Genomic DNA, 56,569 nt, shown 5'->3' on the forward strand with positions numbered 1-56,569 from the left:
TCGGCTTGCATCACCGCGTCAAAGCGGGCCTGTTCGGGTGCGGCGGCGCCAGGGGCCGCTTCGCTTGTGTGCGTGGGACTCGGGAGGTCGAGGGATTGGGTGTACATGCGGAGTTCCACCGTCTTTTCTAAGATACGATGGAGCCGAGTATAACTATTAACCGACCGTCCGGTTGATTAATTTTGCTTGCGGCTATTTCGACTTAAATAGCATCGCGTTAACCCGATGCGATCACACGTCTGAGCGCCCAGCGTCGGCGCGCAAAAAAGCCCAGCCGTACAGACGGACTGGGCAAAACCACCGGTTATCCGGCAGCGGAGGTCGCTTCACGCCTTGCGTAAGTCACGCCGAGAAGCGCATTTCGAGTTTTGGATGCAATCGACCAGCACGCGGCACATTACGAGCACGGATCGGCGGACATCTTGAACTGGTTCACTGCCCGAAGAAGACACCCTGCGGATCGACCCGCTTGCTGCCACGGCCCGATTGCGACGCCGCACCCGTCGATGACCCATATCCTTCAGCCTGCACTTGGGCGAGGCGCACATCGGCGACGCGCGTTTCGGCTGCCTGCAATTTCGCCGGGTAAGACGCGTCTTCCGCGATGGGCGAATAACCGGCCTTCTCCAGTTGGACGAGTTCCCCGCGGACTTCGGCGCGACTCACGGGTGCGCTCGATTGCGCGAACGACGCAAGCGGTGTGGACAAGATGGCGGCTGCGATAACTGCATTGACCCACGATTTCATTTGACTCTCCCTGATATTCCGATGAAGCCCGGCGCGCTTCGAATTCATGACATGCCGAGCGAACGACCGAAGTGTAGGGGCATAGCCGCGGATGATCATTCACAGCGTCAAGGAAGCATCTTTGCAAAATCAGTAAAGAAAGGGTCTCACGGGGGAGATCCATAATGCAGCGTAACGTCGGCAGAACGGCAGCGAGGCTCTATCGGAGCCGAATCGAAAACGATTTCGACGCCACGCAAAACGCGTCCGTCCGATTATTCCTATATCGACAAAGATCATTCAACGGAAACGAGAATGATCTTCGGAACGCGCGTCTTTACACTCCGTTCACAAGCTGCTTAAGACCAAACCGGCAGTATGATCAGATATCCGAATCGGAGGTAGTCAACATGAAGACGTTCATTTCCACCGTCGCAGTCGCCGCAGCGCTCGCCATTCCCGCCCTTTCCTTTGCGCAGCAGTCGGATGCGCCCGTCACCCGCGCTCAGGTGCGTGCCGAGCTCGTCCAACTCGAAAAAGCCGGCTACAACCCGAACATCAGCGACCCGTCGTATCCGTCGAACATCCAGGCAGCGCAAGCTCGCGTGAGCGCAACGCAACTCGCGCAAGCACCGACGCAATCGAGCGACTACGGCTCGGTCGCTAACGGCGCGTCGCAGTCGGGTCGCACGACCGGCGCCCAATCGCGTGCACTCGGCGCCTACTTCGGCCAGTAAGCGCGCAGCTTCGACAGCCAATTCGCATCGGCTTTGGCGCAACGGGGCGACATCCGCGAGATGTCGCCCCGTTGCGTTTTGATGCGAAATGCTTTATCCATGATGGCATGTTGCATTCGACACATTCGATACGAGCGGCGTTAGCAGGCCATCCCCCGCCAGGCTCAGTTCGCCGGAATCGTAACGACCGGCGACTTCGCCGTGTCCGTGACCTCCGCGAGCGCCATCAGGTTCTGCACGACCGTGAACGCGTATTTCGAATCGAAGTCGCCGCGATCGATCCAGTAGTGGGACTTGTCATAGAGCGCGCTCACATATGCGTCCCGCGGCACCTTCTCGCCCACCTTCACGATGATGGTCGGCCGCGTCTCCCCGCCGATCAGCCCGATGCCCGGCTTGGTCGCGCCGCTGCCGACCTGCTCGTCGGGCACTGCGATCTGCGCGCCCAGATCGGTGAGGATGCCGAGCACCGAGCGCGTGACCATCGGAACGCGGTTCCGATCCGACGACTGTCCATAGACGATTTCGTAAGTCTTCATCTTCGGCGAAAGGTGCAGGAGCCTTCTCACGAGCGTGAGATCCTCGACGACTTCCTTGTTCGACCCGCTGCGCGTCGCGCCTAGCGTGATGAAGACGCCGCCCTTGTCGGGGCTGTTGCCCTTCGCGCTCTTGTCGCTCTTGCCGTTCTTGTCATCCGTGTTACGCGTTTCGATGTTGAGTTCGCCCGCCAGCTGTAGCCTGCGCAACGCCTGCAGGAGCAGGAAGAACTCGGGCGAGCCCGATGCGTTCGGCCCGCCCAGTGCGTTGCCATTCTGCAAGCCGCTGATCGACTGCGCGGTGATGCGCAACAGCAGATCGATCGGAATGCCGCTTTCGGCGAGCGGCAATACGAGCGTAGGGGAAAGCGGACGAATATAGGCGCTTGCATAGGCATCGCCGGTCGTCGGTGTGAACGTGAACGTCGGATGATTCGAGTAGGAGACGCTGCCTGTCGCCTGCGCGTAGTTCGGCTGCGCGCCCGAGCCGGCATTGAGCACGACGCCGCCCGTGGTATCGAACGTATACGCGGCGATGATGCTGCTCACGGTGAGAAACGACGGCGCGTCCGCGAAGCGCAATCCGACAATCGCGGCAAGTATTTCACGCTTTTTCGCATCGCCGAGCGCGCGGGCGTAATCGACCTGATCGGCCTTGAGGCGGCCCGGGCCGATGCCCGCGCAGCCTGCTGCGAGAAAGGAGACGGAGAGAATGGCAACCGATAAGGCTTTCCTTGTCATGGCTCTATATGAAGGAGATAAGGAGGATCGACGGCCCACGGCCGCGGAACACCCGGGCCGAAGCCGCAAAATTCATACCGTTGGGAGCCTGGCGCGCACGATCGCTTCCGGCGCGTTGCACGCCGGTTCATCGAAGGCTTTTGCGACCCGAGGTGCCTTGTCAGGCCGCAAGCGAAGTCGTCTTACGAAGCGCCGTGCCGCTGCGCTTTCGACTGAGCCTGCTTGTCCTGCGATGTCTCTTGAGCGATGTGACGGCTCGCTTCCCTGTGCTGCGCGACGAGCGCATCGAGCCGGTCCTGCGCGAAGCGCGGCCCGTCGTCGCGTGCGAAAGCGGGTGCGGCGAGCGTCGCTGCCGCAAGGACGATGACCGTGGCGAAAGGCGTTCTTTTCATGATTCACCCCGCGATTGAACGCGGCAGGCCCCGAGTGCCGCCGCGAGACTAGGATCGCACATCGGCCGCAACGCTGCGCGGCGCGTGCGTGCTTCATTGCTCCTGGCATCCCTCGTCTTTCCGCCAAAATCCAGCATGCCTTCGCATGAGCGCCGTTTGCACCGTTCGCGTGCTTGCGCACCGCGCGCGAATTACCTATTCCTTACTTGACGGCGTCTTTTGTCATACCGGCGCCGCGACGAACGGCACACACGGAGACCCGCGCGCTCATGAATCTCGCCATCTTCTTCGACGGCACGTGGAACGAGCCCAACGACCGCACCAATGCGTATCTGCTCTATAAGCTCGCGCCCGAGACCGACCAGCAGGAAACCTTCTATGTCCCCGGTGTCGGCACGCAAGGCAACGGGCTTTTCTCGCTCGCGAACAAGTTTCTCGGCGGCGCGTTCGGCGACGGTCTGAGCGACAACATCAAAAGCGGCTACGCGTGGCTATGTCAGCGCTACAAGTCCGATGCGAAGATCTACATCTTCGGCTTCAGCCGTGGCGCCTATTCCGCGCGCAGCCTCGCCGGGCTGATCCGCAAATGCGGACTCGCGAACGACTGGAGCCCGCAGTCGATCGATCAGGCGTATGGCGTTTATCGCGACAAGGACGTCGGGCCTGCCGATCAATCGGTGGTCGAGTTCCGCAAGCAGTTCACGCGGGAAGTCGATGTCGAATTCATCGGCGTATGGGATACCGTCGGTGAACTCGGCATTCCGCTCGACGGCGTGCCGGTGCCGGGCTTTTCGAGCTACTACAAGTTCCACGACACGACGCTCTCGAACAGAACCAGGGCGGCTTATCACGCGATCGCCGCGAACGAGTTTCGCTCGCTCTACAAGCCGACCTTGTGGACGCCCGGCGCCGACACGCGCGGCAGCAATCTGCCCCTCGAGCAACGCTGGTTCGCGGGCGCGCATGCGAACGTGGGCGGCGGCTACGTCACGCCGCCGCGCACGCCCGAGGATCTGCTGCCGCTCATTCCCGCCGAGTGGCTTCGCAGAAAGGCAGCGGACCACGGCCTTTCGATCGGCGGTCCGATCGCGATACCGCCGCAGGCGTTCCAGTCGCAGCCGATCGATTCGTACACCGAGTTCACCGCGCATCACCCGTTTTTGCAGGCCGTGTGCAAAAAGGAGCCACGCGTAGCGGGAACGGCGTTGAATGAAACAATCGACCCGAGCCTGCTTCAACGCTTGAGCGCGCCCGGTTTTCTCGACATGTATCCGGCGCTCGTCGCGCAGCTGAAAACGCTGCCCGTCGGAGATTAATTCAGGAATCCGCATCGCCTGACGACTTGTGTGCGCATGCCCGCACACGTCGTTAAAAAACGATGCCTAGAATTCGTCTATCAAACGTTTGCGATGCGAACGAATCGCAGATTTCGACGCAGTGCTTTCGACGGCCGCGCGTAAGTAGTTGCATGTGAAACCATCTGCCCGAGGCGCGTGGCTCGGGCCGACGTCCGCCCGCAGCCTATGCTCCGCCCGGACACGAGGAGACCGGCATGAGCACGACTACGACGACGGACTTCACCGGGCATGGCGCGCCGGCCGACATCGACGCCCAGACGAACGACGACGACTTCAGCGACGGCGAGCCCGGCCCGCGCGCGGCGGCGGACATCGCCAAGTGCGAGGCGCTGATCTCGCATGCGGCCGAAACCGGGACCATCCTCGAGAAGACCGACGTCGATGCGGTGCGCGGCGCCCGGGCCGCCTTCGATCAAGGCATCTGGAGCCGTGCGATCGGCAGCGCGTTCTACGGCGCGATGAGCCGCATCGCGGCATCGGTGCAGTATCCGGGGCGACGCATCGTCGTCGATCTCGATCACTGCCGCGACCTCGTTTCGTATGGCGCGAAGAATGGCAAACCGCTCGACGAGCACGATATCGAAGCGATGTCGAAGGCGCGCACCGCGCAGCAGGACCACACGTGGAATCCCGAAATCGAGAGCGCGTTCTACGCCGCGATGAGCCGCATCGCGCACGCGGTGACGCCCGTCGTCGCCGAAACGGCGGGCGACGAAGCGCGGCGAGGCGCACGCCGTGCGATCCGCATCTACACGCATTCGGCGATCGCGCTGACGCTGCTCGTCGTGTCGCTGTCGTGTCTGCTCTTCGTGGCAAATCAGGTGTCGACGGATATCGCGACCGTCGTCAAGGCGAACGATGCAGCCGCGCTGACGCTGCATAACCAGTTGCAGGCGCACGCGGTCGCCATTGCCGATGCCGACAAGAAAGACTCGGCCGCCGTGGTAGCGCTGCAGAACTCGCAGCCCGCCTTGCAGATCAAGGAGGAACTGCAGCGCTTCGCGACCAACAATCGCCAGCTCTTCGCGGACGTGTCACGCATCAGCGCGTTCACGACGAGTCTCGGGCTCGGCGCGATACGCAGTCCCTATAAAGCGCCCTGCGACGCCGAGGAAAACGTGCTCAATTTCCAGGGCGCGTATCGCACGTCGCATTCGCCGAAGTATTACGGCGGCAAGGCCACGAGCGGCGACTGGCAATGCAATCCCGACGTCGCGCGCAAAGTGCTGGAAATCACACTGCCGCTGCTGGCGAAGCCTAGCGCCGAGCCCGGCGACACTCACCTGCCGACCGATGTCGAAGCCGTCGCGCAAGGCTTTCAGAAAATCGCGGTGTATCAGGACATTCGCGCGATGGCGCTGTATGCGAACGACATCATTCTGTCGATCGTCGGCGCGGTGACGGGCTTCCTGTTGCCGGTGCTCTACGCGTGGCTCGGCGCGTGCGCCGCGATCCTGCGGCAGCTCTCCGCCGATTCGGCGGCCAACACGTTCCACCCGGAACATTCGAAGGTCGCCAACCGCGCACACGTGACGAGTGCGATCATCGTCGGCATCTCGATCGGGCTTTTCAGCAAACTGCTGGAAGGCGGCAAGGAAGTGTCGCCGCTCGCGATCGCGTTCGTCGCGGGCTACGCGTCGGACAAATTCTTCTTTTTCGTCGATCGGCTCGTCGCCGCGATGTTTCCGCCGCGCGGCGATCCGCCCGCGAGAACCCCGCGACCCGACGGCGGTGCGCTGCGCGCCACGGGTCTCGCGAAGAACACCGCAAGGACGGCGATGCCGGGAGGCACCCCTGTCGGGCCGCCGCCCGGCGTGTGAGCTTCAGGTCTCGTCGAGCTCGAACTCGACGCTCGGATAATCCTGCAGACGGCCCATCACCTCGGCCTCGCGCTCGCTCGTGAAAAGGCCGTCGAGATAATCGAATGACAGCTTGCCGGCGAGCGCCTTCAACGCAAGCTCGGCGCTGCGCTTCGGCTCCGTGACGAGATCGCCCGAATCCATGCAGGCGCAGAACTGTCCGTTCTTCGAATCCATCGCGCCGATGTCGATGACCTTGCCGTCGACGTTCTGCGCGAGCACGCGCTGCTCCACCGCGAAGAGCCTGAACGGGCGTTCGAGACTTGCGCGCCGCTCTGCTTTGCCTTCCTTGCTTTCATGATCGACCATGGTGCGATTCTCCGGTCCGGGCATCGATCGAAACAATGCAGCAAAGGCCGCGCCCGCGGCCTGTGCGTTGCAGCATCGACGTGCCTTTCCTGCACGCGCCGCGCCGTCCTACATTGAACCATCGGGCACGCAAACAGAGGAGCAGTCACCGTGAATGCAACCATGAGCGGCAAGATCGCGGTCATCACTGGCGCGAGCCGCGGACTCGGACGCAGCGCCGCACTCAAGCTCGCGCAGCAGGGCTGCGGCGTGATCGGCACCTACAACCGCAATGCGCAAGCCGCGCAATCGCTCGTCGATGAAATCGCGAAAGGCGGCGGCAAGGCAGCCGTGCTGGCGCTCGACGTCGCCCGGTGCGAGACCTTCGAGGCCTTCGGGGACGCGCTCTGCAAGACGCTCGAAGACACCTTCGAGCGCGAGAACTTCGATTTTCTCGTGAACAACGCGGGCATCGGCGTTCATGCGCTCTTCGCGCAAACCACGCCCGCGCAGTTCGACGAGCTCGTCAACATCCAGTTGAAGGGACCGTTCTTTCTGACGCAGACTCTCCTGCCTTATCTCCACGAGGAAGGCGCGATCCTGAACGTGTCGAGCGGGCTCACGCGTTTCGCGTTGCCGGGATTTGCGGCGTATGCCGCGATGAAAGGCGGAATCGAGGTGCTCACGCGCTATCTCGCGAAAGAGCTCGGGCCGCACGGCATTACGGTGAACACCATCGCGCCGGGGGCGATCGAAACGGACTTCGGCGGCGGCGTCGTGCGTGACGATCACGACACCAATCGGTTCATCGCGGATAACACGGCGCTCGGGCGCGCCGGTTTGCCGGACGATATCGGCGGTGCGATCGTGGCGATGCTCTCGGACGGCAATCGGTGGATGACAGCGCAGCGCGTGGAGGTGTCGGGGGGAATGTTCATCTGAGGCAACGATTGCACTGCGCGCAAAAAAAACCCGGACGCACGAGGCGTCCGGGTTTTGCATACAACATGCGTAATGCCTAATGCATCACGCCGCGAAGCGTCGCTTAGAAGCGGTGGATGATACCCACGCCTGCCGCGAACATGCTGCGCGATGCCGACGGTGCGCTCTGGAAGCCATCGCCGATCGTCGCGTTCGCTGCCGTCTGACGGTTCGCCGTCGTGCCCGAAGGCACTGCCAGCGTGTTGCCGTTCGCGCGCTGGAATGCTTCCAGTGCGTACAGGCCCGTGCGCTTGGACAGCGAGTAGTACTGGGACAGGTTGAACTGGTGGTACGACGCTGCGTCGTTGATGCCGTTCGCCTTGCTCGCCCACGTATAGCTGTAGCCCGCCGCGAAGTCCCATGCCGACGTCGCCTTCCAGTGCAGCACCGTGCCGGCCGTGTTGAACACGGCTTCGTCCGTGAACAGCGAGTTCACGCCCGGAATGTACTGAACGTTCGTGTACGTGACCGAGATGTCCCACGCGCTGTTGAACTGATAGCCGCCCGCAACCGCGAAGCGCTGCTGAGCTTGCGCGCGCTGGTAGCCCGCCGTCACCGCCGACACGCCCGGCTGGCCCGAGCCATCGGTCGCCGCGGTGCTGTTGATCGTCGTCGAGCTGCTGTTGTAGATGCCGCCGCCGTTGGCCGCGTTGTTGATGCGCGAGAACGCCACCGCACCACCGATCGGGCCTTGCTGGTACTGGATCGCCGCCGACCAGGTCGAGCCTTGGTACACGCTGTCGGGCACGCCCGCGAAGGAGTACGAGCCGCTCACCGTCACGCCGTAGAACTTCGGCGACGTGTAGACCACCGAGTTGTTCGCACGGTAGATCGTGTCCAGACCGTCCAGATCGCCCGGGTGCGCGCCGAAGTAGCCGGTCAGCCAGTTGGTCGGGCTATACGGCGAGAGCAGCGTGTAGTACGAGGTGTACTGGCGGCCCAGAGTAACGGTACCGTAGCCCGGGTTCGTCAGACCGACCCATGCCTGGCGGCCGAACATCGCGTTGGTGAACTGCTGTTGCCCGCTGTTGATGTCGAAGCCGGATTCCAACTGGAAGATGGCCTTGTTGCCGCCGCCCAGATCTTCCGCGCCCTTCAGGCCGAAGCGGCTGCCGGCCCAAATGCCCGACGCCATCTTGACGTTCGAGCGGCCCGGGTTCGTCTTGGCCAGGTTCGTCTGGCTGCTCTGGTAGACGATCGAATCGTCGACGATACCGTACAGCGTGACGCTGCTTTGCGCGAACGCCGGTGCCGCGGCGGCGAACGCCGTGGCTGCGACGACTGCGGCCTTGGTCAGTGTGAAACCCTTCATTTTCTCTCCTCAAGCGGTGGGCAATTACTTGCGTGCGAGTCGTGGAACCGGTGCCCCCGAATGGTGGCTTCGTTATGTTTCAACTCGTAACTTTTATCGTGGGCAAGTGTATGGCTTACAGACCGAATGGGAAAGAAAGACGCTCGTGGGTGTCGTTTTTTTTCACTGTCTGGTTAACCAGTATTTTCTGACGCGCAGATATTGGGCAACCGGGCATGAAACTGACGCTGAGCTGACGACACCGTGGCGAACTGAGGATGCAAACGAGGCTGATTGATGGCGCGCCGGACTGCTTTAATGCGATCGTTCGTTCCATCGGCAGACGCGGCCTTTTGGCGCGAGAGTGGCGCGATTGCTGCGCTGCAAGGATCAGCGGTGCAAGTCGAAGAATGAAAGGTCAGATGCCCGAGTGCAGCCTAAATGGCGCGCACGCGTTTTTCAGGCGGCGGGACGCGCCAGCGCATCGCAAATGTTGAAAGCTACCCGACGATGCGCAAACGCGAAGCTGAATATCGGGCGAACGCGCTGCAAGCTTGCGCCGCCCGATCGAACGGCTAATGCTCGATCTTCGAGCGCAGTTCGCGCGCCGTCTCGAGCAAACCTTCATAGCCCGAACGCGCGTGCGAAGGCAGGTCCGGATCGCCGACGAGCGTGCCGAGCGTCTCGATGATGCTGTACAGAATGCCCTTCGCCGCGCCGGCCGCCATCTTGCCCGCGGCATAGGATTCGTCGACGTGTGAAATGGCCGCATCGAAATGCTCGACCTCGGGATGCGCCTCTCCGATACCCGATGCGTCGTCGTCGCGCGGCCTGTTCGGGTCGCTGTTCATGATGATGGTCCTCCGTGTGTGGTCTCTGCTTTCTGTATAGCGCCACCGCGCGAAGCGTGCAATCGGCGCATCGCCGCACTTCTCACGACGCGGGCTGCTCGTGGATCGGCTGAATGAAGTGCACGCGGCGCGTGTCGCCCGTGCTTCTGCCCGCGCCGTGCGGCACGCCGCGCTCCGTCAGCAACGCGCGCAGTTCGATGATGACCGGAAATACCTCGTGATTGTGGTCCGCGCCCTGCCGGTCATGCGCCTCCTGCTCGCGCTCGACGATCCACCGATCCTCCTTGAAGATGCGCTCGGTAAACCAGACGAGCAGCGGCCACGCGGCATCGAGCAGGAGCGGAATCTTCGGGCGGCGGATCGACAAGAGACCGAATGTGCGGTTCGTGCGCTGCTCCGCATCGAGCGGCACGTAGGCGATCCACAGATCCATCACCATCGTGTCGTCCTTGGTGCGGATCTTGAGCGTCTGGTACGGGTATTCGGTGCGGATCGTCATTACGTCCTTTTCGCCGTCGTCGGGCTTCGTGCCGCGCTTCTGCCCGAAAACGAGCGCCTCGCCGATCGGCTGCTTGCCCGCCTCGCGCGCGAAGATGTAGTCGACTTCGATCCAGTCCTCGCCGCGCCGTCTGCCGAGCGAACGCGCGCGCATGCTGCCCATCTGCCGCCGATGCAGGAACTGATGGTTCATGTCCATCAGGTTTTCGTGCATGAAGGAATAGTGGCACTTCACCTCGCGGCCGAAGCGGCGCGTCTTGTAGGCGCGATCCGTGGCGGAGCTCAGGTCGGGAAACTTGGCGGCGTCGGCGCGCGCCGGATCGCCGGTGAACACGAAGACGAGCCCGCCCGCCTCCCGGCACGGATACGCGCGCACGCCGTTGGGCAGGCGCTCGCGTCCGAGATAGGGAATATCGGTACAGCGGCCGGTGCAGTCGTAGGTCCAGCCGTGATAGCAGCAGCGGATCGATTCGCCATCGACGACACCCGCCGACAACGGCACCTGACGATGCGCGCAGCGGTCCTCGAGCGCGAACACCTTGCCCGACGCGGTGCGCACGAGCACGATCGGATCGCCGGCGAAGCGTACGCCGTGCGCATGGCCGGTCTTCACCTCGCTCGACCACGCGAGCGGATACCAGTGATCGGGATGAATGTCGACCCGGCGCAGATCGCGCGGCGGCTTCGTCGGTGTATCGATGGAACCGGCTTCCTGCTCGCCCTGCGGCAACGCTGCCTGCATGTACGACGCCTCCGATGAAAGGAGATCGGATTGAGCGCCGCATCCACACGCGGCGCATTGAACGACCATTCGCAGTCTACACGGCGACGGTCATTTCGGCGCGTGCCGAATGGCCGGGACGGTGCCGCACTTCACGTTCGCTCAGCGAGTTGCGCCTGCAGATAATCGATGAGCGCGCGCACCTTCGGCGGCAGAAAGCGGTTGGGCGGATAAAGCAGCCACACCGGACCCTGATAGGCGCGCGCCTGCATCTCCCAATCCGCGAGCACGGCCTGCACCGCGCCCGACGCGAGCGCATCGCGGGCGGCGAATTCCGGCAGCGCCGCAATGCCGAGGCCGCCTTCGGCCGCTTCGAGCCGCGCGCCCGCGTGATTGGCGATATAGCGCCCGCGCACCGCGACCGTCACCGTTTCGCCGCTTCGTGTGAAGCGCCAGCGGTTGTCGTCGGCGGTTTCGCCCAGATGGATACAGTCGTGATGCGCAAGCTCGCGCGGCTGGCACGGCACGCCGCGCTCACGCAAATACGCCGCCGATGCGCACAGCAGCCAGCGCACCCGCCCGAGCGGCCGCGCGGCGAGCCCTTGCGGCGGCTGACTCGTCGCGCGGATGACGAGATCGACATCGCTGTCGAGCGGATCGATGTCGTGATCGGCGAAGACGAGTTGCAGATCGACGTCCGGATACGCCGCGAGAAACGCCGGCACGAGCGGATGAATTACGGATTTTGCATACGCCGTGGGCGCGGACAGCGCGACGCGCCCCTGCGGCTTGCCCGACGACTGTCCCGCCGCGTCGACCGCGCCCGATGCGGCCGCTGCCATGTCGCGGCAATGGCGATACACCTGATATCCGGACTCGGTCACGCGAATCTTGCGGGTCGAACGCTCCAGGAGGCGCGTGGCGAGCGCCTCTTCGAGCCGCTTGATCTGGCGGCTCACCGTCGATGGCGTGCTGCCCAGTTGCCGTGCGGCGACCGAGAAGTTGCCCGCATCGACGACGCGCGCGAATACGGCCATATCGGGCATCAGGTCGAAAAGATCGGCGGGGCTCATTTGTGCAGTTGCGACAAGAAAGCTGTGCGTCCGAACCGGATTATCGCTTCGACTGCATCATTCGACAATGACGGCTCCCCTCCTGGAGCCGCCATATGTCCATCGAATCGCCCGCCCGACGCCTGCTTCCGCTCTCCGATCTGCTGCTCTTCGTCGTCGCGATGGTGTGGGGCAGCAGTTACGGCATCGTCAAAACCGCGCTCGCGTTCTCTCCGGTGCTCGCGCTGCTTGCGTTGCGCTTCGGCATCACGTTCTGCCTGCTCGCCGTGAGTCTGCGTCATCTAAGGCATGCGAGCGCGGCGACGCTGCACGGCGTGCTCGTCCTCGGCCTGCTGCTGCTCTCGATTTTTTTGGCCGAAACATTCGGTGTCTTGCATACGCGCGCCGCGAACGCCGCGTTTCTCATCGGCTTGTGCGTCGTCTTGACGCCGCTCGTCGAATGGGCGCTGCTAAGACGCCGTCCCGGCGCGGCGGAGTGGCTCGCGGTCGGCGTGTCGTTCGCAGGCGCGTGGCTGCTCGCGGGCGACGGCGCGCTGTCCTTCGATTTCAATATCGGCGATGGGCTCATTCTCGCCGCCGCCGCGTTGCGTGCGCTGTCGGTCTGCGTGACCAAGCGCGTCATGCGCGCGGCGCCGCTGCCCGCGCTCACCGTGACGGCGGTGCAGGCGGGCGTCGTCGCAGCGGGCAGCGCGATGATCGCCCTGATGTTCGCGCCGTCGCAATGGCAGCCCTTGCCCGCGCTTACCGGTCACGGCATGTTCTGGGGCTCGGTGCTGTATCTCGTGTTCGCGTGCACGCTCTTCGCGTTCTTCGCGCAGAACTACGCGATCGGCCGCAGCAGCCCGACGCGCGTTTCCCTGTTGATGGGCAGCGAGCCCGCGTTCGGCGCGATTTTCGCGAGCGCATGGCTCGGCGAGCATGTGTCGATGGCGGGCTGGATCGGCGGCGGGATGATTGTCGCGGCGTCCCTGCTGGCGACCGTGCCGTGGCGCGGCGTGTTCGTGGCGCGAGCGGGCGAAGCGTGAGCGCGGTCCGCTCTAAGCCCGCTTCTCGAACACGACACTGAAGTTATTGGCCGGCATCGCGACGGTCTCCACGAGCGTCAAGCCGGCCTCTTCTCCGAGTGCTGCGACCGCTTCCAGGTCGCGCACGCCCCAACGCGGGTCTCGCGCGCGCAGTTGCTGATCGAACGCTTCATTGCTCGGCGCGGTATGCGCACCGTTACGCCGATACGGCCCGTACAGGTACAGGACGCCCCCCGCCGACAGTCTCGCGCCGGCGCAGCGAAAGAGCGACTCGGCGGCCTCCCACGGCGCAATGTGGATCATGTTGATGCATACGATCGCCGCCACGTGCCCGATGCCCCAATCGTCATTCAGCACGTCGAGCGCAAGCGGCGCGTTCAGGTTCGCGAGCCCTGCGTGGGCACGCCAGGCGGCGATGGAATCGCGCGCTTCCGCATCGGGATCGCTCGGCTGCCAGACAATGCCCGGCAGCGCCGCCGCGCAATGCGCGGCGTGCTGCCCGGTGCCGCTCGCGATCTCCAGCACGACGCCGCTTCGCGGCAGCACGCGCTCGAGCACCGATAGAATCGCATCGCGATTGCGTTCGGCAGCGGGCGCGCGGCGACGCACGGCGGTGTCGGAATGTGCAGTGTCGCCCGGGCCGGATGATGCCTGATTCATATGCGATGGCACTTCGCGTGCGTAGAGTGAAAGTCATATCGAGCCTAACGGGACGCGCGAATAAGCGTCAAGCAGCGCGCTCCCGAGGCACAAAGGCGCACCGACATGGCGCGATTCGTGCTGCCGCTTCGGGCCACGCGCCCGCGCGGAAAGCGCGGCCTGCAAGCAAACCTGTGTATGCTCCCGGTTGATCCCGCGTCCGCATTCGCATTTTGCATGCATGTGTGTTGCATTCCTAATGCCAGATTGAATGCATTCGACGTGCATTCGAAATGCAGACGCGATGCGACACGCGCCGAACGCATCCCGACGAACTCAGTCCCGCGCAGCGACGCGATCGAAATGGAGTGATCCATGCAGCACGACCAGAACCGGAACCCGACGCAGCAATCGAACGACGGCCCCGACGACGACATGATCGCGTTCGCGAGCGAAGTGTTCGATGTCGCCCGCCGTGGCGATGCGCTTATGCTCGACGCGCTGCTGAACAAGGGCTTGCCGCCCAATCTGCGCAACGACAAGGGCGACAGCCTCGTGATGCTAGCGAGCTACCACGGCCATGCGAACGCGGTGCGCGTGCTGCTCGAGCACCATGCCGACGCGAACCTGCGCAACGATAACGGCCAGACGCCGATCGCGGGCGCCGCGTTCAAGGGCTTCAGGGAGGTGATCGAAACGCTGCTCGAATACGGCGCGGATGTCGAGGGCGCATCGCCCGACGGACGCACGGCGCTGATGATCGCGGCGATGTTCAACCGCGTGGAGATCGTCGAACTGCTGATTGCGCGCGGCGCTGACCCGGATGCGCGTGATGCGGGTGGTTTCTCGGCCCGGGACGCCGCCGAAAAGATGGGCGCGCCCGACACTGCGGCACGACTTGCAAGGGCAGCGGATGAGCGCAGTCGAGCGCCCGACGCATGAAGACATTCGACCGGCATGATGTTCATTGCATGCATTATTCAGTCCGCTGAACGAGCGACGCCTCGCGCACGTCGAATCGATCTGACCACCACCGATCCAACAACGAACCAGACAAGCAGGTGACCCGGAACCATGGAGCTTTTGCGATGACAGGCGGTATCTCGCATCGGGGTGATGCGTCGCCGATCAGCTACCACGCGCCCGCGCGAGCGTGTCGGGCAGACAGCGCCTTCGGTGCCGCCGCGCGGCTGATATCCGGCGTGGCTGCGCTCATCGTCGCCATTGCGCGCATGTTGCGCGCGCTGCGTCTCACTGCAAGCCTTCCGGTCGCCGCCGCGCTCGCGCTCTCCGCATGCGGGCTGATGCCCAAGCAAGTGCCCGCGCCGATCGTCGAGCATTCGTATATTCCGGCGCCCGAGGAAGCCGGCTCCGGCGAGCCCGAAGAGCCCTTGCCCGCCGTGCAGGCGCCGGAGCCGGCGTCCACGGTGAAGCCAGCGCCGGCCCCGAAGCCGAAGCGCCGCGTCGTCAAGCCGAAGCCACCCGAGCCGGCCGTTGCGCCGCCGCCGGAACCGCCTGAGCCGCCGCCTCCGCCGCAGATCATTTCGACGCGCATCATGCAGCACGATCAGCTGCACGGCCTGCTCGATGCCGAGGTGCAGCGCCCCGAAGGCAAGGTCGTCGGCCGCGCGGTGGACATGTATATCGACGGATCCGCGAAGCCGAAGCTCCTGATGGTGAATCTGGCAGGCTTCCTCGGTGTCGGCGACCGCAAGGTGAATTTTCCGTGGACGGCATTTCGCTTCACGCCGAACTCGAAGACCGCGCCGATCACCCTCGTGCCGCCCCCGCCGCCGGCGAAGGGCAAACCGGCCGATCCGGTGCCGAAGCCGCAGCCCATCGCGGAGGCGCCGGCGAATTTCACGCAGCTCGTCGATTCGACGGTGTCGCAGAAAAATGGCGCGCGCATCGGGCGTGTGGTGGACGTGCTCGTCGATGCTCAGGCGCAGCCCCAGGCACTCGTGCTCGATCTGTCCAGCTCGCTCGCGGGCGACAAGCGGCATGTCGCGGCCAACTGGGGCGACCTGCATGTGCTCTCGCGCAACAAGCAATGGCAACTGCAGATGGATTTCAACGACGCGCAACTGAAGGCCGCGCCGACCTACGCGCCCGAGCAGCCGATCAAGATCGTGTCGCCCGTCGTGCCCGCGCCTGCGCCTGCGCCTGCGCCGGCAACGGCTGCGAGCGCGGCGCCGGCGCCGGCTTCGTCGGGCACGGCCGGCGCGTCCGGCGCGGCGCCGGCGCAGGCTTCGGGCGCGCGCCCGGCCAGATAACGGATAACGACATCGAGAACCGATTCACAACATGGTAATTGCACGCAGTCTGCGCGCGCTCGACTGGCTGAACTTCTTCGTCGCCAACGTGCAGACCGGCTTCGGCCCTTTCATTGCTTCGTACCTCGCGGCCAACAAATGGACGCAGGGCGAGATCGGCCTGATGCTCTCCGTCGGCACGATCAGCGCGATGGCGAGCCAGTTGCCGGCAGGCGCGCTCGTCGATGCGATGCGCAACAAGAAATTCGCCGCGCTCTCCGCGATCATCGCGATCATCGTGAGCGCGCTTTTGCTCGCTGCGAGCCCGACCTTCGTCCCCGTGTTCGCCGCCGAAGTGCTGCACGGCTTCGCGAGCTGCATGCTCGTTCCGGCGATGGCGGCGATCTCGCTCGCCCTCGTCTCGCGGGCCGATCTCGGCGACCGGCTTGGCCGCAATGCGCGCTGGGCGTCGATCGGCAGCGCGCTCACCGCCGCGTTGATGGGCGCGTTCGGCGAGTATCTGTCGCTGCGCTCGGTGTTCTTCCTCACCGCCGCGCTCGCCTTTCCGGCGATCATCGCGCTGCGCATGATTCATTACGATGCGCCGCCTGACGTGCCGCGCGCACCGGCCGGCAAACCCAGGCTCACGCCCGAGGGTGAAGAGCGCGAATCCTTGCGCGAGTTGCTGAAGGACAAGCGCCTGTTGATTTTTGCGGCGTGCGTGGTGCTTTTTCATCTGTCGAACGCGGCGATGCTGAATCTCGCCGCCGGCGAAGTGACCGCGCACATGGGCGACAACGTTCAACTCGTGATCGCGGCGTGCATCATCGTGCCGCAGTTCATCGTTGCGGCGTTATCGCCCTGGGTCGGACGACAGGCGCAGATATGGGGCCGCCGGCCGGTGCTGATTCTCGGGTTCTGCGCATTGCCGGTACGGGCGATTCTGTTCGCGGGCGTGAGCAGCCCGTATCTGCTCGTGCCGGTGCAGATGCTCGACGGCATCAGCGCGGCTGTGTTCGGCGTGATGCTGCCGCTCATTGCGGCGGATGTCGCGGGCGGGCGCGGGCACTACAACTTGACGATCGGCTTCTTCGGCCTTGCGGCGGGCGTCGGGGCAACGCTTTCGACGGCTGCGGCGGGGTTTGCTGCCGATCGCTTCGGTACTGCGATGAGCTTCTTCGGACTCGCCGGGGCGGGCGCGCTTGCGGTGTTGATGGTCTGGCTTGCGATGCCGGAGACGCGGACTGCGCAGGTGGTGGCGAAGGATGAGGCGAAACCCTCGGTGGGGGTTTAGGGCCTCGGCGTCGGCGTCGGCCTCGGCGTCTGCCTCGGCCTGGGTTGCCGGATCCCGTTTTCTTTTTGGTTTATTAGCGTTGCCCCTATGCGGGGCGGCAGTCACTTTCTTTGCTGCTGCAAAGAAAGTAACCAAAGAAAGCAGCTCCACACGCCCGCGGTCACACGCAGTCTGGCCACGCGTGCCAGGTGACCGTGGGCTGCCTAAGTGTCGCCCTCAAAGATTTAACCGGGCTTGGATCGCGCACGGTCCGCCACCTCACGCCACACAACAAACTGGTTCAGCACCAAATGGCTCCAGCCCGCTTCGCGGCCGTTGGGTCAATCGGGTCTGCCCGTACTCTTTTTGCTAACGGCTCTATCTCGCTGCATTGGTAATTCGTTGGTTTCCGTTGCAAACCCTGCGGCAGCGCGTAGCGCTGTGCCGGCGCTGTTTCGTGCTGAACCAGCGCGTTTGAACAACTAGCTTGTCAGACCGTGTGCGATCCAAGCGCGGTTGGACCTATGAGGGCGACACTTAGGCAGCCCACGATCGGCTGACAAGCATGGCCAAACTGCGTGTGACCGCGGGCCTAACGAGCTGCTTTCTTTGGTTACTTTCTTTGCAGCAGCAAAGAAAGTGACTGCCGCCCCGCACAGGGGCAGTGCTAATAAACCAATAACAAAACGGGATCCGGCGAAAAAAAAATCACCTCAACACCCCCAGCCCTTCGAGCAGAGTGGGAATCAACTCACTCACCGTAGGATGGATATGCATAGCCCGCTGCAACGTAGTAAAAGGCGCATCCGCATTCATGATATCGATGAACGTATGAATAACCTCATCCCCTTCGATCCCGTAAATCGCCGCACCTAGAAACCGCTGCGTGCGCGCATCGACGAGTGCTTTCATGAAGCCATCGGTTTCACCGCGCTCGCGTGCGCGCCCCACGCGTGACATCGGCATGGTCGCGATGAGCGCCTCGCGGCCGTCCTTGCGCACTTCTTCCTCGCTCATCCCCACCCGCGCGAACGGCGGATCGACGAACACCGCATAAGCCATGATGCGCGTGTCGACACTTCGCGACTCCCCATCGAGCAAATTCGAAGCGATGATCTCGTAGTCGTTCCAGGACGTATGCGTGAACGCGCCGCGCCCGTTTACATCGCCGAGCGCGTACACGCCTTCCACTTTGGTGCGCAACTGCCCGTCCACGTCGATCATGCCGTGCCTGTTTACCGCGATGCCCGCCTGCGTCAGGCCGAGATCGTCGGTGTTCGGCGTGCGTCCGGTCGCGAAAAGCAGATGCGAGGCGTCGATGGTTTCATCGCCGCACACGATGCGCACGCCACCCGCCGACGGCTCCACGCGCCCGATCTGCGCGCCGAACCGAAACGCGACGCCTTCGCGCGCGAGCACGCCCTGCATCGCGCGCGCTACGTCCTCATCCTCGCGCGTCAGAATGCGCTCGCCGCGCACGAGCAAGGTCACGCGGCTGCCGAAGCGCCGGAACATCTGCCCGAACTCGAGCGCGATATAGCTCGCCCCGACGATGACGAGATGCTCGGGCACTTCCGTCAGCTCGAGAATCGTGGAATTGGTCAGATACGGCACGCGTTCGAGCCCGTCGATCTCCGGCACGGCCGCGCGCGTGCCCGTGTTGATGAAGACGAGATCGGCGCCGATGTCCTGCGTCGAGCCGTCGGCCGCTTCGATGGACAGTGCGTGCGGCCCCGTGAAGCGTGCATGTCCCTTGAACACCGTGACATTCTCCGTCCCGCGCAGCCACGCTTCGATGCCCGTGCGCGAGCCGCCGATCACCTCGTCCTTTCGCGCCTTCACGCGCGCCATGTCGATGGTGATATCGCCGCCGATCATCACGCCATACTGCGCCGCCGTGCGCGCGACATGCGCCGCCCGCGCGCTCGCGACATAAGTCTTGGTCGGCGTGCAGCCGACATTTACGCAAGTCCCGCCGAACAGATGCCGCTCGATCACCGCGGTGCGCTTGCCGCTTTGCGCGAGCCGCACGGCAAGCGGGGAGCCGCCCTGCCCCGTGCCGATGACGACCGCATCGAAGTGCTGTGCCATGCTGGATTCTCCGTGCGAATGAAGCAGATGACGAATCGCGATGCCGGAATCGAAATGCATCTTACGCGCAAGTCGTCGGGCAGGCAGCGACCCTGCCCGAAGCGTCTTTCCGGCCACGGGCATGGCGCGTGCTGCCCTCGAAGCGACCGACGCGCGTCACGGCGCGCGTTTCGCTCAACCCTCAGCACCCAAAGCCCAAAGGCATTCATGATCGAGACGATCTGGTTTCTGGTCGTCGGTGGCGTGCTCATTTTCATGGGCCTCGCCAGTTCGACGTTCAAGCGCCTGCCGATCAGCACCGCGATGTTCTATCTCGCGATCGGCTTCGCAATCGGGCCCGGCGCGGCCAATCTGCTGACGCTCGACCTTGCGAACGATGCAACCGTTCTGAGGCGCATCACCGAAGTCGCGATGCTCGTTTCGCTTTTTGCGATCGGCCTGCGGCTGCGCCTGCCGCCCACCGACCGCATCTGGATTCTGCCGATCCGGCTCGGCTTCGTCGCGATGGTGCTCACGGTCGCGATCCTCACGCTCTTCGCCGCCTATGCGCTCGGGCTCAACTGGGGACCGGCGCTGCTGCTCGCCGCGATGCTCGCCCCGACCGACCCCGTGCTCGCTCACGACGTACAGGTGGAAGCGCCCGGCGACATCGATCTGCTGCGCTTCTCGCTGACGGGCGAAGGCGGCCTCAACGACGGCATCGCGCTGCCCTTCGCCCTGCTCGCCATCGCGGTGTGCAATTTCGGGGCGACTTCCAACGAGGCGTCGATCTGGAGCTTCGCGTTGCAGGCGATGTGGGGCATTACAGGCGCGCTCGTGATCGGATGGCTGCTCGGTGCCTTGTCCGTGCGCGGCGTCGCCTATCTGCGCACGCGCCACGGCGAGGCGCTCGGGCCGGAGGGTTTCTATGCGCTCGGGTTGATCGCGTTGTCGTACGGCGTCGCCGAGTTGCTGCATACCTACGCGTTTCTGGCGGTCTTTGCCGCCGGTCTCTCGATGCGCCGTGTCGAACAGAAAGAAAGCGGCGGCAAGTCCGCGCGCCAGGCGGTCGGCAACATCGACGCGGAGGACGTCGGCGCCGCGGCCTCCGATCCGGAGCGCGCGCACGCGTTCATGGCCGAGCGCGTGCACGGTTTCACGATCGAACTGGAACGCATCGCCGAAGTGGCCGTCATGCTGATGGTCGGCGCCGTGCTAGCGACGATGTGGCGCGACCTGTTCACGTGGAAGGCGGCTGCACTCATCGTCGCTCTCTTCTTCGTGTTGCGGCCTGCCGCGGTCGAGGCATCGCTCATCGGCTCACATGCGACGGGCGTGCAAAGGCGGCTCATGAGCTGGTTCGGCATACGCGGGGTCGGCTCGTTTTATTATTTGCTCTATGCGCTCGAACATGCGCCGCGCGACGTGGCCGCGCCGCTCGTGCCGTACGTCATCGCGACGATCGCTGCGTCGGTGATCGTGCATGGCATCACCGCTACCCCGCTCATGAACCGTTATCAGCGCGCGCGCTCGGCTGAATGAGCGTGGCAACTCATCCCTCGAGGACCGATCAGGCGTGAAGCATCTGATTTTTTTCTGCGGCCATGCCGGCACGGGCAAGACGACGCTCGCCAGGCAGCTTTTTGCGCCGCTCATGCAGGCGACCGGCGAACCCTTCTGCCTGCTCGACAAGGACACGCTCTACGGCCCCTACAGCGCAGCGGCGATCGGCGCCCTGACCGGCGACCCGCACGATCGGGACAGTCCGCTTTTCATCGAGCATTTTCGCGATCCGGAGTATCGCTGTCTCATCAACACCGCCGCTGAAAATCTCGCGCTCGGCGTGAGTGTGGCGATCGTCGCGCCGCTAACGCGCGAGGTGCGCAGCAAACGTCTCTTCGATCGGGCATGGCTCGGCATCGGTGAGGACGTAACCATTCGCGTCGTCTGGGTGCATGTCGATGAAAACGTGGCGCACCAGCGCATCGTCGCGCGTGGCGATCCGAACGATGCATACAAGCTCGCGCATTGGGAAGAGTATCGTCAGCGGCTTTTCGTGCCGGACGCGGCGCTCGCGCAGACGCTCGTCATGTTCGACAACACCGCGCCGTCCGATCAGGCGCGCGACGCATTGCTCGCACGCCTGGTCGCCGCGTCATGAAGTTCAGGCAGCCGCCAGTTGCCGCGTCGTCGCCACCGCGTTTGCGCCTTCGTACAGCTTGCCGAAGCGGTTGTTCAGAAACGCGTCGAGCGGCACCTGCTCCTGACGCAGGAAGCCGCTTTGCGGCAGCACGCCTTCACGGAAGAGATCGAGTTCGGCGCAGATCGCGCCAGCGGTCGTGATCTGAATCGCGCTCATCGGCGAGCCGCATACGTCCTTCGCGAAAATCTTGCGCGTGAAGACGTCCTGCACGAGTTGCCCGCGGCGCATGCCCGTCACCGTGACGAAGATCAATACGACATCCTGCGTCGTCGCAGGCACCGCGCGCTTGAGCATCGTCTTGAGACCGTCGCGGTCGGTCGACATGCGCAGATCGTCGAGCAGGAATTTCATCAGGTCGCGATGCCCCGGATAGCGCACCGACTTATAGTCGAGCGTCTCGACCTTCCCCGCGAGCGTCTCACACAGCGTGCCGAGTCCGCCTGACGTATTGAACGCTTCGTACTCGATGCCGTCGAGCGAGAAATGTTCGACACCTTCGAGCGGCTGCACCCATTGCGTGCGTCCTTCGCGGATCGCCTCGCATGGCTGGCAATACTCGTTGATGAGACCGTCGATGCTCCAGGTCAGGTTGTACTTCAGCGCGTTGGTGGGAAACTCCGGCAACGCGCCGACGCGCATCTTCACTTCGCGCACGTCGTCGAGACGCTTCGCCAGATCATGCGCGACGATGCCGATAAAACCCGGCGCGAGACCGCATTGCGGCATGAACGCGAGTTCCGAATCGTCGGCGATCGCTCGGATCGCATGGGTCGCGCGCACATCCTCGGTCAGATCGAAATAATGCACGCCCGCCGCTTTCGCCGCCGACGCGACGTTGATCGCAAGGTAATACGGCAGCGCGTTGACGAGCGCATCGAAGCCGATCAATGCCTGGCGCAGCGCGGGCGTATCGGCGGAATCGACGCGGCGCGTCGGGATGCCTTGCGCATCGAGCAGCGCGAGTGCATGGTCGTCACGATCGAATGCGACGACGTCGAAGTCCCCCGTTTCACGCAGCAAATGGGCAATGCTTTGACCGATCAATCCGGCGCCGACGAGGGCCACTTTCATTTTCATCTCCTTTATCTGTGCGGATGGCGGGCGATCCGATGCCCTTCTTCACACAGTTTAGGAGCGCGCGAATACTGATCCTAGACGCAAAATAATGCGCATCGACGATGCTTTTCGTCGTTTCGACGATCGAACGCTGCGATATGCAGCGCCTGCGCTCAACCGGCGCGATCGATCTTCCGCGCGAGGATGATCGAGGTCGTGGTCCGCTCGACGCCTTCCAGCGCACCGATTTCGTCGAGCAGGTCGTTCAGCCGGTCGGGCGAATCGGCGCGCAGCCACGCGACGTAATCGAACTCGCCGCTCACCGCGCAAAGCAACTGAATCTCAGGCATGCGTGCAAAGCGCTTCTGCAGATCGCGCCCGTACTTCGGCATGAGCTTGATGCCGACATACGCCTGAATGCTCGCATCGAGCACGTCCTGCCCGAGCCGGACGCCGTAGCCCGCGATCACGTTGTTCTTCTCGAGCCGCGCAATGCGCGCGATCACCGTCGTGCGCGCGACGCCCAGTTGCCGCGCCAGATTCGCGACGCTCTCGCGCGCGTTCATCTGCAAGAGCGCGACGAGATTGCGGTCGATGTCGTCGAGCTGATCGAGGCGCGGCGGTCTCATGGGGGCGTCTCCGTAGGCATTCTGCGTTTTGAGTTATGTGTCTTGAATGCGATATGGCATTCGGCGTTTTGTGTTCTGCATTATCGCCGAGACGTCGTGGAAGGCACGCCGTTCAGACGCCGAGCTTCGTCACCATGAATTCCACGAAGCTCGCGAGCTTGGGCGTCGCGCGCGTGTCGCGCGGATAGACGAGATGCACGGGCGACGGCCTCGGCAGGCAATCCTGCAGGACGGCTACGAGCGCGCCGCTTTTCAACTCGTCTTCGACGAGCGCATGGGGCTGAAGCACGAGACCGAACCCCGCGAGCGCCGCCTTTTTGAGCGCTTGCCCATTGTTCGCGCGAAAGCGTGCCGACTGCGTGCGATGCGCGTGCATGGCCTCGTTCTCGCCTTCGAGCCGCCAGCCCGCCTCGCGGCCCAGATGCACGAAACCGAGGCACTCGTGACTCGCGAGATCGGCCGGCGACGCGGGTGTGCCCGCGCGTGCGAGATAGGCGGGCGATGCGCACACCGTCATCGCATACGGCTTGAGCGGACGCGCGACGAAGCTGGAATCGGCGAGCGTGCCGATGCGCACGGCCGCATCGAAGCCCTCCTCGACGATATCGACCATGCGGTTGGTCAGGTCGAGCTCGACGCTGATCTGCGTGAATGCCGCGAGAAACTCGGTGACGGCGGGCGTGACGAACTGCACGCCGTACGTGAGCGGCACGGTCACGCGCAGTACGCCGCGCGGCGTCGCGCTCATCGATTCGGCGAGCGCATCGGCCGCATCCACTTCCGTCAGAATGCGGCGGCAGCGTTCGTAGTATTCCCGGCCGATCTCCGTGAGGCTTTGACGCCGCGTCGTGCGCACGAGAAGCCGCGCATCGAGCCGCGCTTCCAGCGCCTGCAGATGTTTGCCGGCCATCGGCGCGGAGATCGAAAAGCGCTCGGCCGCGGCGCTCAGGCTTCCTGCCTCGACGATGGCGACGAAGACCCGCATGCTCAACAAGGTATCCACTGCGTATATTTCCAGAGACGTATCGAATGTAAGCAGTTGTGGCAATGCGGGCGAAGCCGCATGCAATCGTGATACTAATATCCGCCGATGGCGTGCTCATCGCGTTGCCTTTCAACGCAGCTTACGAAGCACGCCGCTTCCCATATCGATCGAAGGTAACCCGAATGAAAAGAACACTTGTTGCATTGGCCGCTTTCTGCGCATTGAGCCCGGTATTCGCGCAGTCGTCGGCGCCCGCCGCGGCATCGGCACCGGCCGTGCAGACCGCGGCATCCGCTCCGGCCGCCAGCAAGCGCGAGGCGCGCGTCGAAGAGCGTATCGCGGATCTGCATTCGAGCCTCAAGATCACGCCGCAGCAGGAAGGACAATGGTCGAAATTCGCCGACGTGATGCGCGACAACGGCCGCACGATGGCGGATCTGTATCGCCAGCGCATCGCGCAGCGCGACACCATGTCCGCGCTCGACGACATGAAGCAATACGAGCAGATCACGCAAGCGAACGCGGACGGCACGAAGCGCCTCGTCGAGGCTTTCGAGCCGCTTTACGCGAGCCTTTCGCCCGAGCAGAAGAAACTCGCCGATGCGAGCTTCCGCGACGAGCACGGCAAGTCGAAGCACAGCCGCGGGCATCATCGCCCGCATGCGGCGGGTGCGGACGCAGCATCGACGACCAAGCCCTGAACGCTCGGCGCACCGGAAAGCCCGCATCGCGCGATGCGGGCTTTTTTTCGTCCGCCGGGTGCAAAATGGCGCGAATGCCGTTACGATCCCGCTCCGCCACCGTCACTCCGGATCGCATCATGCTCCATCTGTCCCAACTCGATCTCGCCACCGACCCCGCCGCGCGCCGCGTCGTGAAAGACGAAGCCGTCGCCGTCGAATTCGCGGCTGCAGCGGGCGAACTCATGAGCCTCGAAGGCCCGAACCGCTATGCGAAGGACGATGCGATCGTCACCGGCAGCAGCGGCGAGCGCTGGGTCGTGTCGCGCGAGCGCTTCGATGCCAAGTACGTGCCCGAAGGCGGCATCGCGCACGGCGAGGCGGGCACGTATCGCAACCGTCCGGGCGTCGTGCTCGCGAAAGAGATGCAGGAGGCCTTCTCGATCGCGCGATCCGCGGCCGGCGACATCCTCACCGGCGACGCCGGCGACTGGGTCATGCAGTACGCGCCGGGCGACTATGGCGTCGTAAAAGCGGCGCGCTTCGCCAAGGTCTATCGCGACGCTTAAGCGAAGTCTTCGCCCATCTCGATGTCCACTTCACGCGGCACGGTCTGGCCGTCCGCGTACATCTCTTCGAGCGATCCGAGCGTCGCTTCCACGTAGGCGCGCAGCACCGCGTAGCTGCGCGCGTGCATGCGCGGCGGCAGCGCGCGATAACGCGCGAGCGCGGCCGGATCGAAGCGAACGTCGATCGTGATGCGCCGCGCGCTCGACCCAAAGCGCATTGCCACGTAGTGAATCAGGAGCGAGGTGCGGCCCGCGTCTTCCTTGCGTTCGGCGAATTGCGTCTGCTCGGGAAAGAGATCGCAGATCACGTGCGCGAGCATGTCGATGTCCGCGCTCGGACAGTCGTATTGATAGTCGTCCATTCGATATCGAAATCCGGTTGAAGCGCCGGCTCAGGCGCGCTCAGGCGACCCGAGCGGCGACGCGCCGATAGTAGCGCACGAGCGCCACCGCGACGATCACGCCGAGCACGAGATACACGGCGTCTGCGGCGATGAGCGGCACGAGGCGCGCCTGAAAAAGCGCGGCAGGCAAGCCGACGAGCGCGTGCGCAGCCACGAGAAACACGAGTGCGTGACGCGAGCGCTCGCGCAGCATCTGCCACATCAGCGCGGAAAAGCCGAGTTGCAATACGAAGGCGCTCGCGCGTTCGACGACGAAGATGCCCGCCGACACCGGCGACAAGCTCATCAACACCAGATGAATGCGTGCGAGCGCGTCGAGCGGCGCGCCCGCGAAGTGCGAGTCGAGCGTGCCCTGATTCGCGAGCATCGCATAGACGATCCATTGGACCTGCACGAGCACGCCGACGATCCACGCTTCCGCCCCGCCGTGCCCGATGCCGTAGCCGAGCGCGGGCCCGTGCCGGTCGAGCGCGCCCGGCTCGCGTGAAATGAGCCATTTCATCGCGAGAAAGCGTCCGACTTCCTCGCATAAGCCCGCGGCGATCGCGCCGTAGATGACGAATATCGCGGGATTCGCGAGCCAGGCCGACGTCACCGGATTGCTTAACATGAAGCCGTGCAGCGCGCGTTCGATCACCATCGCGAAGAGCGCGAAGACCGCGATGCCGAGAATCGCCTCGCGCGGCAAAATACCGAAACGCGGCCGCACTTTCATGTACAGCACGATGGGCATCGCCGCGATGATGAGCGTCGCGAGCGCGAGGCTCAGCAACGTCGAAACACTGACCATTCAGATTCCTTGTGATGCCTGTTGCGTTTCGCGTGTCGTGGATGCGCGCACGACGAGTTCGCCCGGCAGCAGGCATTCGCGCGCGGGCATCGTGGCGCCGCCGAGCCGTTCGTGGAGAAACTCGACCGCACGCCGGCCGATATCGTACGTCGGCTGGCGCACGGTCGTCATGCCGGCGAGTTGCGCCCATTCGGAGTCGTCGATCGACATCAGCGCGACGCGTGCCTGCCAGTCGGCGCCATGACGCTCCTTCAGATGCACCGCGACGCGCAGCGCAACCGGCCCGTTCGCTGCAAAAAGCGCGACGCGCCTGCCCGCCGCTTTCGCCGCCGCGACGCGCGAATCGAGTTCCGCAAGCGCGGGCGATGCATCGGCGAGATCGATCACGAGCGTCGAGCCGCTTGCATCGAGCGCGGCGACGGTTTCGCGAAACGCGGCTTCGCGCAGGCGCCGCGAACTCACGTGAGTGACGGGCTGCACGATGAACAGCAGCTCGTCGAAACCTTCATCGACGAGATGACGCGTGGCGAGCTGCACGGCGGCGGGATTGTCGAGCCCGACCATGTCGGTGATGAAGCCGTCCACGAAACGATCGACGAGCACGACCGGAATGCCGCCTTGCGCGAAGCCCTGCAGCAGTTCTTCCTTCACGCCGAGCGCATTGACGATCACGCCTTCCACGCGATACGTCGTCAGCAGTTGCAAATAGCGCCGCTCCATGTCGATCTCGTTGGCCGCGTGACAGATGAGCGGCATGTAGCCGAGCGCGTGGCACGCGGCCTCGACGCCCTGAAGCACTTCGACGGAATATGGATTGGTGAGATCGGCGAGCAGCATGCCGATCAGGCGATTGCGGCCGCGCTTCAGGCCGCGCGCCATCTGGTTCGGCCGATAGTCGAGCTTCGCGATGGCCGCCTCGATGCGCTCGCGCAAGTCGGGCGACAGCACCCCCATCTCGCCGTTCAGATAGCGCGAAATGCTGGTCTTGCCCGTGCCGGCTTCGCGGGCGACATCGGTGATCGTCGTGCGGCGCGCGCCGAACGCGGCCGGGCGGTTTGTCAATGTGGGATCGTCGGACATAGTGGTCGTGGGCGCGCGCATCGCCGTGAAGCGGGACGCGACGCCGTCATTATCGTTCTCCTCGCATCGCGCATGTTAGCGCATGCCCGCGCGACCCCACGCTTTCAGCGCGCAAGCGCGTCGCGATTGACGATGTTCCGGGTGAGCGTGCCGTCCAGTGCGCCGATGAGGTTCTCGGCGGCGTTGCGCGCCATCGCGTGACGCGTTTCGTGCGTGGCCGAGCCGATGTGCGGCAGCGCGACGACGTTCTTCATCGCGAGCAGCGGCGAATCGACGGGCAGCGGCTCCTGTTCGAACACGTCGAGGCCCGCGCCCCGAATCGTGCCGTTCTTCAGCGCTTCGATGAGCGCGGTTTCGTCGACGGTCGGCCCGCGCGATGCGTTGATCAGAATCGCGCTGCGCTTCATCTTCTTCAGCTCGTTCGCGCCGATGAGACCGCGCGTCTCGGGCGTGAGCGGCACTTGCAGGCAGACGAAGTCGGATTGCGCGAGGAGTTCGTCGAGCCCGACGCGCTTCGCGCCGAATTCCCTTTCCGCCTGCTCGTTCGCGCTGCGGTTCGTGTAGAGGACGTTCATGCGAAAGCCGAGCGCCGCGCGCCGCGCGACTGCTCCGCCGATGCGTCCGAGACCCACGATGCCCAGTGTCTTGCCCTGGACGTCCACGCCGAAGCACGCCTCGCCGATGCTCGAGGTCCAGTGGCCTTCCTTTACCCATTCAGCCAGTTCGACGACGCGGCGCGCGCTTGCGAGGATCAGTGCGAAGACGGTGTCGGCGGTGGATTCGGTGAGCACGTCGGGCGTGTGCGTGAGCACGATGCCGCGACGCGTGAGGTCATCGACGTCGAATTGATCGAAGCCTACGGAGATGGTCGAAAACGCTTTCAGGTGTTTGGCGCCTTCGATCATGTCGGAGGAGATTTTCACGCTCGCGCCGATGGCACCGTCGGCATTCTGCAGTGCTGCGACAAAGGCCGCGTGGTCTTTTGGATCGACGTGTGCCACGTCGGCGTGCTCGCGGAGGTAGGCTTCGACGTCGCTCGGCAAGGGTTTGTAGGCTACGATTTTTTTCGTCATGGTGGGGTAAGGGTTGGGTCGGTTTGGGCTTTTGTGGGAACCTGATTTCTTGTCGGTCTATTAGCACTGCCCCGCACAGGGGCAACGCTAATAAACCAAAAAGAAAACGGGATCCGGCGAAAAAAAAACATCAACATCAAGACCGCACAACAACACCAGCCCTAACCGCAGCCTGCGGCTTAACAGCCAAAGTAAGCCACACAGAAAGCAACAACGCCACGCTCATGAACACATAAGAGGCCGCCGGCGACCCCGTCGCACCATTCAGATAGCCAACGAAATACGACCCAACGAACGACCCCAACGCCCCCATGCTATTGATGAGCGCCATCGCCCCGCCGGCGACATTCTTCGGCAGCAACTCCGGCACGATCGCAAAGAACGGCCCATAAGGCGCATACATCGCAGCCCCCGCGATCACGAGCAGCGCATACGAAGCCCAGAAATTCGTCGAACCGAGCAAGTACGATCCCGCGAACGCCACCGCGCCGATCAAAAGGAACGGCCATACAAACGCCTTGCGCGCCTGCAGCTTGTCGGAAGCCCAGGAAGCCAGCAGCATCGCGATGGTCGCGGCAAGATACGGCACGGCGGAGAGCCAGCCCGTCTCGACCATGCCAAGCGTCGAACCGTTCTTCAGAATCGAGGGCAGCCACAGCACGAAACCATACACGCCGATGCTCCAGCAAAAATACTGCGCGCACAGCTTGATCACCGCCGGCGACTTGAACGCCTCGCGATAGTTCTTCACTGGCTTGATCGCGGCCTGTTCGGCGCGCAGCGTCGCATCGAGATCGTTCTTTTCCTGGTCCGTGAGCCAGTTCACCTGCGCCGGCTTGTCCTTCACGATGAACCACCAGATCACCGCCCACAGGATGGCAGGCGCGCCTTCGGCAATGAACATGTGCCGCCAGCCGAACGAATTCACGAGGTAGCCCGATACCACCGACATCCACAACACCGTCACCGGATTGCCGAGGATGAGAAACGTGTTCGCGCGCGAGCGCTCCGACTTCGTGAACCAGTTCGCGATGAAGACGAGCATCGCCGGCATCACCGCGGCCTCGACGACGCCGAGCGCGAAGCGGATCGCCATCAGCGACGGAATGTTGCTCACCATGCCCGTGAGCGTCGCGCACCCGCCCCACAGAACGAGGCTCCAGAACACGAGTTTCTTCACGCTGCGACGCTCGGCATAGATCGCGCCCGGAATCTGGAAGAAGAAGTAGCCGAGGAAGAACAACGCGCCGATCAGCGACGACAATCCCTTGCTGATGCCCAGGTCCTGATTGATGCCCGCAGCCGCGGCGAAGCCGTAGTTGGCGCGGTCGAGATACGCGAGGCTGTACGTGATGAAGACGATCGGCATGATCGCCCACCAGCGGCGCACAGCGAGTTTGGGAGTCGAGGATTGCATGGTTGTCTCCGAACGCAATTCGTTGGGTTTCCCGGCGGATGGCCTGGTCAGTCGTCAGGCCAGATCGAACGCGGCTTTGGCCGTCTTGTCGTTGGAATCCTGTGCTTCGAGCAGATCGAGCGCGGCGCGCGTCGGCAGTCCTTCGCTGTCGCCGATCACCTGAATCGCCAGTGCGCCGATGCGGTTGCCGCGCGCGATCGCGTGGCGCACGTCGCGGCCTTCGAGCAGTGCGCTCACGACGCCGACCGCGAAGCCATCGCCCGCGCCGACCGTATCGACGACCTTGTCGACCGGCAGGCCCGGCACGATGCCCTCTTCGCCCTCCGCCGTGCGGAAGTACGCACCGTGCGCGCCCAGCTTGACGACGACGCCCTTCGCGCCCCGGTCGAGATAGAACGCTGCGATGTCTTCGGGCTTCGCATGGCCCGTCAGCGTCAGGCCTTCGGACACGCCGGGCAGCACCCAGTCGGCCAGCGCGGCGAGCGCGTTGAGCGACTCGGCCATCGCCTCGCGCGACGGCCAGAGCGTCGGGCGCAGGTTCGGATCGAACGAAATCGTCTTGCCTGCCGCACGCATTTCCCGGGCCATATGGAACGCGAGTTCACGCGAGCTCGCCGATATCGCGGGCGCGACGCCCGTCAGATGCAGATGACGCGCACCGAGCACGTAGTCGGCGGCGTAATCGTCGAGCGACAGGTGGCTCGCGGCCGACCCCTTGCGAAAGTACTCGACAGCCGGATCGCTGCCGTCGTCGCACTTGCCCTTGAGCTGGAAGCCGGTCGGATAGCGCTCGTCGATCGTCACGCGGCTTGCGTCGATGCCTTCGGACGCGAGCACGTCGAGCACGTAGCGCCCGAATGAATCGTTGCCGACGCGGCTCATCCAGCCCACCTTGAACCCGAGCCGCGACAGGCCGATCGCGACGTTCAGGTCCGCGCCCGCGACGCGCTTCGTGAATTGACCGGCCTTCGCGAGATCGCCGGTGACGGCCGCGACGAACATCGTCATCGCTTCGCCGTAGGTGACGACGTCGAGAGCCTCAGGCTTGGCTTGCATGTCGAGTCCTTTACAGATGAATGCTGAATGCAAAATGCGTAATTCAGAATGCCGCGATTCGCGCGACCTGGCGCGCGGCTTCGGCGTCGAGCGAGACGTCCGCGCCGGCAATGAACGGATATTCGATGCCGCGCGGCACATCGCCCGGCAAGCGCGCGAGCAGCGTCGCGAAGCGCGCCTCGCCGTCCGCGGGCGCGGCCGCGAAACGGCGGGCGCCCTCGCCCATGACTGCTTTGCAGTGCACGTAGGCGACATGCGGTGCGAGCCGCGTGGCGGCGTCGAGAGGATCCTGTTCGGCCCAGTGCCAATTGCCGGTGTCGAAGGTCATTGAAAGGCCGCTTTGTCGCGGCAGCGCGACGAAGAGCGCGTCGAACGCGCCGATCGTCCCGCCCGCCTTCAGTTGTCCGTTCTCGACGACGACGCGCGCTTTCGACGCGGCGATGTCGGTCATGAGGCGGTCGAGCGTCGCCGGATCGGTCGCGACGCCGCGCTCCGTGCCGCCCAGTTGCAGCTTGACGATGCGCGCGTTCAGCGCCGACGCTTCGTCGATGGCGAGGCGGAGTGCTTCGCGGTCGAGCGAGCCGTCGTCATGGAAAAGCGTTGCGGGCGTCGAATAGACGATCCACAAACCCAACCCGCGAATACGTTCGCCCAGTTGCGCGAGCGCTTCCGGCTGCGCATCCGCGTCGCTCGCGAACAATTCTCGGCGCACTTCGAAGCCGTTCGCGCCCGCTCGCGCCGCGGCGCAAGCCCAGACGGCGTGACCGTCGCGCCGGATCGCATCGGCGCCGAACGCGCTCGCGACGATCACAACGTCAGTACTCGCCTCAACGTTCGGGAAATTCTCGTTCACGCGCTTCTCGGTATCGTTTCGGCGCCAAAATTAGCTTGGAACCGGTTCCATGATCGATTTTCAAAAAAGACGCCGCGGCGCCCTGTTGAGAACGAATGGTGCGTCAGACCGCCATCGAGGCGCCATAGTGGAATTCCCTAGCCGAGCAGACCCGGCTCGTCGCACAACTCCAGAAAACGCGCCGCGACGCGCGACGGCGTCGCCGCATGAGGCAGCAGAATGGAAAAGCGGCGCGTGAGCGGCTTCGGTGCGATGCGCACGCGCCGCAGCGCACTGTCTTCGTGACGGATCGACATCGCCGACACAAAACCGATGCCCATGCCCGCGCGCACCGCCTCTTTCACGCCCTCGACGCCGGCGATTTCCAGCGCGACGCGCATCGGCGCATCGCAGTCCGCGAACGCGCGCTCGATAACCTGCCTCACGCCCGAGCCTGGCTCGCGCAGCACGAGCGGGTGCTCGCCGAGTTCATCGAGCGTGACGGACTCGCGCCCGTCGGCAAGCGGATGGCCGTTGGGCAGAATCGCGACGATCTCGTCCTCGCGCCACGACGTGACCGTCGTGCCGAGCGGCAGATCGCTTCCGGGCGAGCCTTCGACCAGCGCGATATCGAGCGAACCGAGGGCTGCGACGATATCCGCCGTATTGCCGTCGATGGTCGTCACGACGACGTCCGGATAGCGCTTGTGAAACGCCGCGATCAGGTACGGCAGCAAATAGCTCGCGGGCGTCGTGCTCGCGCCGATGCGCAGCGTGCCGCGCTCCAGCCCGCGCAACGCGTCCCGCAGCGCGTGCGCCGCCCGGAACGTCTCGCGCAGGCGCTCCGCGTGGCCGAGCAACTGTTCACCGGCGGCGGTCAGGCGCACACCGCGACCGTCGCGCTGATACAGCGGCTCGCCGAACTCCTCCTGCAGAAGCCGCAGTTGGCCGGACACGGCCGGCTGCGACAGATGCAGCGCCACCGCCGCACGGCTGATATTGCCGTGCTCCGCGACCGTCGCGAAGGTTATCAGTTGTTCCGGGGTCATTTCTCATAAATATCAGTTTGTCCGATACTTCACATTCTAAATCACGATTTTTCATATTGATATATCGGGAATAGGATTAGCCCATCGATTCCACCAATTTCAAATGGGTTCATCCATGTCCACGGTTCAGTCCGCACACCATCTTGCGCCGCCCGCCTCCTCCACGCGCGGGCAACTCAACGGCATCCTGTTCGTCGCGTTGTTCGCCGCAGCCGTCACGCGCCTCGCCAGCATCCCCGCCATCGCCGGGCTCGGGATCAGTCCGTTGATCGTCGGCATCGTTGCGGGCGCGGTCTACGGCAACGCATTGCGTCACGGCATGCCCGATAGCTGGGCGGCGGGCGTCAACTTCTCCGCGCGCAAGCTGCTGCGGATCGCGGTCGCGTTTTTCGGGCTGCGCGTGAGTCTCCAGGAGATCGCGCAAGTCGGCGTGTCGGGCTTCACGGTGTCGGTGCTGGTCGTCGTGAGCACGCTCGTGATCGGGACGTGGGCCGGGATGAAGCTGATGAAGCTCGACCGCGACACGGCACTTCTCACGGCAGCCGGCAGCGCGATTTGCGGCGCAGCGGCTGTGCTCGCGTTCGAATCGACCTTGCAATCGAAGCCGCACAAGAGCGCAATGGCCGTCGGCAGTGTCGTGCTGTTCGGCACGCTCTCGATGTTCCTCTATCCGCTCGCGCTCAACGCCGGCTGGCTGCATCTCGACACGCTCGGCGCGGGCCTCTTCTTCGGCGGCACGATCCACGAAGTGGCGCAGGTCGTCGGCGCGGCGAGCAACGTGAGCCCGGAAGCGACGCACATCGCGACCATCGTGAAGATGACGCGCGTGATGCTGCTGGTTCCCGTGCTGCTCGTGATCGGCTTCTGGATCAGCCGCTCGCGTGCCGCATCGGCGGATGGTTCGGCGCAGGGCAAAGGCAAGATCGCGGTGCCCTGGTTCGCGCTCGGCTTTCTCGTGCTCGTCGTCGTGAATTCGCTGCACGTACTGCCCGATGCCGCGACGAGCACGATCAACACGCTCGACACCTTCGCCCTCACGATGGCCATGACCGCGCTCGGCATGGAGACGCGCATCGCGCAGATCCGCGAGGCGGGCCCGCGCGCCCTCGCCACCGGCGCGATCCTGTACGCGTGGCTCGTCGGCGGTGGCCTTGCGATCACGCTCGGGGTCGAACGTCTGTTCGGCTGAGGGATGCACGGAAGTACCCATCGCGCGAGTGTCGGCTCGCGCGATAACGCTTTGAGGGAGCACTCATGGAACACGGCGCTCGCACCCAGAACGAGAAGCTCGATGTCAAGACCACGACGTGCTACATGTGCGCATGCCGCTGCGGCATCCGCGTGCATCTGCGCGACGGCGAAGTCCGGTACATCGACGGCAATCCGAACCATCCGCTCAATCAAGGCGTGATCTGCGCCAAGGGCGCGTCGGGCATCATGAAGCAGTACTCGCCCGCGCGTCTCACGCAGCCGCTGATGCGAAAACCGGACGCCCTGCGGGGCGAAGCGCAATTCGAGCCGGTTTCATGGGAAGTCGCGCTCGACATGCTCGAAACGCGTCTCGCGCATCTGCGCGCCACCGATCCGAAGAAGTTCGCGCTCTTCACGGGCCGCGACCAGATGCAGGCCCTGACCGGCCTCTTCGCCAAGAACTTCGGCACGCCGAACTACGCGGCGCACGGCGGCTTCTGCTCGGCCAACATGGCGGCCGGCATGATCTACACGATCGGCGGCTCGTTCTGGGAATTCGGCGGCCCCGACCTCGATCGCGCGAAGCTCTTCTTCATGATCGGCACCGCGGAAGATCATCATTCGAATCCGCTCAAGATCGCCATTTCGAAGTTCAAGCGCGCGGGCGGGCGCTTCATCGCGATCAATCCGGTTCGCACGGGCTATGCCGCCATCGCCGACGAATGGGTGCCGATCCGCCCCGGCACCGACGGCGCGCTCTTCATGGCGCTGATCCACGAACTGATCGCCGCCGACGCCTGGGATCACGAGTTCGTCACGCGCTACACGAACGCGGCGGAACTGCTCGACATGAACGAAGCGAGCGATACCTTCGGGCTTTTCGTGAAAGACGGCGAGACGCCCGAGCGCAACGCGCTCTTTCCGCAAAATCATCTGTGGTGGGACAAGAAGACGAATCGCGCGGTCGCGCATCATGCCGATGACGCCGAACCCGCGCTCGAGGGCCGCTACACGCTCGACGACGGCACGCCCGTCACGCCCTCCTTCGCGCTGCTGCGCGAGCAGGTGGCGTCGTGCACGCCCGAGTGGGCCGCCGCCATCACCGGCATTCCCGCCGCAACCATCAAACGTCTCGCCGCCGAAATGATCCAGACGGGCCGCGACCACAAGGTCACGCTGCCGATCGAATGGACCGACTGCTGGGGGAAAAAACACGACACCGTGACGGGCAATCCCGTCGCCTTTCACGCGATGCGCGGGCTCGCCGCCCATTCGAACGGCTTCCAGTCGATCCGTGCGCTCGCGGTGCTGATGTCGCTGCTCGGCACGATCGACCGTCCGGGCGGCTTCCGTCACAAGTCGCCTTTTCCGCGCGCGGTGCCGCCGTCCGCGAAACCGCCGAATCATCCCGATCAGGTCAAGCCGAACACGCCGCTTGCGAGCGGCCCGCTCGGATGGCCCGCCGCGCCCGAGGACCTCTTCATTCACGACGACGGCACGCCCGTGCGCATCGACCGTGCGTTCTCCTGGGAGTATCCGCTCGCGGTGCACGGCGTGATGCACAGCGTCATCACGAACGCGTGGCGCGGCGATCCCTACCCCATCGACACGTTGATGATATTCATGGCCAACATGGCGTGGAACTCGTCGATGAACACGATGGAAGTGCGCAAGATGCTCGCCGACAAGAACGACGACGGCGAATACAGGATTCCGTTCATCGTCGTGTGCGATGCGTTCCAGTCGGAGATGACCGCGTTCGCCGATCTCATCCTGCCCGACACGACCTACCTCGAACGCCACGACGCGATGTCGATGCTCGATCGCCCGATCTCCGAGTTCGACGGTCCCGTCGATTCGGTGCGCGTGCCGGTCGTGCCGCGCACGGGCGAATGCCGGCCGTTTCAGGAAGTGCTGGTCGAGCTCGGCGGCCGCCTCGGGCTGCCCGCGTTCACTACGCCGGAGGGCAAGCGCAAGTATCGCGACTATCCGGACTTCATTGTCAATCATCAGACGTCGCCGGGATCGGGCGTCGGCTTTCTGATGGGCTGGCGTGGCAAGGACGGCCGCGATGCGCTCGTCGGCGAACCGAATCCGAACCAGTGGGAAGAGTACGCGAGGCACGATTGCGTCTATCACTACACCTTGCCCGAGTCGCTGCAGTACATGCGCAATTGCAACGGGCCTTATCTGCAATTCGCCGTCGACAAGGGCTTTCGCAAATTCGGCGAGCCGATCCTGATCCAGCTCTACTCCGACGTGATGCAGAAGTTCCGCCTCGCCGCGCGAGGACGCACGAAAGGCAGGCAGCCGCCCGAGCATCTGCGCGCGCGCATCGAGCAGTATTTCGATCCGCTGCCGTTCTGGTACGCGCCGCTCGAACTCGACACGACCAATCTCGACCGATATCCGCTCGCGGCCGTCACGCAGCGCCCGATGGCGATGTATCACTCGTGGGATTCGCAAAACGCGTGGCTGCGGCAGATTCACGGCGAGAACCTGCTGTACATGAATCCGCGCATGGCGAAGGCGAACGGCATCGAGGACGGCGGCTGGATCTATGTCGAATCGCAATGGGGCAAGGTGCGCTGCATGGCGCGCTATAGCGAGGCGGTCGAACCGGGCACGGTGTGGACATGGAACGCGATCGGCAAGGCGTCGGGCGCGTGGAGCCTCGGCCCAGATGCCAACGAATCGCAGCGCGGCTTCCTGCTCAATCACCTCATCACCGACGAGCTTCCGGCGTCCGGGACCGAAGGCATGCGCTTCTCCAACTCGGACCCGATCACGGGACAGGCGGCATGGTACGACGTGCGCGTGCGCGTCTATCCCGCCGAAGCGGATGCCAGCCACACGCTGCCGCAATTCGCGCCGATGCGCCCCTCGCCCGGCATGCCGGGTCCGATCCAGCGCGTCGTGCAGACCTACTTCGCCGGGCGCGGCGAGTTCGCGGCGCGTTTGCGCAATGTCATCAAGCGAAACCCGGGTAACTGAAGGAGACCATCATGACCCAAATGGCCCTCGTGATCGACCTGAACGTGTGCGTCGGATGTCACGCGTGCGTGACGAGCTGCAAGGAGTGGAACACGTCCGGCGAAGCGGGCAGTCTCGCGGATCAGCGCCCCTATGACGCCGATCCGTCCGGCACTTTCTTCAACCGCGTGCAGACCTATGAAGCCGGTGAGTTTCCGCTCGCCGACACCATCCACTTTCCAAAGTCCTGCCTGCACTGCGAGGACCCGCCGTGCGTGCCTGTCTGTCCGACCGGCGCGAGCTACAAGCGCAAGGAAGACGGGCTCGTGCTCGTGGACTTCGACAAGTGCATCGGCTGCAAGTACTGCGCGTGGGCGTGTCCGTACGGCGCGCGCGAGCTCGACGAAGAGCGCAAGGAAATGACGAAGTGCACGCTGTGCGCCGATCGCATCTACAACGAGGCGCTGCCCGAGCGCGATCGCAAACCCGCATGCGTGCTCGCCTGTCCGACGTCGGCGCGGCTCTTCGGCGATATCCACGATCCGGAGTCGGTGGTCTCGAAGGCGATCGAGGAACGCGGCGGCTATCAGTTGATGCCGGAATGGGAGACCAAGCCCGCGAATCATTATTTGCCGCGGCGCCCGGTGAATGCGTGCGGCAGCGGCGGCTCGTGCGGTTGTCATTCCGGCGACGACGCCTCGCTCGAAGCGCACGGCGACCTGAATCTCGCGGCGATGGCCGCGCGCGTCTGACTTCATCGGAGCTCGAACATGAAACCCGCGTTTTCCGTCGTGTTTCTCACGACATTGAGCGGCGCCGCGCAAGGCTTGCTGATCGCGCTCGTCGGCGTCGAAATTTTCGCGAAGCTCGGTCTGACCGGGTTGCCTGCGCAGACGTTCTTCGTCATCGGCGCGGCGTTGTCGGTCGTGCTCGGCGGGCTCGGGCTGATCGCTTCGTTCTTTCATCTCGGGCATCCGGAGCGCGCCTGGCGTGCGATCGCGATGTGGCGCACGTCATGGCTCTCGCGCGAATGCCTCTGCCTGCCCGCGTTTCTCGCGTGCGACGCGTTGTACGGCATCGCGCATTGGCTGGGCACGCCGGGCGCGCTCGTCATCGGCGTGATCGGCGTGATTGCGTCGGCGGCGCTCTTCGTCTGCACCGCGATGATCTACGCGTGCCTGCGCTTCCTGCAGGAATGGGCTACGCCGCTCACGATGGTCAACTTCGTGCTGCTCGGCTGCGCGTCCGGCTTCACGCTTGCGACGGCCTGCGCCGCGTGGCTCGCGCCGTCGCTCGCGGCGGGGCTTGCGGCTTGCGCCTGCACCCTGACGCTCGCAGGCTGCGCGACGCGCGTCGCCGCGTTGAAGCGCAATGCCCGCTTGCGGCCGAAGTCGACCGTGCAAAGCGCGACGGGCATCAAAGGACCGAACGTCGTGCAGAAATCACGCGGCTTCACGGCGGGCGCGTTCAATCTGCGCGAGTTCTTTCATGGACGATCGGCGCAAGCGATCGCGCGCATCAAGTGGACGTTTCTCGTCGGCGCGTTCGGCGTGCCGTTCGTGCTGATGCTGCTCGGGATCAGCGCGCAGTCCGTGGCGCTGTTCTGCCTCGCGTCGGTCACGCAGTATCTGGGACTCGTCGCCGAGCGATGGTTCTTCTTTGCCGAAGCGCGGCATCCGCAGAACATCTACTACGCGCGCGCTTCGTGATTGGCGGGAAGACGCGTGCCGTACGGCACGCGTTCCTTGCTACACCGCGAGCTTGAGCGCCTGATCGAAATCGGCGATGAGATCGTCGGTATCTTCGATACCTGCGGACAAACGCAGCATGCCGTCCGAAATGCCCATCGACTTGCGCACTTCCGGGCCGGCTTCGAAGAAGATCGTCGGCGCGACCGGAATGATCAGCGTGCGCGTGTCGCCGAGGCCCGTCGCCTTGACCGGCAATTGCAGCGCGTTGACGACTTCGATCATGCGATCCGCGTGGCGCAATTCGAACGACAGCAGCCACGACGCGCCCTTGAACAGCGACTGCGCGATCTCGTATTGCGGATGACTCTTCAGCCCCGGATAGAACACCCGCCCGATAGCCTCGTGCTGCTCGAGAAATTGCGCGAGCGCGAGCGCGTTCTCGCTGCACTTCGCGACGCGCAGCGCGAGCGTTTCCGCGCCCATTGCGATCGAATGCGCCTGCTCCGACGACAGCGACCCGCCCATGTCGCGCAGCCCCTTTTTGCGAATCTGCAGGAGCCCTTGCTCCTTCGGCGGCGAGCGGCGGTAGTCATCGGCGATGTTCGGGTACGCGCTCCAGTCGAAGAGGCCCGTGTCCGTCACTGCGCCCCCGAGCGCCGCGCCATGTCCGGCAATGGTCTTCGTCAACGAATTGACGACGAGGCTCGCGCCGACCGCCTTCGGCCGGAACAGCGCGGGCGATGTGATCGTATTGTCGACGACATACGCGAGACCGCGATCGCGGCACAACGCGCCGATGCCGGCGAGGTCGGGAATCTGCGTGCCCGGATTCGCGATGGTCTCGACGAACACCATGCGCGTGTTCGGCCGGATCGCGTCCGCGACGTTCGCGGCCGATGCCGAATCGACCATCGTCACGTCGATACCGAGCGTTCTCAAAGTGCCGAAAAGGCTGTTGGTGTTGCCGAACACGTAGCGGCTCGACACGACATGATCGCCCGCGCGCAGCAAGGTGAGGAACACCGCCGTCAGCGCCGCCATGCCGGTGCTGAAGCAGATCGACCCGACGCCTTCTTCGAGGCTCGTGATCTTGCGCTCGAGCGCCGCGGTCGTCGGCGTGCCCTGACGCGCGTAATTGAAGCCGCCTTTTTTCGTGCCCTGAAAGACGCCGATCAGATCCTCCACGCGCTCGAATCCGTACTGGACCGATGTGTGGATCGGCTGCCGCACGCCGCCATGCTCGACGCCCACGCTTCTGTCGCCGTGAACGATGCCAGTGGTAAAGCCTTGCTTGTCCATCCCTTCTCCGCTGCGTCGAAAACACAAAACATCAATTTTGCACGATCTGGGCGGATTCATGGCGTCGCCGTCAAACAGGAACGCGTGTTGCTCGCCCGATTCTCCGTACGCGCGCTTCGTCGCACGTTGAAAACGCGCACACTCCACTGTCGCCGCAAACGCGGCACACCTTCCCGAGGAGCCTTTTCACATGGCTTACGAACTCCATTACTGGAACGGATTGCAGGGCCGCGGCGAGTTCGTCCGGCTCGCGCTGGAAGATGCCGGCGCGCCATACATCGACGTCGCGCGTGAATCGGGTAAGCGCGGCTACGGCATGGACGCGATGATGAAAGTCCTGAACAGCAAGACAGAGCCGCACATCCCCTTCGCCCCGCCGTTCCTGAAAGACGGCGAGCTGATCGTGCCGCACGTCGCGAACATTCTGCTCTATCTCGGACCGAAGCTCGGACTCGCGCCGAAGGACGAAGGCCTGCGCTACGTCGCGCATGGCCTGCAACTGACGATCGCCGATTTCGTCACCGAAGTGCACGACACGCATCATCCGCTCGCGACCGATCTCTACTACGAGGATCAGATGGACGCGGCAAAGATCCGCACGCAGAATTTTCTCGACAAGCGCGTGCCGAAGTTCATGAAGTACTTCGAGCGCGTGCTGAAGCAGAACCCGCACGGCGACACGCAGATGATCGGCGATGCGGCGACTTACGTGGATCTGTCGGTCTTCCAGATCGTCGACGGCCTGCACTACGCTTTCCCGCGCGCAATGAAGAAGTTCGGCGCACAGTATCCGCGCGTCGCGGCGATTCACGACGCGGTCCTGCAAAGGCCGAACATCGCGGCTTACGTCGATTCCGAACGGCGTATCCCGTTCAACGAGTCGGGCATTTTCCGGCACTATCCCGAACTCGATCAGGACGCTTGAACCCCAACGCAACCCAGGAGCCAGCATGGTAGAAACGATTCCTTCCTTCGGTCTCGGCACGTTCCGCGTCGATGCCGCGAAAACCACGAACGCGGTCAAGAGCGCGCTCTCGATCGGTTACCGTCATATCGATACGGCGCAGTTCTACAACAACGAGGCTGCCGTCGGTCAGGGCGTGCGCGAATCGGGCGTGCCGCGCGACGACATCTGGGTCACGACGAAAGTCTGGTGGGAGCGGCTCTCGCGCGATGCGCTCATCGCGAGCCTGAAGGACAGTCACGCGAAGCTCGATATCGGCACGATCGATCTCGCGCTCGTGCACTGGCCGTCGCCCGACGGCGCGGTGCCGATCGCCGAAACGCTCGCCGCGATGCAGGAAGCACAGAAGCTCGGTCTGATCCGTCATTACGGCGTGTCGAATTTCACCGCGCCGCTGCTCGAAGAGGCGCTGCAGGCGCCGGGCGGCAAGGAGATCGTCACGAACCAGTTCGAGGTGAGCCCGTTTCTCGCGAACCGCAAGCTCGTCGACGCGACGCAGCAGCTCGGCGTCAAGGTGACCGCGTACATGCCGCTCGGCGAAGGCCGCGCGCATACGGACGCGACGCTCAAGGCGATCGCGCAAAAGCACAACGCGACGCCCGCGCAGGTGACCTTCGCGTGGCTCCTGTCGCGCGATATCGTGGTGCTGTCGGCATCGACGAATCGAGAGCATCAGCAGGCGAACTGGGACGCGCAGAAGCTGAAGCTCGACGCCGACGACATCGCAAGGATCGACGCGCTCGACGAAGGCAGGCGTCACGCGAATCCGCCGTTCGCGCCGAAGTGGTGACACGCACGCGTCCAACGCAGCCCGGCCGTGAACGCCGGGCTTTTTTGCGTCCGTCGCGGGCGTTTTCGAGCGCGTTCCGGCACGGCGCAATGCTATCCTTGCGAGTCGCTTATTCCGTTTGCTTCTAAGCTTTCCACGATTCAGCAAAAGTGCTCTCATTCCTGCTCAAGCTGCGGACTCGCGCGCAACGTCTCTTCCGTCTGTCGGACTCGCATACGATGCTCGTCTGGGCGGTCGTCGTCGGCGTGGCGGGCGCCTTCGCGACTTCCGTCTTTCGCGAAGGCATTCAGATCCTGCAACGTCTGCTGGGCAATCCTTCGGAAGGCCTCGTCGCGCTCGCGCATACCTTGCCCTGGCCCGTGCGGATCCTGCTGCCGGCCGTGGGCGGCCTCATCGCGGGTGCGTGTCTGCTGATCGCGCGCAAGCACGCGAGCAAGAACGCGAGCACGGACTACATGGAAGCCGTCACCATCGGCGATGGCGTCGTGCCCGTGTGGCAGAGTCTCTGGCGCAGCCTGTCCTCGCTCATCACGATTTCGAGCGGCGGTTCCATCGGCCGCGAAGGCTCGATGGTGCAGCTCGCCGCGCTCGCGTCGTCGCTCATCGGGCGCTGGGTCCACTTCGATCCGCCGCGCCTGCGCCTGCTCGTCGCCTGCGGCGCGGCCGCCGGTATCACGTCGGCGTATAACGCGCCCATCGCCGGCGCGTTCTTCGTCACGGAGCTCGTGCTCGGCTCAATGGCGATGGAGAGCTTCGGACCGATCGTCGTCTCGTCGGTCGTCGCCAATATCACGATGCGCGAGTTCGCCGGTTATCGCCCGCCATACGAGATGCCGGTGTTTCCGACCGTGACGGGTGTCGAAGTGCTGCTCTTCGTCGTGCTCGGGTTGTTGTCGGGCGTGCTCGCGCCACATTTTCTGCGCTTGCTCGCAGCATCGAGAAAGCGCTTTTCGACGCTGCCCTTGCCATTGCCGCTGCGCCTCGCGCTCGGCGGGCTGATCGTCGGCGTGATTTCGATCTGGTGGCCCGAGGTCTGGGGCAACGGTTATGAAGTCGTGAACTCGCTGCTGCACGAGCCGTGGACGTGGACCGCGCTGCTCACCGTGCTCGTCTTCAAGCTTATCGCGACGGCGGCCACCGCCGGCTCGGGCGCGGTCGGCGGCATCTTCACGCCGACGCTTTTCGTCGGCGCGGTGCTCGGCTGCCTGTACGGCATCGGCGTGCACACGATCTGGCCGGACTCGACGTCCGCGCCCTTCGCCTACGCGATGGTCGGCATGGGCGCGTTTCTCGCCGCCGCCACGCACGCGCCTCTCATGGCGATCCTGATGATCTTCGAGATGACGCTCTCGTATCAGGTCATGCTGCCGCTGATGGTCTCGTGCGTGATCGCCTACTTCATCGCGCGCACGTCCGAGCAGACGTCGATGTATGAAGTCACGCTGCGCCGCAATCGTGAAGAAAAAGAGCGCCTGCGCCTCGCCGCGACGCAGATGCGCGAGCTCGTCAAGCCTGCGGATACCGTCGTGCCGCTCACCGCGAACATCAAGGACATGACGCGCGTCTTCCTCGAATATCCGGTGAAGTATCTCTACGTGGTCGACGAAGCCGAGCGCTTTCGCGGCGTGGTCGCCCTGAAGGACATCACCTCCGATCTGCTCGACGAGCACGACACCAAAACCAAGACCGCCGCGGACTATCTCCAGCCGCAATTCGACGTCCTCACGCCCGACATGTCGCTCGGCGAGGCGCTCCAGCACTTCCTCGCATTCCAGGGCGAGCGGCTTCCGGTGATCGAGAAAAAGACGCAGCCGCTCCTGCTCGGCGTCGTGTACAAAACATCTCTTCTGGACGCATACTTCCGTTTGAACCCGACGTCGCGCTGAAACTGCGCAGCCATGCAATTTCGCGGCGCGCAATGACGCGTGCGCGCGTCTTTCGCGCGAGTCGGACCGACTTCAGAATTCACTCGAAATACGTCCGCGCGACGCCCACTCGTCGCGCCCGTGCGCGCATCGTCCGAACGGACCGCGCGCACGGCGGGCAGCGCATAGGCGCACCGGCATAGGCTTTGCTTGGTGCCTTACGCTGCTTACGTGAGGAGGGGTTGCCCTATGAAGACCTCAACGTTGTTGTCGATGGCCCTGGTTTCGGTCTCGTGCTATGCCGCGCCGCTGCACACGGGTTCGACGGACGAATCCACCGCCACCATTGCCGCGACGCGCGCCGCGCTGCGTGTGAACGCCGCGCCCGTTGCGCCGCCCGCGCCCGACGTCTCGGCGCAGGACCTCGATCACGCGCGCTGGCGTCACGTGCCGCTGCCCAAGTCCCGAGCGCCGAACCACGGCATGGCGAGCCAGCCCATTCAGGTGCAGACCTGACGCACCCTTCTCTCCACTGACTCGACTCTGGACCTCGGAATGACCGACACGCACGCAAACCACGCCTTGAACGACGAACCGATCGACGATGAAATCGCCCAGGTCCTGCGCCTCGTGAAGTATCCCGCCAACAAGGACGCGATCGTCGATGCAGCACGCGAAGCGGGCGTCTCCAATGACGTCATCACCGTGTTCGACGGGCTGCCCGAACAGGATTACCCGGACGCGAACGCCGTCGAGCAACTGCTCGGCAGCAACGGCGGACCGGGCATTTCCGTCTGATCGTCCCCGTTGCGAACGAAATGGGCGCCGTTGCTCGCACGGTTCCGGTCAGGTCATACAAAACGTTATTCATCAAAGACTTAACGACGATACGCGAGCCTTTTCAACACTGCTATCCACAGAAATTGTGGATAAGTCGGGCGTCGGATCGGCGAAGCTCGGGATGGCAAAAACGTGGCGCGATCCGCGTCGCGCCGGGATTACGCCGCGAAATCAAGAAACTAGACGAGTCGCCAAGCGGTTTTCCACAGCCCTTTCCCCTTGCGCTGGGGATAAGTTATGCAGAGGCCGGCACGTGTTGACGCGTCGTGAAGCGCACCTGACTTTTCCTTGGGCGCCAGTCATTTAGCAGACTTTTGGGCGCCTTTTCAACAGAGTGCTCCCCAGTTCGTGTGGACAACCCGCGACGTCATGCCCGCCGTCTGATCCCGGAATTTATGCGCTTTGGCTTTCTAATACGAAGTAACCGGGTGGCATAATCCCGCACTCCGGATTTGAACACGCCTTCCTCCATGCGCAGTCGCTTCCATCAACGAACGGGTTCAGTGCTGGCATTGCTCGCAATGCTGCTGATCACGTTCGCGCCGATGGTCTCGCAGCTGCTCGCGGCCGATGCGCGCGCCGGTGACCTGAGCGCCGAACTCTGCTCGGTGCATGGGTCGAAGGTCGAGCCAGCCGGCCATCACGCACCGGACACGCTCGCTCATCTCGACGATCAGGCCTGCGGCTACTGCCATTTCTTCGCGCATGCGCCCGCGATTTCGAGCGCACGCGCCTCGGCGACGCTCGATGTCCCGGCGCGCCGCACCGTCGTCGTCGCGCTCGTTAGCGTCGAGCGCCCCGCTCCTGCGTTCACCACAGCGCAATCACGCGCTCCACCGGTTCTCATCTGACTTCGTCCAAACGGATCGATGCCATCGCGGCGTCGAATGGCGTCGCGCGCCGGTAGCGTCGCGCCACGCGTTTTCATCACGAATTCGAAGAAGAACCATGCTCACTCTTTCAGCGAGCGGCGGCTTCGTGCCGTCCGTACATCTGCACACGCACACGCGCGGCGATTGCGCGTCCCGATCAATCGACATCGGGAGGACGCAACCATGAAGCGAGTCGTCCGGCAAAACGCCCTCGTCACGGGCATCAGCATCACCGCGCTGTTCGCCACGCGCGCCTTCGCTCAAGCCGCACAAACCACGGAAACCGGCGAGCCCGCGGCGCTCCCCGCCGTGATCGTAAAGGGACAGGCGCAACATTCGCTGACATCGCACAACGTCGCCGAGGAGAAGCGCGCGCTCGATCAGACGGTCGGCTCCGTCGGCTTCGTGGACAGCGCGGACTACCAGAACACCTACGCCTTCACGCTGCGCGACGTCCTCAAGAACGTGCCCGGCGTCTTCGTGCAGAACCGCTACGGACAGGAGCTGCGCGTGTCCATTCGCGGTTCGGGGCTTGCGCGCGGCTACCATACGCGCGGCCTCGAGATCCTGCAGGACGGCATTCCGACCAATCTCGCCGATGGCAGCGGCGACTATTACCAGATCGATCCGCTCGCGCTGCAGTCCGCCGATGTCTATAAAGGCGGCAACGGCCTGGCGTATGGATCGTCGATGATGGGCGGCGCGATCGATTTCGTGACCCCCAGCGCCTACACCGCCGATGCGCCCAACATCCTGCGGCTCGATGGCGGCAGCTTCGGCACGGTGCGGGGCAGCGCGCAGTTTTCGCGCGTGATGGGGCCGCTGGATTTCATCGGCACGTTCTCCGTGAATCATGCAGACGGCTATCGCGATCACGAGCGCGGCCAGTACGAACAGTTCAACGCGAATATCGGCTATCGCTTCTCGCCGGATGTCGAGACGCGCTTCTATCTCGGCGCGTATGTCGTGGACCAGCAGCTTCCCGGCACGCTGTCGCTGAGCGACGCGCTGAACAACCCGACCAAGGCATCGCCGAGCGCACTTTCCGGCGATCAGGCGCGAGATACGCGCACCGAGCGCATCGCCAACAAGACGACGGTCAAGCTCGATGCCGGCCAGCTCGACTTCGTCACCTGGGCCATCCACAAGAGTCTGTATCACCCGATCTTCCAGGTCATCGATCAGGACGGCTGGACCTACGGCTTCGCGCCGCGCTATACCGCGACATTCAACGCCGGCGGGATGCGCAACGACGTCATCGCCGGCGCGCGCTTCTTCGGCGGCACTACGCAGGCGCGGCAGTACGTCAACGTGTCGGGCAACGAAGGCGCACAGACACTCGACTCGACGCAAAGCGCCTACAACTACGAGGCGTATGTCGAGGACCGCCTGTTCCTCCTGCCGACGGTCGCCCTGATGGCCGGTTTCAAGGCTTTGCGCGACGTGCGCAAGTACGTCGATCACGGCGGCCTCGCGGCCGACCCGAACTACAAGTCGGCGAGCGAGACGTTCAGCGGCGTGAATCCCAAGCTCGGCGTGATGTGGCAGCCGAATCGCGAGATCCAGGCGTATGTGGACATCACCCGCAGCCAGGACGTGCCCGATTTCACCGATCTCACGCAGACCTTCGCGAACACCACGCGCTTCACGCCGCTCACGTCGCAACACGCGTGGACGCTCGAACTCGGCACGCGCGGCACACGCGATCGCGTGAGCTGGGACCTCACCGCGTATCGCTCGCTCGTGCGCGACCAGTTGCTTCAATACACGACCAATCCCGACATACCTGCATCGACCTTCAATGCGAACAAGACGGTGCTGCAGGGCATCGAGGCGGGGGTATCGGTGGATGTGTGGCGTGACGTTACGCGCCCGGGCGCCGGCGACAAGATCACGCTATCCGGCTTGTGGAATCTCAGCGACTTCCGCTTCAAGGACGATCCGCAGTACGGCAACAACCGCATCGCGGGCGTGCCGGTCAATGTGATTCGCGCGGTGCTCGGCTACTCGCGGCCCAACGGATTTCACGTGTCCGCATCGGTCGACTGGGTGCCGGCGGGCGCCTGGGCCGACGACGCCAACACGCTTCGCGTGCCGGGCTATACGCTCCTCGGCGTGCAGGCGGGAATGGATTTCCGCAACGGCCTGTCGGTCTTTCTCGATGCGCGCAATCTGACCAACAAGCGCTATGTGAGCGACATCAGCACTATCGCGAATGCGCAAACGGCGGCGTCGACGGCGATCTTTTATCCGGGCGAAGGCCGCAGTGTGTTCGCGGGCGTGCGGTACGCGTTCTAACCGCGCGGCAATCGACCGGCACGTGCGTCACCCGGTCAACTTCCCCGATACTGCGCCGCACTCGCCGGCGCAGGCGCGGCGGGCTTCTTCGCGCCCTTGTCCTTCGCCGCGCCGCTCGCCGCCGCATCCGAGGACATATAGGCCGGCGCCGCCTTCGCCTGCTGCTTCTGGCCGGCCGGCGGCGCGCTCGGCGGTCGTCCGATATCGGCGAGCATCTGCTGGCAAGGCAGCGGCTTGTTGTTGCTCGGCGCGATGAGCGGAATCAGGGCCGCGAACGGATTGATGAGGCCCAAGCCCACCGCGGCAGCACCGCGCAACGCCAGAACCGGACTCACGCCGACATGCGGATCCTTGAACGTGCCCTTCACGTAGAGGGGCGATCGCAACGAGAAAACGCGCAGGCCCTTCGTGTGCGGATGGACGCCGAGATCCATGTCCTCCGTCTTGAGATTGATGGTGCCGTCGACGTTGATGACCGCGTCGTCGGTATCGAGTGCGAAGACGCGCGAATCGAGCACGCCGTCGGTCACGACGAAATCCGCCGCCGCGCAGTTGATGTTCACATCGCGCTTGCCGAAGAGCTTTTCATACACGACGTTCGCCACGTTCAGCCCCGCCGCCTCCATGTACAGACGGCTGACGGTGCCCTGCGTGATAAGCGCCTTCACCTCGCCGTTCGATGTCGCCGCGAGCGCCGCGGGCGAATTGCCGGTGGCGGAGAGCGCTGCATCGCCGTTGATCTCCCCGAGCGCGGATTGCATCGTCTTCACCGTCGGGAAAAGCTGCTTGAGCTTAAGATGCCGTGCCTGCGCCGACACGCGGCCCTTGAGCGGCGCGGCGCTGCCGTCGAGATGAATGTTCGATGCGAGCGAGCCGCCCGCCACGCCGAACCTGAGCGGCTCGAACGAGAGCACGCCGTTCGTCATCAGAACGTGCGTGTACAGGTTGGTGATCGGCAGATCCGGATTTTTGATGATGCGCTCGCCGGTGAACTTCACGTCGGCGTCGATGGCCTTCCAGCGATCGGTCTTGAACTCTTCGGTCGGCAGGGCCTTCGACGTCGGCTGCTTTTCCGTATCGCCGCGCTTGGCTTTGCTCGCGTTGGAATCGGCGCCGATGATCGGCGCGAGATCCTTGAACTGCAACAGATGCGACACGAGCTCGCCCTGCAAGAGCGGCCGCGGCTTCTTCCCGGCATAGACGAGCGATCCGTTGATGTCGCTGCCGCCCACGCGCCCGGTGAAGTTCTCGTAATGAAACACGTTGCCGTCTTCACGGAACTGGCCGGTGAGCCGCCCTTCGGTGGCGAACGGCGGCGTCTCGGGCAGCGTCACGCCGGTGAACGGATAGAGATGCGCCATGCTCACGGCCTGTATCCACAGCCGCAGATCGAGCGCGGCGAGATGCGCGGGATCGGTCACGGTGCCGACAAAGGCAATATGCGTATCGCCCAGGCGCACGTCGGCCTGCACCGGGAACGGACGCGTCGCGTCCTGCACGGCGAGCACGCCGCCCAGCTTGCCGTCGCCGGACACCTTGCCGCCGTTGTACGTGCCCTTCACGTTCCAGCCGAACGCGTACGGCGGAACCGGCGGCTTCGGCCCTTCCTTGGTCGTGATGCTGGTATTCGCCGACGTGCTCGCCGGGTTCGGCGCGGACGCGTTCGCGACGGCAGCAGCCGATGCCGCCGACGCCGCCGACGCTTCGGACGCCGCCGCCGCATCGGCCTGCTTGTTGAGCTTCGTCGCGCCGCTCTTGCCGACCATTTCCGCCGACGACTTCGCGGACGCCGATTCCTGCTGCTTCATCGCCTCGCCGATCGGCACGGGCTGCCCGAGCGTATCGACGACGACCTGCATCTCGGCCTTGGTGACTTCATCGTGCACGTCGACGGTGCCCTTCGCGAGCGAGATATCGCCGAGCTTCAGCTTCCAGGTGGACGGCTCGGTCGACTGCTTGAACTTGAAAGTCCAGTTGTTCCGATTGTCCTTGAGCCGCTCGATATCGATCGACGGATTCGCGAGATTGATCGTCGGCACCACGATGTCGTGTGCGAGCAGCGGCAGCACGGCCACCTGAAAGTCGATCTCGTCGAGCGTTGCGAAGAATTTCTGGCGCGTCCAGTCGGGATTGGCGATGGTGATTTTTTCAGCGGAGAACCGCGGCCACGGCACCCAGCGTTTCCAGCCCGTTTCGTTGGGCGGACGGCGCCAGCCCACTTTCAGATCGCCCGTGATTTCGAAGCGCCGGCCGATCGCCTCGGACACTTTGTCATCCACCCAAGGCCGCAGACGGTTCCAGTCGAACGTCAGGAAGATGACTACCAGTATCGCGATCAGAACCGCCAGAACGGCAAAAAACCATGCGACGATCCTTCCGATTTTTCCGGTCGTTCTGGCCTGCGGCATGACGGCTCCATCCGTTTTTTCTCATCATGAGTGCGGCAGCACATAGTGTGCCCGTGCGGGCGTAGCGGTTATGTAGTCGTTGATCAGTCGTTGATCAGCCGTTGAACGCCGAATGTCCGTAAGATGTCGGCTCCGAAGAACGAGACCCCCACATCAATCGATGCCCGACGCGACATCGCCGCTTTTTGCGCCTTCGCCTCCCGTGGAACTCGTCGCCGCGCACGGCGTCGTGCGTCGCGACGCCCTGCGCGGCGCGGTGCTGCTGCATCCCACGGACTTCGCGCTTTATTCGGGCCAGCGCGCGGCGATCACCGGGCCGTCGGGCTCCGGCAAGAGCGTCTTCCTGCGCACGCTCGCGCTGCTCGATGCGTGCGACGCCGGCCATGTCACATGGCTCGGCGAGCGCATCGCGCGCTCGCGCATTCCGGCTTATCGGCGGCGCGTCGCCTATATCGCGCAGCGTCCCGCGATGCTCGATGGCACCGTCGAGGACAATCTGCGCTATCCGTTTACGCTGAAAACCTATCGGGACGCGCATTTCGATCCCGACGCGGCGATGCGGCTGGCGCAGGCGGCCGGGCGCGGCGCAGACTTCCTCGACAAGCTCGCGGGCGATCTGTCGGGCGGCGAAGCGCAGATTGCGGCGCTCGTGCGCGTGCTGCAACTCGCGCCGGATGTGCTGCTCCTCGACGAGCCGACCGCATCGCTCGATCCGGCATCGGCGCGCTCGATCGAAGCGCTCGTCGGTGCCTGGTCCGACGCCGGCCCGCAGCGCGCGTGCATCTGGGTGTCGCACGACCCGGAACAGGCGCGGCGCGTCGCGACGCGTCATTTGACGATGAACGCGGGCGTGCTCGGAGGCGAGACGCGATGAGCGGCTACCAGAACCTCAGTCTTTTCGATATCGGCCTCGCGGCGGCGTTGATTGTCGTCAATGGCGCGCTGTCGGTCGCGCTCGATCTCGGGCTCGAGCGCAAGCTGCTCGTCGCGGCGGTCCGGACCGTCGTCCAGCTGCTGCTGATCGGATATGTGCTTGGCTGGGTGTTTGCGTTCGATCGCTGGTATGTGGTGCTGCCGCTGATGGCGTTGATGACGATCATCGCCGGCTTTGCCGCATCCGGCCGCGGGCGGCGGACATACGCGGGCCAGCGCGCGGACAGCATCGTGTCCATCTGGAGCAGTTCGTGGCTGATCGGCGCGTTCGGGCTCTTCATCGTGATTCGGATTCATCCGTGGTACGAGCCGCAATACGCCATCCCGATTCTCGGCATGATTCTCGGCAACACGCTGACAGGCGTGTCGCTCGGCATCGAGCGCATGACGGAGGAACTGACCGCCGGACGCGCGGCGGTCGAGATGTCGCTTGCGCTCGGCGCCTCGCGCTGGGAAGCGGCGCAGGGGCCCGCGCGCCAGGCCGTGCGCGCGGGCATGATTCCGACCCTGAACCAGATGGCCGTGGTCGGTCTCGTCAGCCTGCCGGGCATGATGACGGGCCAGGTGCTGGCCGGGCAGTCGCCGTTGCAGGCGGTGCGCTATCAGATCGTCTTCATGTTTCTGATTGCGGCGGCGTCGGGGCTCGGCGTGGTCGGGGCCGTCGTGCTGACGTATCGGCGGCTCTTTTCGGCCGATCACCGGTTCATGGCGTCGAAGCTGGTGGAACGAAAACCCCGCAAGCGCCCCGCGTAGCTCACTCGCCGTTGTAAGCGCGCTCGAGCGCCGCGATATCGAGCTTGATCATCTCGCGCATCGCTTTCATGGTGCGATCGGCTTTCACCGGGTCCGGGTCCTGCAGCATCTTGAGCAGGCGCCTCGGCGCGACCTGCCACGTCACGCCGAAGCGATCCGTGAGCCAGCCGCAGGCCATCGACTGGCCGCCGTCCAACAGCTTGTCCCAGTAGTGGTCGATCTCTTCCTGCGTGTCGCATTTGATGAACATCGAGATGGCTGGCGTGAACTTGAATTCCGAGCCGCCGTTCAGCGCCAGGAACGCCTCGCCTTCCAGTTCGAACAGGACGGCGAGCACACTGCCCGCCGGTCCTGGACTCGACTCCGTATGACGCATGATCTCCGTGATGCGCGCATTCCTGAAGGTATCGACATAAAAGTTCACGGCCTCTTCGGCGTTGGCGCGTTCGAACCATAGACAGGGCGAAATCTTGTGCATGTGCGGATCTCCATTCGTGGAATCGTGCGTCACGCGCACGGTTGCTGTCCCATCGCCTGCTTCATTTCCTCCGGCGTGACGTCGCGCGTGTGCGTCGCGACCGACCATTGATGGCCGAACGGGTCTTCCACGCGCCCATAGCGATCGCCCCAGAACATGTCGGCGACGGGCATCGTCACTTTCGCGCCCGCGCTTTCGGCCTGCTTCACGGTGGCGTCGACGTCTTCGACATACAGGTGGATCGTGACCGGCGATCCCTTCAGCGCCTTCGGACCGACCGAGCCGTATTGCGGAAATTCATCGACTAGCATCAGCGTCGAATCGCCGATTCTGACCATCGCGTGCATGAGCTTGCCGTCCGGCGCGGGAATGCGGCCGAGCTCGACGGCGTCGAACGCGCGCTTGTAGAACTCGATCGCTTCGGCGGCGCCCGCGCAGACGAGGTGCGGGGTCAGCGAATGCATGCCTTCGGGGATGGGCTTGACAGCGGAAGTGGACATATCGGCTCCGTGTTGTGGATGAAGCGCGCCGGGTTTGGCGCGGCCCTCATACGCTACAACGAACGGACAGCCGGTCAATCGACACGACTACGCACGCCACCGTCAAATTTTGTTTGCAGCCGCGGATTCGCCTTGGGGGATAGCTTATTTCGAAGGCCGGTCAGCGAGCGATTGAATGAGCGCCTCGAGTCGCGAGAAATTGACGGGCTTGGTCAGATGGTCGCGAAAACCCGCTTCGCGGCAACGTCGAATGTCTTCGTCCATGCCGTAACCCGTGATCGCCACCGAAGGCTTGTCGGGCTGAACGGTCTGCCAGGCGCGCGCGATGTCGAGCCCGCTGCCGTCCGGAAGGCCGATATCGCTGACGAGCAGATCGAATGGCCCGCTCTGCGCGCGCTCGAGCGCCTGGGCGACGGTCACGGCGACTGTCACTTCGTGGCCGAGCATTTCCAGCACCTCGGCCATCGCCGATGACGTCTGCTCGTTGTCCTCCACAAGCAGCACCTTGAGCGCGCGCCCCTGCTCCCGACTCGCGGCCTCGACGAGCGGCGCGTCCTCGTGCGCGGGCTGGACCCTCGCGAGCGGCAGCGTGAGCGTGAAGCGCGCACCGGTGTCGCGCCCCTCGCTATAGGCGGAGAGCGTGCCGCCGTGCTTCTGTGCCAGCGTGCTCGCGATCGCGAGGCCGAGCCCCAGGCCGCCGAACGAGCGCGTGATCGAATCGTCCGCCTGCTCGAACGCGGAGAAGATGCGCGGCAGCGCCTCCGCGCTGATGCCGATGCCGCTGTCCGTCACCGAAACCGCGATCGTCGACGGGTCGGGGTTCCAGGTACGCACGTCGATGCGCCCGCCCGCCGGCGTGAACTTCACCGCGTTCTTCATCAGGTTCCAGACGATCTGCTGCAGGCGCGCGGCATCGCCGAGCACGACGAACCGGTCCGCGTCGAAACGCGTTTCGAGCGTGAGGCCCTTCGCGCGCAGATCGGCCTCGGACATGTCGAGCGCGCTCGTCAGCAAGGTATCGAGCGCGACGCTCGCGAAATTGAGCGACAGCTTGCCGCGCGCGATGCTCGTGAGATCGAGCAGATCGTCGATCAGACGCGCTTCGAGCTCGACATTGCGACGGATGAGATCGAGTGTCGGATGCGCCTCGCGCGGCAGCGAATGCTTCATCTCGAGCAGGCGCACGGCCGCGAGAATCGGCGTGAGCGGCGTGCGCAGCTCATGCGACAACACCGCCAGAAAATGGTCCTTCGCGCGATTCGCGGATTCCGCCTGATCTTTCGCGAGGCGCAGCGCGTCGGCGGCCATGTGGGCGTCGGTCGCATCGCGCACGATCTTCGAGAAGCCGATCAGCTCGTCATGCTCGCTGCGGATCGCCGTCGTCACGCCCGAGGCAAAGAACGAATGGCCGTCCTTGCGCCAGAGCCAGCGGTCGTCGCTCGCGCTGCCTTCGCGCCGCGCCGTCTCCAGCTCGGCATCGAATACGCCGGCTTCGCGGTCTTCCTGCGCATAGAAGATGCTCGCGGACTGGCCGAGCACGTCCTGCGCCGGAAAGCCCAGAATGCGCTCGGACGCCGCGTTCCACGTGCGGATGCGCCCTTCGGGATCGAGCGTGATGACGGCGTAATCCTTCAGCGCGTCGATGAGCAGGCGGAAGTGCGTCTCCGTCTCGCGCAACGCACGCTCGACCGCGATGCGTTGCGCGCGCTCGGCGCTCTCGCGCATCGCGCGGCGCACGACCGCGGGCAGGCGTTGCAGTCGCTGCTTCAGCACGTAGTCGGTCGCGCCGCGCTTGAGCATGTCGACGGCATGCTCCTCGCCGAGCAAGCCCGACACGAAGATGAACGGCGTGTCCGGCGAGCGCTCGCTCGCAATCGTGAGGGCCTCGATGCCGGAAAACGTGGGCATCACGAAATCGGCGAGGATGACGTCGAAGCGCTTTTTCCCGAGCTCGGCGATGAACGCCGCGGAGTCGTACACGATCGACGCATCGACCGCGTAATCCGCGCGCTCCAGCTGGGCGATCGTCAGCTCCGCATCCAGTGCGTTGTCTTCGACGAGAAGCAGATGCAGGGGCTGCATGATCTAGACGTCCTCTTCAAAGGACGCCTGCTGGCGCATCGGACCGGGCGAGTTCGCGAACATGGGCGCTGCAATCATTGCGCGGCCGGCGGCCGCCGGAAGCGTGTCGAGCCCGGCGGCGGTTCGTTGAGGACCGCCCAGAATACGCCGAGGTCGCTGATCGCCTCGACGAACTCGGCGAATTCCACGGGCTTGACGACGTAGGCGTTCACGCCGAGCTCGTAGCTGCGCACGAGATCCTGTTCCTCGCGCGAGGACGTCAGCATGACCACCGGAACGCTCTTCAGCGACGCATTCGAGCGGATCATGTCGAGCACTTCGAGACCATCGATTTTCGGCAGCTTCAGGTCAAGCAGGATCACCGCCGGATTGCCGGGCGCGCGCTCCTTCCACTCGCCTTCGCAGGTGAGATAGTCGATGGCTTCCTGGCCGTCGCGCGCGACGATCACTTCGTTCGCGAGCTGGCTCTTGTCGAGCGCAACGAGTGTGAGCTCGAGGTCGTTTGGATTGTCTTCGACGAGCAAAATCGGTTTAAGCATGGTCTTTTCTTGACTTTGTACCTGGCCCGCCCTGCGTTCCATTCGCATGGCGGAATACGACCGGCAAGGAGAAATAGAATACCGCGCCCTCTCCCGGCCGCCCTTCGGCCCATGTGCGCCCTTCGTGGCGCTCGACGATGCGCCGCACGTTGGCAAGCCCAATGCCCGTGCCCTCGAACTCTTCCGCGCGATGCAGCCGCTGAAACACGCCGAACAGCTTCGCGCCGTACTTCATGTCGAAGCCGACGCCGTTGTCGCGCACGCCGATCACGTATTCATCGCCGTTTCGGGTCGCGAATATCTCGATTTTCGCCGATTCCCGCGTCCGCGTATATTTCACCGCGTTCGAAATGAGGTTGCGCACGGCGAGCTGCAGGAAAGCGGCGTCGCCGGTGACGCGCGGCAGCTCGCCGATGACCCATTCGATGCGCCGTCCCGCGCCTTCCGCCTCGAACTCGTGGACGACGCCGCGCACGAGCTGCCCGAGATCGACCGGGGCCGGCCTGAGCGCCGCGCGGCCCATCTGCGAGAACGTCAATAGATCGTCGACGAGCGTGCCCGCAAAACGCGCCGACTCCAGCATGTTGTTCATGAAGCGCCGGCCCTTGTCCGACATGCGCTCGCCTTCCTGCTCGCGCAGCAGATCGCCGTAACCCGCGATATGGCGCAGCGGCGCGCGCAGGTCGTGCGACACGGAATAGGAGAACGCTTCCAGCTCCTTGTTCGCGCGTGCAAGTTCGGTCGCGAGTTCGGCGCGCTCTTCCGCGCGGCGCAGCACGATGTTCAGCAGCGCGCCGCGCAATTCGCCGGCGAGTTCGAGTTCGCCCTGACGCCACATTGCGGAATGTCCGCGCACCGTCTCGAGCCACGGCGAAAAGCTCGTGCGCGGCGTGCTCGCGCCATCGGCGCCTGCTATTTTGACCGGCTCGCCCGCCCACTTGATCGTCTGCATCATTTCG

At 64.3% G+C, this 56,569-nt stretch carries 53 protein-coding genes and 1 pseudogene (1 of these 54 cut by a window edge); 25 read left to right on the forward strand and 29 right to left on the reverse strand.

Going from position 1 to position 56,569, the window contains the following annotated elements; translation table 11 throughout:
* Together NCS58_RS34350 and NCS58_RS07895 are read right to left on the reverse strand one after the other, a co-directional pair.
* A pseudogene (locus NCS58_RS34350) lies at positions 1-107 on the reverse strand (1,2-phenylacetyl-CoA epoxidase subunit A); the annotation flags it as partial.
* A gap of 325 nt (positions 108-432) precedes the next feature.
* The gene (locus tag NCS58_RS07895; protein WP_061121721.1) at positions 433-747 is read right to left on the reverse strand and encodes a DUF4148 domain-containing protein; all 315 of its coding nucleotides are present in this window, start codon (positions 745-747) and stop codon (positions 433-435) included.
* A 389-nt stretch (positions 748-1,136) separates the two neighbouring features.
* Here NCS58_RS07895 and NCS58_RS07900 point away from each other — a divergent pair, with 389 nt between their 5' ends.
* Complete coding sequence (locus NCS58_RS07900) at positions 1,137-1,463, forward strand: DUF4148 domain-containing protein (RefSeq protein WP_061121722.1); 327 nt, start codon at positions 1,137-1,139, stop codon at positions 1,461-1,463.
* A 164-nt stretch (positions 1,464-1,627) separates the two neighbouring features.
* Here NCS58_RS07900 and NCS58_RS07905 read toward each other — a convergent pair whose 3' ends face one another.
* Together NCS58_RS07905 and NCS58_RS07910 are read right to left on the reverse strand one after the other, a co-directional pair.
* Positions 1,628-2,740 (reverse strand): hypothetical protein, encoded by a 1,113-nt coding sequence (locus NCS58_RS07905; RefSeq protein ID WP_061121723.1) that lies wholly within the window; start codon positions 2,738-2,740, stop codon positions 1,628-1,630.
* A gap of 182 nt (positions 2,741-2,922) precedes the next feature.
* Entirely contained in the window at positions 2,923-3,132 is a 210-nt protein-coding gene (locus tag NCS58_RS07910; RefSeq protein ID WP_061121724.1) for a hypothetical protein, read from the reverse strand.
* A gap of 269 nt (positions 3,133-3,401) precedes the next feature.
* Between NCS58_RS07910 and NCS58_RS07915 the strand changes: the two genes are divergently transcribed.
* Together NCS58_RS07915 and NCS58_RS07920 are read left to right on the forward strand one after the other, a co-directional pair.
* Complete coding sequence (locus NCS58_RS07915) at positions 3,402-4,448, forward strand: DUF2235 domain-containing protein (RefSeq protein WP_061121741.1); 1,047 nt, start codon at positions 3,402-3,404, stop codon at positions 4,446-4,448.
* 236 nt (positions 4,449-4,684) lie between these two features.
* Positions 4,685-6,310 carry a hypothetical protein gene (locus tag NCS58_RS07920; RefSeq protein ID WP_061121725.1) on the forward strand — a complete coding sequence of 542 codons (1,626 nt, stop codon included), beginning with the start codon at positions 4,685-4,687 and terminating at the stop codon, positions 6,308-6,310.
* A gap of 3 nt (positions 6,311-6,313) precedes the next feature.
* Here the strand turns inward: NCS58_RS07920 and NCS58_RS07925 are convergent, their stop codons facing one another.
* Complete coding sequence (locus tag NCS58_RS07925; RefSeq protein WP_061121726.1) at positions 6,314-6,658, reverse strand: hypothetical protein; 345 nt, start codon at positions 6,656-6,658, stop codon at positions 6,314-6,316.
* A 162-nt stretch (positions 6,659-6,820) separates the two neighbouring features.
* Between NCS58_RS07925 and NCS58_RS07930 the strand changes: the two genes are divergently transcribed.
* Positions 6,821-7,579 (forward strand): SDR family NAD(P)-dependent oxidoreductase, encoded by a 759-nt coding sequence (locus NCS58_RS07930; RefSeq protein WP_061121727.1) that lies wholly within the window; start codon positions 6,821-6,823, stop codon positions 7,577-7,579.
* A 103-nt stretch (positions 7,580-7,682) separates the two neighbouring features.
* Here the strand turns inward: NCS58_RS07930 and NCS58_RS07935 are convergent, their stop codons facing one another.
* The 4 genes from NCS58_RS07935 to NCS58_RS07950 all read right to left on the reverse strand — a co-directional run bounded on the left by NCS58_RS07935 (position 7,683) and on the right by NCS58_RS07950 (position 12,052).
* Entirely contained in the window at positions 7,683-8,930 is a 1,248-nt protein-coding gene (locus NCS58_RS07935) for a porin (RefSeq protein WP_061121728.1), read from the reverse strand.
* A gap of 554 nt (positions 8,931-9,484) precedes the next feature.
* The gene (locus tag NCS58_RS07940; protein ID WP_061121729.1) at positions 9,485-9,760 is read right to left on the reverse strand and encodes a hypothetical protein; all 276 of its coding nucleotides are present in this window, start codon (positions 9,758-9,760) and stop codon (positions 9,485-9,487) included.
* Between the two features lie 82 nt (positions 9,761-9,842).
* The gene (locus NCS58_RS07945) at positions 9,843-11,000 is read right to left on the reverse strand and encodes an aromatic ring-hydroxylating dioxygenase subunit alpha (protein ID WP_250538207.1); all 1,158 of its coding nucleotides are present in this window, start codon (positions 10,998-11,000) and stop codon (positions 9,843-9,845) included.
* 131 nt (positions 11,001-11,131) lie between these two features.
* Complete coding sequence (locus tag NCS58_RS07950; protein ID WP_061121731.1) at positions 11,132-12,052, reverse strand: LysR family transcriptional regulator; 921 nt, start codon at positions 12,050-12,052, stop codon at positions 11,132-11,134.
* 95 nt (positions 12,053-12,147) lie between these two features.
* Between NCS58_RS07950 and NCS58_RS07955 the strand changes: the two genes are divergently transcribed.
* Positions 12,148-13,077: a DMT family transporter gene (locus tag NCS58_RS07955; RefSeq protein WP_061121732.1), complete on the forward strand. Its 930-nt coding sequence runs from the start codon at positions 12,148-12,150 to the stop codon at positions 13,075-13,077.
* Between the two features lie 12 nt (positions 13,078-13,089).
* Here NCS58_RS07955 and NCS58_RS07960 read toward each other — a convergent pair whose 3' ends face one another.
* A complete protein-coding gene (locus NCS58_RS07960; protein WP_061121733.1) occupies positions 13,090-13,737 on the reverse strand; it encodes a DUF938 domain-containing protein in 648 nt (215 codons plus the stop codon).
* A 414-nt stretch (positions 13,738-14,151) separates the two neighbouring features.
* Between NCS58_RS07960 and NCS58_RS07965 the strand changes: the two genes are divergently transcribed.
* The 3 genes from NCS58_RS07965 (at position 14,152) to NCS58_RS07975 (ending at position 17,262) form a co-directional block, all read left to right on the forward strand.
* On the forward strand, positions 14,152-14,658 hold the full coding sequence (locus NCS58_RS07965; RefSeq protein ID WP_409219266.1) for an ankyrin repeat domain-containing protein: 507 nt from the start codon (positions 14,152-14,154) through the stop codon (positions 14,656-14,658).
* 146 nt (positions 14,659-14,804) lie between these two features.
* Entirely contained in the window at positions 14,805-15,989 is a 1,185-nt protein-coding gene (locus NCS58_RS07970; protein WP_250476677.1) for a hypothetical protein, read from the forward strand.
* A gap of 31 nt (positions 15,990-16,020) precedes the next feature.
* Positions 16,021-17,262, forward strand: a complete 1,242-nt coding sequence (locus NCS58_RS07975; RefSeq protein WP_061121737.1) for an MFS transporter — start codon at positions 16,021-16,023, stop codon at positions 17,260-17,262.
* A gap of 687 nt (positions 17,263-17,949) precedes the next feature.
* Here NCS58_RS07975 and NCS58_RS07980 read toward each other — a convergent pair.
* A complete protein-coding gene (locus tag NCS58_RS07980) occupies positions 17,950-19,332 on the reverse strand; it encodes an FAD-containing oxidoreductase (RefSeq protein ID WP_061121742.1) in 1,383 nt (460 codons plus the stop codon).
* A gap of 207 nt (positions 19,333-19,539) precedes the next feature.
* Here NCS58_RS07980 and NCS58_RS07985 point away from each other — a divergent pair, with 207 nt between their 5' ends.
* Positions 19,540-20,853: a sodium:proton antiporter gene (locus tag NCS58_RS07985; protein ID WP_250538208.1), complete on the forward strand. Its 1,314-nt coding sequence runs from the start codon at positions 19,540-19,542 to the stop codon at positions 20,851-20,853.
* Between the two features lie 34 nt (positions 20,854-20,887).
* Entirely contained in the window at positions 20,888-21,472 is a 585-nt protein-coding gene (locus tag NCS58_RS07990; RefSeq protein ID WP_061121739.1) for an ATP-binding protein, read from the forward strand.
* Positions 21,473-21,475: 3 nt separating this feature from the next.
* Here NCS58_RS07990 and NCS58_RS07995 read toward each other — a convergent pair whose 3' ends face one another.
* From NCS58_RS07995 to NCS58_RS08005, 3 genes are all read right to left on the reverse strand, one after another.
* Positions 21,476-22,585 (reverse strand): saccharopine dehydrogenase family protein, encoded by a 1,110-nt coding sequence (locus NCS58_RS07995; protein WP_061121743.1) that lies wholly within the window; start codon positions 22,583-22,585, stop codon positions 21,476-21,478.
* 158 nt (positions 22,586-22,743) lie between these two features.
* Complete coding sequence (locus tag NCS58_RS08000) at positions 22,744-23,199, reverse strand: Lrp/AsnC family transcriptional regulator (protein WP_045450664.1); 456 nt, start codon at positions 23,197-23,199, stop codon at positions 22,744-22,746.
* A 112-nt stretch (positions 23,200-23,311) separates the two neighbouring features.
* Positions 23,312-24,202: a LysR family transcriptional regulator gene (locus NCS58_RS08005; protein WP_061121740.1), complete on the reverse strand. Its 891-nt coding sequence runs from the start codon at positions 24,200-24,202 to the stop codon at positions 23,312-23,314.
* Between the two features lie 164 nt (positions 24,203-24,366).
* Between NCS58_RS08005 and NCS58_RS08010 the strand changes: the two genes are divergently transcribed.
* The gene (locus NCS58_RS08010) at positions 24,367-24,885 is read left to right on the forward strand and encodes a Spy/CpxP family protein refolding chaperone (protein WP_061121744.1); all 519 of its coding nucleotides are present in this window, start codon (positions 24,367-24,369) and stop codon (positions 24,883-24,885) included.
* 119 nt (positions 24,886-25,004) lie between these two features.
* Entirely contained in the window at positions 25,005-25,433 is a 429-nt protein-coding gene (locus tag NCS58_RS08015; protein WP_061121540.1) for a PGDYG domain-containing protein, read from the forward strand.
* Here the strand turns inward: NCS58_RS08015 and NCS58_RS08020 are convergent.
* The 8 genes from NCS58_RS08020 to NCS58_RS08055 form a co-directional block, all read right to left on the reverse strand.
* Positions 25,430-25,795, reverse strand: a complete 366-nt coding sequence (locus tag NCS58_RS08020) for a DUF3022 domain-containing protein (RefSeq protein ID WP_250476678.1) — start codon at positions 25,793-25,795, stop codon at positions 25,430-25,432. The two genes, NCS58_RS08015 and NCS58_RS08020, sit on opposite strands and share 4 nt — an antisense overlap.
* A 40-nt stretch (positions 25,796-25,835) precedes the next feature.
* Entirely contained in the window at positions 25,836-26,627 is a 792-nt protein-coding gene (locus tag NCS58_RS08025) for a YhfC family intramembrane metalloprotease (protein WP_250476679.1), read from the reverse strand.
* Positions 26,628-27,707, reverse strand: coding sequence for a LacI family DNA-binding transcriptional regulator (locus NCS58_RS08030; RefSeq protein ID WP_250476680.1), 1,080 nt, complete (start codon positions 27,705-27,707; stop codon positions 26,628-26,630).
* 104 nt (positions 27,708-27,811) lie between these two features.
* Positions 27,812-28,780 carry a D-glycerate dehydrogenase gene (locus tag NCS58_RS08035; protein WP_061121508.1) on the reverse strand — a complete coding sequence of 323 codons (969 nt, stop codon included), beginning with the start codon at positions 28,778-28,780 and terminating at the stop codon, positions 27,812-27,814.
* A 136-nt stretch (positions 28,781-28,916) separates the two neighbouring features.
* On the reverse strand, positions 28,917-30,197 hold the full coding sequence (locus tag NCS58_RS08040; protein ID WP_061121509.1) for an MFS transporter: 1,281 nt from the start codon (positions 30,195-30,197) through the stop codon (positions 28,917-28,919).
* Positions 30,198-30,251: 54 nt separating this feature from the next.
* Entirely contained in the window at positions 30,252-31,253 is a 1,002-nt protein-coding gene (locus tag NCS58_RS08045) for a sugar kinase (RefSeq protein WP_250476681.1), read from the reverse strand.
* A gap of 43 nt (positions 31,254-31,296) precedes the next feature.
* The gene (locus NCS58_RS08050) at positions 31,297-32,106 is read right to left on the reverse strand and encodes a TIM barrel protein (RefSeq protein ID WP_250476682.1); all 810 of its coding nucleotides are present in this window, start codon (positions 32,104-32,106) and stop codon (positions 31,297-31,299) included.
* 137 nt (positions 32,107-32,243) lie between these two features.
* Complete coding sequence (locus tag NCS58_RS08055; protein WP_250476683.1) at positions 32,244-33,134, reverse strand: LysR family transcriptional regulator; 891 nt, start codon at positions 33,132-33,134, stop codon at positions 32,244-32,246.
* A gap of 115 nt (positions 33,135-33,249) precedes the next feature.
* On the opposite strand from NCS58_RS08055, the gene NCS58_RS08060 reads away from it, so the two are divergent.
* The 4 genes from NCS58_RS08060 to NCS58_RS08075 all read left to right on the forward strand — a co-directional run bounded on the left by NCS58_RS08060 (position 33,250) and on the right by NCS58_RS08075 (position 39,007).
* Complete coding sequence (locus tag NCS58_RS08060; protein ID WP_250538209.1) at positions 33,250-34,323, forward strand: YeiH family protein; 1,074 nt, start codon at positions 33,250-33,252, stop codon at positions 34,321-34,323.
* A gap of 65 nt (positions 34,324-34,388) precedes the next feature.
* Positions 34,389-37,319: a molybdopterin oxidoreductase family protein gene (locus tag NCS58_RS08065; protein WP_250476685.1), complete on the forward strand. Its 2,931-nt coding sequence runs from the start codon at positions 34,389-34,391 to the stop codon at positions 37,317-37,319.
* Positions 37,320-37,330: 11 nt separating this feature from the next.
* Positions 37,331-38,050, forward strand: coding sequence for a 4Fe-4S dicluster domain-containing protein (locus NCS58_RS08070; RefSeq protein WP_250476686.1), 720 nt, complete (start codon positions 37,331-37,333; stop codon positions 38,048-38,050).
* A gap of 18 nt (positions 38,051-38,068) precedes the next feature.
* Complete coding sequence (locus NCS58_RS08075) at positions 38,069-39,007, forward strand: DmsC/YnfH family molybdoenzyme membrane anchor subunit (RefSeq protein ID WP_061121516.1); 939 nt, start codon at positions 38,069-38,071, stop codon at positions 39,005-39,007.
* Between the two features lie 39 nt (positions 39,008-39,046).
* On the opposite strand, the gene NCS58_RS08080 is transcribed toward NCS58_RS08075, so the two are convergent.
* Entirely contained in the window at positions 39,047-40,288 is a 1,242-nt protein-coding gene (locus NCS58_RS08080; RefSeq protein WP_061121517.1) for a cystathionine gamma-synthase family protein, read from the reverse strand.
* 190 nt (positions 40,289-40,478) lie between these two features.
* Here NCS58_RS08080 and NCS58_RS08085 point away from each other — a divergent pair, with 190 nt between their 5' ends.
* The 7 genes from NCS58_RS08085 to NCS58_RS08115 all read left to right on the forward strand — a co-directional run bounded on the left by NCS58_RS08085 (position 40,479) and on the right by NCS58_RS08115 (position 47,917).
* Complete coding sequence (locus NCS58_RS08085) at positions 40,479-41,213, forward strand: glutathione S-transferase (RefSeq protein WP_061121518.1); 735 nt, start codon at positions 40,479-40,481, stop codon at positions 41,211-41,213.
* Between the two features lie 25 nt (positions 41,214-41,238).
* Entirely contained in the window at positions 41,239-42,042 is an 804-nt protein-coding gene (dkgB, locus tag NCS58_RS08090; protein ID WP_250538210.1) for a 2,5-didehydrogluconate reductase DkgB, read from the forward strand.
* Positions 42,043-42,191: 149 nt separating this feature from the next.
* Positions 42,192-43,928 carry a ClcB-like voltage-gated chloride channel protein gene (locus tag NCS58_RS08095; protein ID WP_061121520.1) on the forward strand — a complete coding sequence of 579 codons (1,737 nt, stop codon included), beginning with the start codon at positions 42,192-42,194 and terminating at the stop codon, positions 43,926-43,928.
* Positions 43,929-44,156: 228 nt separating this feature from the next.
* Positions 44,157-44,423 carry a hypothetical protein gene (locus tag NCS58_RS08100; RefSeq protein ID WP_061121521.1) on the forward strand — a complete coding sequence of 89 codons (267 nt, stop codon included), beginning with the start codon at positions 44,157-44,159 and terminating at the stop codon, positions 44,421-44,423.
* Positions 44,424-44,462: 39 nt separating this feature from the next.
* Positions 44,463-44,705 (forward strand): DUF2795 domain-containing protein, encoded by a 243-nt coding sequence (locus NCS58_RS08105; protein ID WP_061121522.1) that lies wholly within the window; start codon positions 44,463-44,465, stop codon positions 44,703-44,705.
* Between the two features lie 545 nt (positions 44,706-45,250).
* Positions 45,251-45,598, forward strand: coding sequence for a DUF2946 family protein (locus NCS58_RS08110; protein WP_250476689.1), 348 nt, complete (start codon positions 45,251-45,253; stop codon positions 45,596-45,598).
* A 204-nt stretch (positions 45,599-45,802) separates the two neighbouring features.
* Positions 45,803-47,917, forward strand: coding sequence for a TonB-dependent receptor (locus NCS58_RS08115; RefSeq protein ID WP_250538211.1), 2,115 nt, complete (start codon positions 45,803-45,805; stop codon positions 47,915-47,917).
* 35 nt (positions 47,918-47,952) lie between these two features.
* On the opposite strand, the gene NCS58_RS08120 is transcribed toward NCS58_RS08115, so the two are convergent.
* Positions 47,953-50,325, reverse strand: a complete 2,373-nt coding sequence (locus NCS58_RS08120) for an AsmA family protein (protein WP_250538212.1) — start codon at positions 50,323-50,325, stop codon at positions 47,953-47,955.
* 160 nt (positions 50,326-50,485) lie between these two features.
* Here NCS58_RS08120 and NCS58_RS08125 point away from each other — a divergent pair, with 160 nt between their 5' ends.
* Positions 50,486-51,199, forward strand: coding sequence for an ATP-binding cassette domain-containing protein (locus NCS58_RS08125; protein ID WP_061121526.1), 714 nt, complete (start codon positions 50,486-50,488; stop codon positions 51,197-51,199).
* Positions 51,196-52,011, forward strand: a complete 816-nt coding sequence (locus tag NCS58_RS08130; RefSeq protein WP_250538213.1) for an ABC transporter permease — start codon at positions 51,196-51,198, stop codon at positions 52,009-52,011. Before NCS58_RS08125 ends, NCS58_RS08130 begins: the two co-directional genes overlap by 4 nt.
* 1 nt (position 52,012) lies before the next feature.
* Here the strand turns inward: NCS58_RS08130 and NCS58_RS08135 are convergent, their stop codons facing one another.
* From NCS58_RS08135 to NCS58_RS08155, 5 genes are all read right to left on the reverse strand, one after another.
* Complete coding sequence (locus NCS58_RS08135; RefSeq protein ID WP_061121528.1) at positions 52,013-52,489, reverse strand: VOC family protein; 477 nt, start codon at positions 52,487-52,489, stop codon at positions 52,013-52,015.
* Between the two features lie 29 nt (positions 52,490-52,518).
* On the reverse strand, positions 52,519-52,989 hold the full coding sequence (locus NCS58_RS08140) for a VOC family protein (protein ID WP_061121529.1): 471 nt from the start codon (positions 52,987-52,989) through the stop codon (positions 52,519-52,521).
* Between the two features lie 144 nt (positions 52,990-53,133).
* A complete protein-coding gene (locus NCS58_RS08145) occupies positions 53,134-55,071 on the reverse strand; it encodes a response regulator (protein ID WP_061121530.1) in 1,938 nt (645 codons plus the stop codon).
* 74 nt (positions 55,072-55,145) lie between these two features.
* Positions 55,146-55,610, reverse strand: a complete 465-nt coding sequence (locus NCS58_RS08150) for a response regulator (protein WP_061121531.1) — start codon at positions 55,608-55,610, stop codon at positions 55,146-55,148.
* Positions 55,603-56,569 carry the end of an ATP-binding protein gene (locus tag NCS58_RS08155; RefSeq protein WP_061121532.1) on the reverse strand. 1,403 nt of this gene lie beyond the right edge of the window, so 967 of the gene's 2,370 nt are visible here — the last part of the coding sequence; its start codon lies beyond the right edge, outside the window — the gene reads right to left on this strand; it ends in the stop codon at positions 55,603-55,605. Before NCS58_RS08155 ends, NCS58_RS08150 begins: the two co-directional genes overlap by 8 nt.

The organism is Caballeronia sp. INML3B (genome assembly GCF_023631305.1).
Taxonomy (GTDB): Bacteria; Pseudomonadota; Gammaproteobacteria; order Burkholderiales; family Burkholderiaceae; genus Caballeronia; species Caballeronia turbans.

Excerpts from the sequence above, each read along its gene's own strand:
- NCS58_RS07895 (WP_061121721.1), bottom strand. The coding sequence starts at position 747 with ATGAAATCGTGGGTCAATGCAGTTATCGCAGCCGCCATCTTGTCCACA.
- NCS58_RS07900 (WP_061121722.1), top strand. The coding sequence starts at position 1,137 with ATGAAGACGTTCATTTCCACCGTCGCAGTCGCCGCAGCGCTCGCCATT.
- NCS58_RS07905 (WP_061121723.1), bottom strand. The coding sequence starts at position 2,740 with ATGACAAGGAAAGCCTTATCGGTTGCCATTCTCTCCGTCTCCTTTCTC.
- NCS58_RS07910 (WP_061121724.1), bottom strand. The coding sequence starts at position 3,132 with ATGAAAAGAACGCCTTTCGCCACGGTCATCGTCCTTGCGGCAGCGACG.
- NCS58_RS07915 (WP_061121741.1), top strand. The coding sequence starts at position 3,402 with ATGAATCTCGCCATCTTCTTCGACGGCACGTGGAACGAGCCCAACGAC.
- NCS58_RS07920 (WP_061121725.1), top strand. The coding sequence starts at position 4,685 with ATGAGCACGACTACGACGACGGACTTCACCGGGCATGGCGCGCCGGCC.
- NCS58_RS07925 (WP_061121726.1), bottom strand. The coding sequence starts at position 6,658 with ATGGTCGATCATGAAAGCAAGGAAGGCAAAGCAGAGCGGCGCGCAAGT.
- NCS58_RS07930 (WP_061121727.1), top strand. The coding sequence starts at position 6,821 with ATGAGCGGCAAGATCGCGGTCATCACTGGCGCGAGCCGCGGACTCGGA.
- NCS58_RS07935 (WP_061121728.1), bottom strand. The coding sequence starts at position 8,930 with ATGAAGGGTTTCACACTGACCAAGGCCGCAGTCGTCGCAGCCACGGCG.
- NCS58_RS07940 (WP_061121729.1), bottom strand. The coding sequence starts at position 9,760 with ATGAACAGCGACCCGAACAGGCCGCGCGACGACGACGCATCGGGTATC.
- NCS58_RS07945 (WP_250538207.1), bottom strand. The coding sequence starts at position 11,000 with ATGCAGGCAGCGTTGCCGCAGGGCGAGCAGGAAGCCGGTTCCATCGAT.
- NCS58_RS07950 (WP_061121731.1), bottom strand. The coding sequence starts at position 12,052 with ATGAGCCCCGCCGATCTTTTCGACCTGATGCCCGATATGGCCGTATTC.
- NCS58_RS07955 (WP_061121732.1), top strand. The coding sequence starts at position 12,148 with ATGTCCATCGAATCGCCCGCCCGACGCCTGCTTCCGCTCTCCGATCTG.
- NCS58_RS07960 (WP_061121733.1), bottom strand. The coding sequence starts at position 13,737 with ATGAATCAGGCATCATCCGGCCCGGGCGACACTGCACATTCCGACACC.
- NCS58_RS07965 (WP_409219266.1), top strand. The coding sequence starts at position 14,152 with ATGATCGCGTTCGCGAGCGAAGTGTTCGATGTCGCCCGCCGTGGCGAT.
- NCS58_RS07970 (WP_250476677.1), top strand. The coding sequence starts at position 14,805 with ATGACAGGCGGTATCTCGCATCGGGGTGATGCGTCGCCGATCAGCTAC.
- NCS58_RS07975 (WP_061121737.1), top strand. The coding sequence starts at position 16,021 with ATGGTAATTGCACGCAGTCTGCGCGCGCTCGACTGGCTGAACTTCTTC.
- NCS58_RS07980 (WP_061121742.1), bottom strand. The coding sequence starts at position 19,332 with ATGGCACAGCACTTCGATGCGGTCGTCATCGGCACGGGGCAGGGCGGC.
- NCS58_RS07985 (WP_250538208.1), top strand. The coding sequence starts at position 19,540 with ATGATCGAGACGATCTGGTTTCTGGTCGTCGGTGGCGTGCTCATTTTC.
- NCS58_RS07995 (WP_061121743.1), bottom strand. The coding sequence starts at position 22,585 with ATGAAAGTGGCCCTCGTCGGCGCCGGATTGATCGGTCAAAGCATTGCC.
- NCS58_RS08000 (WP_045450664.1), bottom strand. The coding sequence starts at position 23,199 with ATGAGACCGCCGCGCCTCGATCAGCTCGACGACATCGACCGCAATCTC.
- NCS58_RS08010 (WP_061121744.1), top strand. The coding sequence starts at position 24,367 with ATGAAAAGAACACTTGTTGCATTGGCCGCTTTCTGCGCATTGAGCCCG.
- NCS58_RS08015 (WP_061121540.1), top strand. The coding sequence starts at position 25,005 with ATGCTCCATCTGTCCCAACTCGATCTCGCCACCGACCCCGCCGCGCGC.
- NCS58_RS08020 (WP_250476678.1), bottom strand. The coding sequence starts at position 25,795 with ATGGACGACTATCAATACGACTGTCCGAGCGCGGACATCGACATGCTC.
- NCS58_RS08025 (WP_250476679.1), bottom strand. The coding sequence starts at position 26,627 with ATGGTCAGTGTTTCGACGTTGCTGAGCCTCGCGCTCGCGACGCTCATC.
- NCS58_RS08030 (WP_250476680.1), bottom strand. The coding sequence starts at position 27,707 with ATGTCCGACGATCCCACATTGACAAACCGCCCGGCCGCGTTCGGCGCG.
- NCS58_RS08035 (WP_061121508.1), bottom strand. The coding sequence starts at position 28,780 with ATGACGAAAAAAATCGTAGCCTACAAACCCTTGCCGAGCGACGTCGAA.
- NCS58_RS08040 (WP_061121509.1), bottom strand. The coding sequence starts at position 30,197 with ATGCAATCCTCGACTCCCAAACTCGCTGTGCGCCGCTGGTGGGCGATC.
- NCS58_RS08045 (WP_250476681.1), bottom strand. The coding sequence starts at position 31,253 with ATGCAAGCCAAGCCTGAGGCTCTCGACGTCGTCACCTACGGCGAAGCG.
- NCS58_RS08055 (WP_250476683.1), bottom strand. The coding sequence starts at position 33,134 with ATGACCCCGGAACAACTGATAACCTTCGCGACGGTCGCGGAGCACGGC.
- NCS58_RS08060 (WP_250538209.1), top strand. The coding sequence starts at position 33,250 with ATGTCCACGGTTCAGTCCGCACACCATCTTGCGCCGCCCGCCTCCTCC.
- NCS58_RS08065 (WP_250476685.1), top strand. The coding sequence starts at position 34,389 with ATGGAACACGGCGCTCGCACCCAGAACGAGAAGCTCGATGTCAAGACC.
- NCS58_RS08070 (WP_250476686.1), top strand. The coding sequence starts at position 37,331 with ATGACCCAAATGGCCCTCGTGATCGACCTGAACGTGTGCGTCGGATGT.
- NCS58_RS08075 (WP_061121516.1), top strand. The coding sequence starts at position 38,069 with ATGAAACCCGCGTTTTCCGTCGTGTTTCTCACGACATTGAGCGGCGCC.
- NCS58_RS08080 (WP_061121517.1), bottom strand. The coding sequence starts at position 40,288 with ATGGACAAGCAAGGCTTTACCACTGGCATCGTTCACGGCGACAGAAGC.
- NCS58_RS08085 (WP_061121518.1), top strand. The coding sequence starts at position 40,479 with ATGGCTTACGAACTCCATTACTGGAACGGATTGCAGGGCCGCGGCGAG.
- dkgB (WP_250538210.1), top strand. The coding sequence starts at position 41,239 with ATGGTAGAAACGATTCCTTCCTTCGGTCTCGGCACGTTCCGCGTCGAT.
- NCS58_RS08100 (WP_061121521.1), top strand. The coding sequence starts at position 44,157 with ATGAAGACCTCAACGTTGTTGTCGATGGCCCTGGTTTCGGTCTCGTGC.
- NCS58_RS08105 (WP_061121522.1), top strand. The coding sequence starts at position 44,463 with ATGACCGACACGCACGCAAACCACGCCTTGAACGACGAACCGATCGAC.
- NCS58_RS08115 (WP_250538211.1), top strand. The coding sequence starts at position 45,803 with ATGAAGCGAGTCGTCCGGCAAAACGCCCTCGTCACGGGCATCAGCATC.
- NCS58_RS08120 (WP_250538212.1), bottom strand. The coding sequence starts at position 50,325 with ATGCCGCAGGCCAGAACGACCGGAAAAATCGGAAGGATCGTCGCATGG.
- NCS58_RS08125 (WP_061121526.1), top strand. The coding sequence starts at position 50,486 with ATGCCCGACGCGACATCGCCGCTTTTTGCGCCTTCGCCTCCCGTGGAA.
- NCS58_RS08130 (WP_250538213.1), top strand. The coding sequence starts at position 51,196 with ATGAGCGGCTACCAGAACCTCAGTCTTTTCGATATCGGCCTCGCGGCG.
- NCS58_RS08135 (WP_061121528.1), bottom strand. The coding sequence starts at position 52,489 with ATGCACAAGATTTCGCCCTGTCTATGGTTCGAACGCGCCAACGCCGAA.
- NCS58_RS08140 (WP_061121529.1), bottom strand. The coding sequence starts at position 52,989 with ATGTCCACTTCCGCTGTCAAGCCCATCCCCGAAGGCATGCATTCGCTG.
- NCS58_RS08145 (WP_061121530.1), bottom strand. The coding sequence starts at position 55,071 with ATGCAGCCCCTGCATCTGCTTCTCGTCGAAGACAACGCACTGGATGCG.
- NCS58_RS08150 (WP_061121531.1), bottom strand. The coding sequence starts at position 55,610 with ATGCTTAAACCGATTTTGCTCGTCGAAGACAATCCAAACGACCTCGAG.